Source organism: Ensifer sp. ENS09, from assembly GCF_014852425.1.
Classification (GTDB): domain Bacteria; phylum Pseudomonadota; class Alphaproteobacteria; order Rhizobiales; family Rhizobiaceae; genus Ensifer.
Genome location: NZ_JACVBP010000003.1, coordinates 796823 through 852652, shown reverse-complemented (window position 1 = coordinate 852652; position 55830 = coordinate 796823). Strand labels below are relative to the sequence as shown.

Genomic DNA, 55830 nt, shown 5'->3' with positions numbered 1-55830 from the left:
GCGGTCGTCTGCCTCAAACACCGTCACCTCATGACGCTGAGACAGCAGCCAGGCAGCGGAAAGACCAGCGATACCCGTGCCCACCACGGCGACTTTGAGGGGCCGGTCGGACCGCGAAATATGGCGCATTGGAAACCTTCCTGCCGCTGTCGATTTGTCTCGTAGTTTCTGTAATTCTACGCGTGCGGAGCCCGTCCGGATCACCGTCGTTCAATAATTCCGAGCCGGTGATCCGCAGAAGCAACCGCCGCGTAAAAAGGCGCATGTATGGTAGCCCGACCGACATCGACGAAAAGGCTGGAAATGGCACGCCGCCAAAGCGGTACGCCATGGTGAGCCTCATTGAAAACCGGCAGGCGCCGACCCCCGAAGAGCTGATCGACCTTATCAAGGCCGTCTCGCGCGACCGGGACCGCCAGGCCTTTGCGCTGGTCTTTCAGCACTTTGGGCCGCGATTGAAGACATACTTCCTACGGTTGACCGTTTCATCAGGTCTGGCAGAGGATCTCGTACAGGAGACGATGCTGAACGTCTGGCGCAAGTCCTCCTACTTCGACCCCGCGCGCGCAGGCGTTGCGACATGGATCTTTACGATCGCCCGCAACATTCGCATCGATCATCTGCGCCGCCAGCGCGATCCGTCAAAGCTGCCACCCGATCCGGAGGAGATGCCTGCTTCCGTCGAAGAACACGTCCTTGGCGCCGAGCGCGATGAGCGGGTCCGTCGCGCGCTCGCAGAACTCTCGGCCGAGCAGCAGACGATAATCCGCCTTTCCTATTTCAGCGAGAAATCACAGAGCGACATAGCCGCGGAACTGGGCATTCCGCTCGGCACCGTGAAATCGCGAACACGCCTGGCGATCAACCGCCTCCGCACGCTTTTGGAAGACCAGACATGACCGCCAATCACCACGCAACGGATGAGACCCTGATGCGCTTTGCAGCCGGCACACTCGCTGCGGGACCGGCAATCGTTGTTGAAGCCCATCTGGCGCAATGTACCGCCTGTCGTGCGCGCGTCGGTGAATATCAGGCATTGGGTGGGGCACTCCTCGAAGATACGTCTCCGACCTCTCTTTCGGCGACCGCACTGAGCGACGTCCTTGCGCTCATCGAAGCGGAGGAAGCGATCGACGCGCCCGCAACGCGTCCCCTCGCTCCGCTTGAGATCGACGGCGTTGTGCTTCCGGAGGCACTGCGCGGTTGCGATATCGGACGCTGGCGCTGGATCGGCCCGGGCATGAAGATGAGCCGGGTCGAAGTGCCGCACGATCCCGACGCCAATCTCATTCTCCTGAAGGTTGGGCCCGGCCGGGCCCTGCCCGATCACGGGCATGTCGGTACCGAGTTCACCTTCATCGTCTCGGGCTCCTACACAGACCGGTTCGGAACCTTTCAACCCGGCGATCTTGCCGAAATGGACGAGGACGTGGAGCACCAACCGATCGTCGACCAGGACGATGAATGCGTTTGTCTAGCTGCCATGGAAGGAAAGATGCGCTTCAAGGGGATGATCGGACGGATGCTGCAGCCAATCTTCGGGATCTGAGCCATGGTACCGGCAGCCTTCTTCCTCCTGCTCGCTACCGCCCCTTCCCTTGCGATGATGCTTGCATGGCTGTCCGTGCTGGCCGGCTAGTGCTGCGATGCTGACGGGGTTTGTCGCGCTTGTTTTTTCGAACCGCCTCGCCGAGGCCGAACGATCAGCCGAAACGGTTGGCGACCAGAAATCCGGTTGACGCGCCGACCGCTGTCACGAAGGCGCCCCAGGGAATGTCAGCGAGCGTTACCGCCAGCGGCCAATCGCGCAGGGTGGCCTGGTTCGTCAGATCGTATGTGGAATAGGCGACAATCCCGAGCACTGCACCGTTGAGGGCTGCCTTTCCCACTCCGCCGCCCTGAAGCGCCGGCAGGACCGCGAAGAAGACGATACCCGCCACATAGATGAGGTAGAAAGAAATGGCAGGCGCGAGCTTGAACGCCGGTTCGAGCCTGTCTCCCAGCAAAGGTCGGTAAAGCGTGTCGGCCATGGTCGTCAGCCAAATGGCATCAGCGACAAGGAACGCGATGCCGACGGCAAAATAGGCGATCAATGCGGTCTTCATGCCGAAACTCCGGTGGGATCTTTCGGCTTTTACGCCTTCTCCGCCTCTTCGGATCACCTCAGAGTGAACCATTCACCTTTCTGTCGCGTATGAAAGAGATGGAGGATACGCGATGAAAATCCCTCTTCTGACAGCCCTTGCCTTCTCGACACTCGCCGCTTCCGCGGCCGCCCAGCAACCGACCGACCCAAGCGGTGTCTGGATGCGCGACGACGGCAATGCCCGCGTACGCATCGCGCCATGCGGCACCAACATCTGCGCCACCAACCTTTGGATAGGCGATACGAGCAAGGGCGAGGAGGCCGGTGATCGTCTCGTGATGTCGCTCACGCAGAAAACGGCCGATACGCTCGCCGGAACGGCCTACGATCCCAAACGCAACAGGACCTATTCGATAACCGTGGTCGTCTTGGACAAATCACTGGTGACGCGCGGATGCATTCTCGGCGGCATCCTTTGCCGGGACGTGCATTGGGCGCCCGCACAGTGACGGCCGCAGGCAGGCTCAAATGACCCACCAGAGGATTTCTTGTATGACGGAAAACGGGCCGCCCTCCGAAGCGGCGGGAACCCTCTACTGCGGAAAGGTCATGCATCAGCGGCTGAGCCCCTTCGGCCACCGCTTCACCTATTCCGTCTTCTCCCTGCTCGTCGACATCGATCGACTGGAAGAGCTCGGCCGCATGACGAATCTGCTCTCCGTCGACCGGCCCGGCGTCCTGTCCTTTCACACGCGGGATCACGTCGAGCAGGAGAAAGAAACCGTGCGGGCGTTCGCCGATCGCCTGTTGGCCAAGGCGGGGATTGCAACGCCGGCAGAGCGCATCTTGCTGCTCGCGTTCCCGCGGATGTTTGGCTACGCGTTCAATCCGCTTTCCACCTATTTCGCCTATGACGCGCAAGGAAAGCTGATTGCCATCGTCTATGCTGTGCGCAACACCTTCGGCGAACGGCACAGCTATGTCGCCCCGGTGTTGCCCGGCGAAGAGAGCGCGGCCGGCATTCGCCAGAGCCGCACGAAGATCTTCCATGTTTCACCGTTCATGGACATGGGCCTGCGCTACCATTTCCGGGTATTGCCTCCGGGAAAAGCCGTGCGGCTGCGCATCCACGAGACCGCGGGAAACACGCCTATTTTGGCCGCAACGTTCAATGGCAAGGCGGCTTGCGTCTCCGACGCCAATCTCGTTCGCGCCCTCGTGCGTTTTCCCTTCATGACGCTGAAGGTCATTGCCGGTATCCATTGGGAAGCGCTCAAGCTGTGGCTGAAGGGTGCCCGTTTCCGTCGCAGTCCACCGCCGCCAGCATCCGCGAGCTTTGGTGATGAGACCGGGAGCCCTTGAAGTGGCGCAGACCGGAGGCTGGCGACATCGTTTTTTATCCCCAGCGGCTGGCAACGGATCGAAGAAACCTACGCTCCCTACCAGCACAATGGCGCCGCCGGGCCAGCCCCTCCGACGCGTTTGGGTGAGCCGTCATGGCGCCAGCGCCTATGCTTGGTGTCGCATACGAATTCGTTCCGCTCGGTCACCCATCAAGACGCCGCGGATCGTCGCCGCGCCCCTAAGTTGGCTGAACTCCGCCACGCGCTCCAAAAAGGGGCCTCTTCTGATAACGAAGAGGCTCCAGTTGGACTACATGCTGCCGCAACAGGGGTCGTCGCCTGCCGCAACCGCACGATTTCAGGTTACAATGGCGCCAAATGAGCGCAATTCGCCCGATAGAAGTGTATCTAGCTGATTGGAATTACACTTCCCCGCGGGCGGCCTCGTTTCGATGATCGGTTAGATTGGCGAGCATGCGTGGATGACCGCCCCTCAGATGCGAAGCAGACCACCATTTCTTTACGCTTGGACGGGGGCTTGAGCCTCCGCGCCGGCGTTAAAGGCTGATTGAGGCCGTCCAGCAATCCTCCACCGAGGCGAATGGACCTGTGCTACTCTCCTCGTTCAGAAAGCAATGCGTCGAGCTGCTCCATCTGCTCCGGCAATGCGGTCGCCGAGCCCTCTAAAGCTTCCTCGAGCGCCTCCTTCGAAGGATAGATCTCGTGGAATGTCAGCAGCGTTTTCTCGCCCTGACCCTTAAAGGTTACGGTTGTGACCGCACCTTCTTCGCCCTCATCGTTGGTCCAGACGATGCGCTCGTTCGGCACCACCTCGAGATACTTGCCGTAGAAGGCCATTGTGTCCGAACCGCCGGCGCCGAATTCCAGTCGATATTTGCCGCCGGTACGCACATCCATTTCGCACGAGACGAGCAAGATGCCGGGTGCCGACTTCGGCACCCACCAGCGCTGGAACAATTCAGGCTGGCTCCATGCCCTGAAAACCGTGCTCGGTGACGCATCAAATGTCCGCGTTACGACGAGCTCACGGTCCCCCTTGCGCTCGACCGACGTGCGGTTCTGCGCGCCAGCTGCGTCGTTAACTTGCTCATTCATCGCCTACCTCCCGTTTCAGTTCGTCGATGATTTCGTCCAGTGCCTCGAAGCGAGCCTCAAAGAGCTTGCGGTGCGCCTCGATCCACTCGGCCTCCGCCTGAAGACCGTCTTTCCCAAGCTTGCAGGTTCTCACCCGCCCGACCTTTTGCGTGACGACGAGGCCGGCCCGCTCGAGAACCTGGACGTGCTTCTTCATGCCGGTCAGCGTCATGTGGAACTGGTCCGCGAGACTCGTGATCGACGCCTCCCCTCGCCCAAGCTGATCGATTATCCCGCGGCGGGTCGCGTCGGATAGCGCCGCGAACGAAAGATCGAGAGGGGAACCTATATACTGAACCATTCAGTTCAGTTTTACCCCACCGGCGCGCGAAGCGCAAGCGTCTCGGAGCGCGTCCGCGTGCTTGACGCTTCCGCCCGATCGGGGGCGCCTCAGCAGGCGCGAAATCTTGCGCTGGCTTGCCTCGTAGGGCCGAGACTGGGCCGAATGCCCGACGACGTGCACTAAACGACGCTTCCAACGATCATCGCGCCCAATGCGGCAACCGCTTCATCTGCCAGTGTCTGCACCGTTCGGGCTTCGCCTGCCATCGCTTCGGCTGCACCCAAGATACCGACGCAGCGCAGGCTAAGCTGCTCATCCGTGAGGCTGGAGTGAACGCGCAGCGCTCCGCACATGATTTGCACGTATTCATCGATCATGGCTCTTTGTTGCGCCGCCATCTCGTCGGTGCCTTTGAGTGCCGCCGAGATGGCTGGTGCCTCGGCACCGACATCGGCGAGACAGTTGAAATATGCGCGGCTCATCACGTCGGCCAACGCCTGCAAATCCCCGGGAGCCGCGGCAAGAGCCTGTCGCAGTTTTTCAGCGTAGTTGTCTTCTAGGCGCTGGAACAGAGCCAGCAACAAGCCCGGCCGCGTGGCAAAGTGCTCATAGGTGACGGGGCGGCTGACGCCGGCGCGTGCAGCCAGTGTCGCAAGGGTCAGTTCGTCCGCCCCCTTGTCCCGGACGATCTCCATCGCCAAATCGATCAACTGCTCACGCCGCTGATCCTTGGGCATCTTCGCCATTCTCGCTCCACTTGCTTTCTACATTTTGTAAGTTACATTTTGTAGGAAATAAAATCAAGGAAGGAATGCGTGATGAGCGATGTCAGCGTAGTGGGGCTCGGAGAAATGGGCAGCGCGTTGGCGCGGGCCCTGGTCGGTGCCGGCAACGGCGTGACGGTCTGGAACCGCAACATGTCGAAGGCTCCTCCGCTGATTGCACTCGGCGCGACAGCTGCCGACACAGTCGCCGGGGCATTAAAAGCCAGTCCGGTGACCGTGATCTGCCTCTCGGATTATGCGGCAACACTGTCGCTCCTCGACGAACCTGTAGCCCGGGAAGCGCTCGAGGGAAAATTGGTGATCCAGCTCAGCTCCGGCACACCTGACCATGCCCGCTCGTTCGATGGCTGGATCAGAGATCACGGCGCGCGTTATGTTGAGGGCGCCATCGCTGCCTGGCCACGCCAGATCGGCGGTCCGGAGGCCGCAATCACAGTCGCCGGTTCCGAGAAAGCGTTTGCCGCCGCTGAGCCTTTGCTCAGGACACTGGCCGGCAACATCAACTATGCAGGTACGAACATTGGCCACCCGGCGACGCTGGCCAATGCCGGCCTCGCGTACTTTGCCGGACACTGGCTCGGCTTTGTCCACGGTGCCGCTGTATGCGAAGCAGAAGGCATCGATCCGGCCGTGTTTGGCGACATGATGGCTGAGATCGCGCCGATGTTTGCTGACGACATGCTGAGGATGGGCAAGGCCATGGCCGAAAACCGCTTCGACAGCGCCGAGGCTACCATCAAGACGATTTCCGCCGACCTCCGCTGGCTCGCCGAATATGCAGAGCGTACCGGGATCAGCAACGCATTTCCACGGCTGGCGGCCGATATCTTTCAGCAGGCCCAGGATGCCGGCGCGGGCGCCCAACAGCATGGCGCCGTGATCAAGGTCATCCGGCCCACAAGCAGTAGCCACCGCGACGCGTAGCGGATGCGAGCTAGCCGGTGGCCAATCGAGACATGAGGGCGAGTGATCAGGGCCTCGCCCTCACCTGCCCGGCTGCGTCCGAGACTGGCAATGTCTATGATGCCATCCTGTGTTGCGCCCCGTCACAGTTGACGGCTCGCGATCAGGGCGCATCGACCGAAAGCTCCTAAAGGCGGCGACCTGCCACTTGTTCTCCAGCCTTTGCCGAAATAATCTTCGTTGGTGGGAGTGGCTTTCGCGTGAACACCAATGTTGTGATCGTCGGCGCCGGGCCCGCGGGCCTCGCGGTCGGCGCCTGCCTGACACGGGCGGGTCTCGATTTCATTATCCTTGAAAAGGCGCGCGAGATCGCGCCGGCCTGGCGACGTCATTATCGGCGCCTCCACCTGCATACGGTCAAGGCGTTCTCCTCGTTGCCGCACATGTCATTCCCGGAGAACTATCCGCGCTACGTGCCGCGCGAAAAGATGGTCGAGTATCTCGACGCCTACGCCGCGCGTTTCGCGCTCCGGCCGCACTTCTGCGAGACGGTCAACTCCATCCGCCGCGAGAACGGCAACTACCTCGTCGAGACCGGCACGAAAACCGTGTCCGCTCGCCACGTCGTCATCGCCAGCGGCAACAATGCCGAGCCCGTCGTTCCCAATCTGCCCGAAATGGGGACCTTCGCCGGCAGCCTGTTGCATAGCGCTGACTATGCCGATGCCACCCCCTTCGTTGGCCAATCGGTACTGGTGATCGGCATGGGCAACACCGGGGCCGAGATTGCGCTCGACCTTGCCGAGTTCGGCGCCCGGCCGACCCTGTCGGTACGCAACGGCGTCCACATTGTGCCGAGACAGCTCTTCGGCGTACCGATCCAGATGGTTGCAATGGCCACCCGGTTGCTGCCGCGAGCGGTGAACGACGCGTTTTTCCCGATCATTCTCGACTTTGCGCTGGGCAAGCCTGAAGAATTCGGCATCGTCAGACCAAAGCATGGCATCCTTGAGCAGGTCGCTGCCGGGCACATCCCGGTCATCGATGTCGGCACTGTTGCAGCGATCAAGTCCGGCAACATCAAGGTGGCACCTGCCATCACGCGTTTCACCGAGCGCGGCGTCATCTTTGTTTCTGGCAGACAGGCAGAGTTCGACAACGTCATCCTTGCCACCGGCTACCGACCAAGTTTCGAGAAATTTCTGCCTGCGAACCTTCGCCCCGGAACAAGCGGCGTCACGCGGCAGTCCGCCGAACTCGGCCTTTATCTGGTCGGCTTCCACAATCCAGTCACCGGCCTGCTCCGGGAAATCGGCCGAGAGGCGGCCGCGGTGACCGCCAACATCGAGCGACAAAGCCGCGTAAAGTAATTGCTGCGAATGTGTGCGATGGTGGAAAGTGTGCGCAAATGAGGCGGGCTACCCGGTTCGCCTAGCCGCGTCCAAAACCAGCGCTCGCGTGGCATCATCCATCGACTCCGAAGTCGAAAGGACAAGCGCGCCGATCGATTTTGGAAACGCCGACGAAACTGTCGATGCCGGCCAAGCGACTTTCAGCGTGTTTGATGGCGGCCATCTCGCCGGTATGTCGGATCCAGTTGCTTTGGCTCGCTCACCGGTCCCTCTGTTTCCTCAAATCCAAACACGCTGCGGCCGCCCCATTCGGGCGAACGGTGAAACTCTCCGGCAACGATTTCCTTAAGGTCCGGGCCAGTGGCGTATCTCTCGAGCTGCCGTGCCTGGTCGTCCAGACGCCTCAGCGCCTCAAGCTCCTCGCCAAGTCCCAGCCGCGCCTTCGTCACTGCCGATCGCATGACCGCAATCGTGTGGTCATAGACCTTGAGCGGCACCGGAAACGGATGGCGATCCTTGCCTCCATGGGCAAGCGAAAACCGCGCCGGGTCGGCGAAACGGCAAGGGGCGCCGTGGACGACCTCCGCCACCATCGCGAGCGCGTTGACCGTGCGGGCACCGACGCCCGGAACCATCAACAGCTGCTCGAAATCTTCGGGGCCGCGATCGGCGGCCGCAGAAAGTGTCGCATGCAGCCGTCGCATGTTGACGTTTTCCTCCCGCACATCGTGGTGCGCCGGCATCACGAGATGCGGGAGCAAAGGCTGATCAACCTTTTTCGACCTTCCCTTTGGATCCAGAGCAACGACTTCCCGGACAATTCGGTCCGGCCCAAGCGACGCCAAAAGATCAAGCTGCCCATTGCGCGAGGCGGCGGCCCGCTTGTCTGCGAGATTGACGATTTCCCCCTGCCCTCTTCCTTCGATCGCTGCATGGGGAGAGTCGACGAAACTCGAAACACCTTCGGAGAACCAATGATAGCGCCGGGCCTGGCGTTTATCGCCGTTCATGCCCTGCTGCACCACCACCCATTTGCCGTCATCGGCAACGATGAAGCCGTGAAGGTAGAGATCGAAGCCATCCTGGACAGCCGCGCTGTCGACTTTTGCAACAAGCCGGCTGGTGTCAGCAAGCCCGGCACCATCGAAGCCGACGCGGTTGCCGATGGCGATCAGTTCGTCGGGCGTCTGCCGCGAATGCCGCCCGCGGCCACCGCAGACGCTTATCCCGAGATCCCGGGAACGAGAAGCCAGACCACGCTTGAGAGCGCCGATGACACTGGTCGTGATGCCGGAAGAGTGCCAATCCATGCCCATGACGCAGCCGAAGGACTGGAACCAGAAAGGATGGGCCAGCCGACGCAGAAACTCGTCACGGCCATATTCGATGACGATGGCTTCGGCGATGATCGTCCCGAGCTTCGTCATGCGGTCTCCGAGCCAAGGAGGAACCCTGCCGCCATGAAGAGGGAGATCTGCACTTCCAGCTCGCTGAACCATTCGTGTCTTATAGGCCGCTTACAGGCGTTGCGACAGAGTAAAGTTCTGTGAATGTTCCAGCCCGCGGAATTCAGAACACGAACGACCTTGAACGCAGCACTTCGAACTGGCGGTAGCGAGAACAAACGCTGAGACCGTATCGGGCATGACGCTCCAGGAGATTCCCCTGGAGCGTCACCGGTTTGCCTCAAGCTACCTGGATTTGCCAGCAGATCACGCGACCATCATCGGCATCAATGCGCTCCCCCGTACGCAGGAAGCCATTGCTTTCAAGTACGCGCTGAGAGGCCACGTTTTCCGTGCCCGTTTCTGCCGAGACGTGCGTGACCCGCGGATCATGCAACGCCCATTCAAGCATCTGGCGCACACCCTTGGTCGCAAACCCGCGGCCTTGGCGACTTGGCGCGACCCCGTAACCGATATGGAGATCGCCTTCGGGCGAAACCCGTATCACAGAGCAAAGACCAACGATCTCGCCATCATGTACGATCCACCAAGCCGACGGGGCAAAACTTCGCCTTGTTTCGAAAGCGAGGTTGCGCAGCATTTCCATCACCTCTGGCGGAGCGATCACAGTATCTGCGGCAAGGTACAGGCCTTCGCGCACGACGCCTCCAGGCATCGCGATGAAATCATCATCAATTGCTTCGATGAGCATTTTTCGGCTTTCTGATCTGTCAGGTGTCCAAAGCCGAACAGTGAGCGCGCTTATCTATGCCGAACCTGACGACATCAACGCACGCACCGCTGCGGCCAACGATTTTGGGAACAACTCAACGGCAATCATAGGCCTTCTCCTGCGGTTGAGCGCGACGCTACTCGATCCCAGTCGAAACGACAACGCGTTGCTGCCCCTCACCGGTCGCGACTTTAAGGCGTAAGCAGCCCGGCAACGAGGCGATGCAGATCTCAGTTGTTGAGGCTTGCCAGCGGTATGCGAAGCGCCAGACAAAGTCCGTCGGTCCGCCAATTTCGCACCAGCGATCCGTTCAGCCCCAGAACGGCCGCTTTCTCCAGCGTCGTGCCAAATCCCGTCCTTTCGGAACTCTCGGATAACGGATGTGAGCCGTGTTCACTCCACTTGACGTGAAGTTCCTCGTCGATGGTCGAAACGTCGATGGTCAGTTGCCCCGCGGGGACGGAAAGGGCGCCATATTTGACAGCGTTGGTGGTCAGCTCGTGCAGAAGGAGCGCAAGGGACGTCAGTGCCTTGTCGCCGAGCGGAGCATCCGATCCGGATATCATGACACGAGAACCGTGAGCGTGGTCGTGTGGTGCAACGATTGCCTTCAACAGGGCTACAACCGTCGTCGCAATCTCTGCACGATTGTCCTCCCGAACAAGCTCGGGCAGTGTAAGCTCGTGAGCGCGAGACAGCGCGTGCAGCCGCGACCGCAGATCAGCCTCGAGATCGGAGACGGTTTCGGCTTGCCTGGCACTGACCGAGATCAACCCGGCGGTGAGGCTGAACAGGTTCTTGATCCGGTGATTGATTTCCCGCAGCAGAATATCCTTGTGCTCCGCTGCCTGTTTGAGCGCCTGCGCCTGGGCAGCGAGTTCATCTCGTTGGGCGGCAAGTTGCTGCCGCTGCCGGTAAAGTTCGAAGAACACGTTGATCTTGCTGGCCAGGACGTCCGGTTCAATCGGCTTTTGAATGAAGTCCACCGCGCCAGCTTCGTAGCCGCGAAATCGGCGTTGGCCGTCTGCGATACCGGCCGTCACGAAAATGATGGGAATGTGCCGCGTGCGCTCGTTGCCGCGCATCAGCTCGGCAAGTTCGAAACCGTCGAGACCTGGCATCTGAACATCGACGAGCGCGAGCGCTACGTCTTGTCGAAGCAGGATCTCAAGCGCCTGATCACCGGACCGCGCTTTCATGAGGAGGCGATCGTCGCGGCGAAGCAGTGCCTCCAGCGACAGGAGGTTTTCCTCGAGGTCATCGACCAGTAGAAACGGGACGGGCTCCATAATTATTCTCAGACCTCTTTCAAGTATTCGGCAATGGCATCGAGCGTCAGGATAAGAGCGCTCGGGCAAGACTGGATTGCGGCTTCCGGCATGGCGCGAGCGTGGGCGCCTTCAGGGATTTGCACGATCGCCGTCCCGCCTGCTTCATGGACTGCCGCCAGGCCATCCGCCCCATCACGATTGGCACCGGTCAGGACAATCGCGACAAGAGCCGGCCCGAAGGCATCGGCAGCACTTTCGAAAAGTATGTCGATCGACGGGCGGGAAAAGAGGACAGGCTCATCCGAAGAGAGGGACAGGTTGCCGTCCGTTTCCACGAGCAGATGATAGTCCGGCGGCGCAAAATAGATCGTGCCGGCCTCGAGCGACTGCTTGTCCTCGGCCTCTTCGACAGGCAACAGGCACTTTGCACGGAACAGGTCGACCATAAGGCTCGGTCTGTCCGATGGAATGTGAACGACCACGATCACGGGCAGCGCGAAGCTGCGCGGCAGCGCCGGCAGGATGGCCGAAAGCGCTTCGACGGCCCCGGCCGACGCGCCAATGATCACTGCTTGGGCTTTTGCGGGCGTCATTCGGCACGCCTTTGGTAGATTTTCTCCTCACGCACGAAATCCGTGAACGCATCGGCATGAAGGGAAAATCGCAGGTTCTCCTTGGCGCCGAGCCCAAGGAACCCCTTGCGGGCGAGCGAGTCCTTGAAAAGACCCACGGCTCGGTCCTGGAGCGCGCGGTCGAAGTAGATCATGACGTTGCGGCACGATATGAGGTGCATTTCTGCAAAAACAGCGTCGGTAACCAGGCTGTGGTCCGAAAACACGACGTTGCGGCGCAAGGTCTTATCGAACAGCGCCTTGCCGTACGCCGCCTGATAATAGTCCGACAACGATGACTTTCCGCCGGATTTTCGATGGTTCTCGGTGAAAAGCTGTATTCTGTCGAGGGCATAGACGCCCGCCTCGGCCGCCTCCAGCGCTTCGTGACTGATGTCAGTGGCATAGAAGATCGTTCGATCTTCGAGGCCTTCTTCTCGAAACAGGATAACAAGCGAGTAAAGCTCCTCGCCGCTGCTGCAGCCAGCAATCCACACCTTCAAGGAAGGGTAGGTCTTCAAGTGGGGAACGACCTTTTCCCGGATCGCCTGGAAATAACTGGGGTCACGAAACATCTCGCTTACCTGAACCGTCAGAAAGCGCAGCAATTGCGGCAGCATTGCCTGATCGTGCAGAAGTGCCTCCTGCATCGCCGAGAAAGTTTCGAACCCCAGTTGTTCGCGCGCCTTCTTCAGCCGTCGCTTGATCGACGCCAACGCATAGTTGCGAAAGTCGTAGTGGTATTTGAGAAACAGCGCTTCCAGCAGCAGCCGGATTTCGATGTCTTCCACCTTTTCAACCGCGGCGGCTTCGGTCATTTGGGCATCCATACGCGCACCAGCGACAGCAGTCTGTCGACGTCCAGCGGCTTGGCCATGTAATCATTCGCGCCAGCTTCGATGCAGCGCTCCTGATCGTCCGGCATCGCCTTGGCTGTCAGCGCAATGATCGGCAACTTCCTCCAAGCCGGGTTCCTTCGAATCTCGGCGGTTGCGACCAACCCATCCATAACGGGCATCATGACGTCCATCAGCACGAGTTCGATCGGGCGCCCTGGGCCAGATGACGCTTTTTCGAGGGCGTCCAGCGCCTCGCGCCCGTTGCGCGCGATCTCGACGATCGCGCCGCGCGGTTCAAGAATGTTGGTCAGCGCGTAGACGTTTCGGATATCGTCTTCCACCACGAGGATGCGACGGCCCTCCAACAGCGCATCGCGGTTTCGCGCCTTGCGGATCATCTTTTGCTGCTCGTCCGGCAGTTCCGATATCACCTGATGCAGGAACAGGCTCACTTCATCGAGCAGCCGCTCGGGGGATTTCGCCCCCTTGATGATGATTGACTTCGAGTATCGCCTCAACTTCTGCTCATCATCCGCCGAGAGTTCGCGTCCGGTGTAAACGATGACAGGCGGGAAGGCATAGGCGCTCTGCGAACTCAACGTCTCCAGCAACGAATAGCCGGACGCGTCAGGCAACGACAGGTCAAGCACCATGCAGTCGAAAGTCTGGTGCTTGAGGAGGTCAAGGCATTCGGCGGCGGTGCTCGCGGTCACCGTCTCGACGTCCTGGGTACCGATCAGTTTTGCGACCGCCTCGCGCTGAACCGGATCGTCCTCGACGACCAGGACGCGATGCATCTGTTTCGTAAAACGCGCCTCAAGTTTTTGCAGAACTTTCAACAGCTCTTCTCGATTGACGGGCTTGATGGCATAGCCCGCGGCCCCGAGAGAGTAAGCACTCTCGGCATGATCGCTGCCCGACACGACATGGATGGGAATATGACGGGTCAAGACATCATGCTTCAACCGGTCAAGCACGGCCAGGCCCGATTGGTCCGGCAGCCCGATATCGAGCACGATGGCGCTTGGCATGAACTCCTTGGCAAGTGAGAGTGCCTCTTCGGCCGTTGCCGCGACAATTGCCTGGAACCCCATTTCCCTCGACAGGTCGCGAACGATAGCTGCAAAAGTGTCGTCATCTTCGATGACCAGCAACACACGTCTGGTATCGCTCAGAACGTCGCGGTCGTCATCGATCCGGCGGATCGGCACTGGCGTTGCTGCAGGCACCTTTGAGGCGGTGCCCGCCATCGGGAGCGAACGCGCGCGTGGTTCAAGAGGCGTTTGCTTGGCTGGCTCGTATCGCTCAGCGATCGAGAAAGCGAAGGTGCTACCCTTGCCCACCTGGCTATCAAGCGTGATCGCTCCTCCCAACAGCCGCGTCAATTGCCGAGATATGGAAAGGCCGAGGCCGGTGCCGCCATACTTGCGACTGATCGTGCCGTCGGCCTGATGAAACGCGTCAAAGATCGCATTCTGGTGTTCCTGCGCAATCCCGATCCCGGTGTCGCTGACGCGGAAGCTGATCTTGCCGTCGCCCGCAGGCCCGATCGACAAGGTGACCTTACCTGCCTCGGTGAACTTGATCGCGTTTGAAATCAAGTTCTTGAGGATCTGTTCGAGCCGCAGCGGATCGGTTTCGATGCTGACGGGGCATTCCTCAGCAAGTTCAACGGAGAACCCGAGTTTCTTCTCGGTCGCCAACGGCAGAAACACCTGGCGCAGGTTGCCGGCCAATCGCTCGAGCGACACGGTTTCCGGTCGGATTTCCACATGCCCGGCCTCGATCTTGGAGAGATCGAGAATATCGTTGATCAGGTTCAAGAGATCATTGCCCGAGGATTGGATCGTCTTGGCGAACTTCACCTGCTCCTGGGTCAGGTTTTCGTCTGGATTGTCCGCAAGCAGCTTGGCCAGGATCAGCGAAGAGTTGAGTGGCGTGCGCAACTCGTGGGACATGTTCGCAAGGAAGTCGGATTTGTATCGGCTTGCCTGCTCCAGTTCTTTCGCCTTGGCCGACATCGATACGTTTGCGCGCTCCAGTTCATCGCGCTGAAGCTCGAGCCGCTGGGCTTGTGTTTCCAGCTGAGCATTGTTTTGCTCAAGTTCAATCTGCTGCTGCTCAAGGTGCGCCTGAGATTCCTTCAGCGCCCGCCCCTGTTCCTCGAGCTCCTCGTTGGAAACGCGCAACTCCTCGCTTTGCGTCTGCAATTCCTCGGACTGCCTTTGCGTTTCCTCCAGCAGGTTGTGGAGCTGGCCGCGATAGGTTGCTGACTTCACGGCAGTCGCGATTGCCTCCGACGCGCGATCAAGAAGGGTGACGATCGTCTCATCGATCGGCGTTAGAAAGCCGAGTTCGATCACCGAATTCACCGACCCGTCGACCCTGCCCGTCTGGATCGCGAGATGGCGCGGTTTGTCCATCCCAAGCCCGGAACCGAAGGTCAGGTAGCCGTCCGGGACATCGTCGACCACGATTGCCCCCCCTTCCGCAACCGCTTGGCCCAGGAGACCTTCGCGAGGCCGAATAGTCATTGGCAGGTTCGCCTCGGGCGGAACGCCACGGACAGAAGCCCGCTGGAACGAACCGTCACCGCGAATGAAGATCGCTCCGGCAACGGCGCCGGCATATGGCGCCAGAAAGTCGAGGATACTGTTGCCCAGCTGCTCGATCGACTGATCGCCCATCATCGCCGATGCCAACCCGACCTGCCCGGCCTGAAGCCACTCATCCCTGCGGCGGGCGATCGTGGCCTTGCGGATGAGGAGGACGATTGCTGCGGTCAAAGCAATGCCGAGAAGAGCAGAAAGCAGAGTGCTGAGGCGCGCCGTCTTCTGCGCGCTTTCCATTTCAGCCAGCCGATCAAGGCGAACTTCCAACTCTGCGCCCGATATTGCCGCGACTTGCGCGCGCACGGCATCCATTTCGATCTTACCGCGATCGGAATTCACCATCGCGATCGCTGCGTCCAGACCGTCGGCCCGTCTGACGTCAATGGTTTCGCCAAGTTCTGCAAGCTTGGCGTCCACATGTTGCCGGAGGGCGACGAGCCGCTGGCTCTGACCCGGATTGGCGGCCGTCAACTGGCCGATCTGATCGAGCTTCGGCCGGATGGCGCGAACTGCGGCATTGTAGGGAGCAAGATAGCCGCCGCTATTCGTCAACAAAAAGCCACGCTGTCCGGTCTCGGCATCCTGAACAAGCGACAACAGTTCGTCGAGAGAGACAATGGCCACGTGCGTTTGCACGATCCTCTCGTTGCCTCGCTGCAGCGCCTCCAGGTTGAGATAGGCAACGACGCTACTTGCGACAAAAAAGGTGAGGGTGCCTGCCAAGCCGAGGGCCACGCCCGGTTCCAGGCCCAAAAGCGCTCGGAACGAGCGCGAACTCAAGCTCGGTCTTCTGGTTGCGGTCGCGGACATTCAGACTCCGGGGAAAAAGCAATTGCTGAGGAGAACAGCGGCCGTTTACGGACGTTGCATTGCTGATTGAAAGACCATCCATGCAGTGGCGGTTCCTGCCGAAGCCCGAATCCAACCAGTCCATACGGGTTCGCACCGCTTCTATATTGCAATATCAGGACTGCCCACCGATGCGTACAAACTTTTGAAACAAACGGCCGTTTGTTCACTCATCTTCCCAGAAACCTCCCCCTTGAAACCGCGCAATTCGGGACTTGCGAGCTCTAACTATGGCTCCCTCATTCTTTTTCCATCTCCGGGCCACGACGTTATTGTAGGCAGGCACCACATGTCACATTTTGGTGACACCTCACGGCTGTCACCGCAGCGGCTTCACAAAGAAACGCGCGGCACCTCCAGGAAGCGTTCCGCAGGCCCGACCAATCGCCACCGGGCAAATCCATCTCCGTGGGCGGATTCTACCTTTGCGTTTAGGGCTTGCGGTACGGTCCTCTTCAGCACGACCGCGCCAAACCCTGAGTGCGGCAACTGGTAGTTGCAATCCTTCGAGCCAAGGTGCTCATCCCATATCATTGAGAAGGCAAGGCCCGCCGGAGACGTTGCCAGCGCCCAGGTAATCGAAATCGTGCCGTCGCCCATCCGCAACACGCCACCCTTTGATGAGTGCAGGGCCAACTCGTGGATCGCCATCCCAAGATTTTCGATTGCAGCCGGCGCAAGTGCTATCCCTGGGCCAGAGATCCGACAGAACGCTTCGGCATGAAACGCCGCGATCTGCTTTTCGACCAGACCTCTCAGATCCGTTGCTTGCCAATCCGCCGATGCGATCAGGTCGTGGGATGCCGAAAGGGCCCAGATGCGGTTCTCAAGGTCCTTCTGGAAGACCGCAGGTTCCGTGTCTTCGCTCCTGCTTTGCCTGATCATCGAAAGAATGATGGCATAGTGGTTCTTGACCCGGTGGTTGACCTCCCGCAGGAGCAGGCGAATTCGCCTTTCGCGGTCCTTTGCCGCCGTGATGTCACGGGCAACCTTGGAGGCTCCGATGATGCGGCCTTTGGCGTTGCGGATCGGGGAGATCGTCAGCGAAACGCTTATGTAGCTGCCGTCCTTGCGTTGCCTGACGGTCTCGAACGGTTCAATCCGTTCACCTTTGCGCAGGCGCTGCAGCAACTCTCTCTCTTCACCGTGAAGATGAGAGGGGATGATCGTCAGGATTGATTGCCCGACCATTTGCTCGGCCGGATAACCGAACATGCGCTCAGCAGCGCCGTTCCAGGTTCGCACAGTACCATCAAGATCCTTGCTGACGATGGCGTCGAAGGACGACTCCACAATCGCTGCAAGCCTCGCCCGCAAGATATCTTCACTCCCCTCCTTGTCGAAAGAACCCAAGGGCATCGCTTACTGCTCCAACTTCACGAACATTCCCTTTTCAAAGGGCTACCAACCCGGTGGAAAGACGTGGACGTAGTTATTGTTCCAATGCCCAGTGCGGACGGCTCGGCGCGATCGCGGTGCGGTTGATCGATGCACGCAGGGAACCGCCAGTATCCAGGGGTGCATGAGCAAGCCGGCGCATCAGGAACTTGGCGCTGGCTCTCGACGTTACCTCTGCCAACAGGACATGCTGCAGCGTTCTTGTGAGGCCGACACCAGCCTTGAGAGGGAAAGATGACCAAGGGCAGGACGCGGGCCGATTTTGACCATGGCCGCTTCGCGAAGGGCCTGGCACGGGGCTTTGCCGGCGCGCTGCTTTTTGCGCTGCCCATGTTCCTGACGATGGAAATGTGGGAACTCGGGCTCTACATCGACCGCGGCCGGCTGCTGGTCCTGCTTCTGGCCAACATTCCGCTGCTCGTCCTCCTTGCGCGTCGGATCGGCTTTGAAAACGTATCGACGTGGGGCGAAGCGCTGCGAGACGCGAGCATTGCATACTGCCTTGGTGTCGGGGCGAGTGGCTTTGTTCTTTTCATCATTGGCGTTCTAAAGATCGGCCAGGCACTGCCCGAAGTGCTTGGAATGATCACTATCCAGGCGGTCCCGGCCAGCATCGGCGCCTTGCTTGGCCGCAGCGAACTGGGGACACGAACCGAAGGCAGCGAGGACGAGAAGGATCCGATCGGCGAAACCCGGGGGGATGGCTACGGCGGCGAACTTTTCATGATGGTCGTCGGGGCTCTGTTTCTCGGTCTCAACGTCGCCCCAACCGAAGAAATGATCCTGATATCCTTCAAGATGTCACTGTGGCACGCCATTGCCGCCATATTGGCGTCGATCCTGCTGATGCATGGCTTCGTCTACGCCTTGTCCTTCACAGGCGGCCATGAACTCGATGAGACCACGCCGGGCTGGCATGCGCTTATCCGCTTCACAATGCCGGGCTACGTCATCGCGTTTGCGATCAGCCTCTATTGCCTGTGGACGTTTCATCGGCTCGACGGCCTTGAGCCAACCCAGGCGATTGTCGCCACGACGGTTCTCGCCTTCCCGAGCGCGATCGGCGCGGCGGCCGCGCGGCTCATCCTCTAGGTGATATGATGGCGAAGTCCCCCAAACCAGGCTCAGTTGAAAATCGCAAGGCGCATTGGATCGAATGGGCGACCGGTGCGGTGTCCTCGCTCCTGGTCATGACGCTTGTTGGCTGGATCGCATATGAGGCAGCAACACAGGATGACGGCCCGCCGGATCTCTCGGTGACCATCGTCAACAGCGTGGGGCGTGCTGGCGGATATCTGGTCATGTTCGATGTGAACAATGCAGCCGACCGAACGGCGGCGGCCGTCGTCGTGCGTGGCGAAATCACGGATCAAAACACCCTCATAGAGACCGTCGAAACCACACTCGACTATGTGCCGGCGCGATCGACGGCGCGAGGCGGGCTGATCTTTCGCAACGACCCCGCGGGCAGGTCCCGTCTTTTCGCGACCGGCTTCAGCGAACCATAGCGATCAAAGCGCGTCGGCTTGGCATCAAGGAACATGTTTGTGCCGTGGCAGTTAGAACCTGGAATCAGCCAATGGGAGCAAGGCAATGACTCTGACGCTAAACGACATCTCAGATCACCTGAAAAACATCGACTTCGGGATGTTGTCGACAAAAAAGGCGGACGGAACGATCGCCAGCCGTCCTATGAGCAACAACGGCGACGTGGAGTATGCCGGCGACACATGGTTCTTCTGCGACGCACAATCGCGCAAGATCACGGAAATCATGTCGGACCCGAACGTCGGACTGACGTACACCGCTCGCCCAAGCCTGCTCGGCAAGCCCGGCATTTTCATTGCCATCGAAGGTCGCGCATCGCTCGTGGACGACAAGACGACATTCACCGAGCATTGGATATCCGAACTTGAGAGGTGGTTTCCACAGGGCGTCGACACGCCAGGCCTTTTGATGATCAAGGTTCACGCCTCAAAAATCAGCTATTGGGACGGCGAGGAGGCGGGGCAACATCGCTGTCCGGCCAGATGGCCCTTAGGCAAATCGATCGCCGGGTGCGAAATCGATAACCGCGCCACAACGACCACGACCCGGCAATGCCGGCCCCGCGCGCCTGAGCAATCCGCCGATCGATAAAGTCCAACTTCACGACGACCGGCGGCAACAGGACGAACGGAGCGCGCTTGCCCATGGTCCCTAGGAGGGCGTTGGAAGCGAGATCCACCGGAACCCAAGGACCAATTGCTGCGCCGAGCCCCCTTTAAGGGTTAGTCGCCCTCTGCTTCGAGTTCATCGTGGCGATCAACGGTCCAAAGGATCTTGTCGTTTCGCGCGTCGACGATGTGAAACAAGTTCGCCGGGCTTTTTGCAATGTCTTCAGATGGATCACAGCTTGCGTAGGCGGAAATAAAGTTGCCTTGCCAGTTGACAGGTGGACCGGCGTGGTCGTTCCTTTCCCGCAAATTGGTAGAGGCGCATATCTCACGTCCACTCGCGCCGCCCAAGGCGCCGATAAAGGCCATCGTGGCGGCGCGCATCGTCCAGAGGCGCCCGTCTGGCAGAGGTTCTTGCATCGATCGGGCAAAACAGCTGCGCGCGCATCAAACGCCGAAGACGCGCGGAAGTTCCTTGAAAAAACTTCGTTTTTCGGCGCCCCGAAGAGGGAACAGATCGGCTCGTTCTGCCGTTCAATCGCCGTGAAGGCCGGTGTCGTATCGGCCCATGGAGAAGATCACAATGCTGAAACCGATTGTTACTCTCGCCCTCGTCGCGGCGTTCGCCAGCCCGGTCCTCGCACAGCAGAAGGTCGTCTGCGACGAAGCCTCGATCGCCAAGGCTGAACAACAGGTCGCACAGATTTCCGACGGGGCTAAGAAGATCGAGTCCACGAAGGAATTGACCATGGCGAGGGATGCCATGATGGCGAACGACATGGAGAAGTGCACGTCGCATCTCGACAATGCCATCAAGGGCATGGACGCCATGTAGCATTCCGTTCGGACGGGTTCTCACTGCGCCAAGGCGCAGTGCTCCCGCCGAACGCCAGTCGAAATGAATTCGGGCGCAATCGGTTTTGCCCCTCGGACCTTAAGTCCCCGCAAATCGAGACGCCTTGGCCGGGAAGGCCACGAACAAGGAACCAGATCATGAAAAAATTGCTGCTCGCCGCGGTCTTCCTCGGCGCATCGACGATTGGCGCGCTCGCGCAGACTGCAACGCCTCCCGCCACCGCGAACGGCGATACGCCTGCGGTTGCCACGCCCGACACGACCAACCCGACGGCTCCCGTTGCCGGCGCCAACAGCTTTACCGAAGCGCAGGCAAAAGATCGGCTCACAAAGGCCGGCTACAGCGATGTGACGGGGCTCAAGCTCGACGACAAGGGCGTCTGGCGCGCAACCGCATCGAAGGACGGCAAGTCCGTGCAACTCGCCCTCGACTATCAGGGCAACATTGTAGCCAACTAATTCCAAAAGCGAGGAAATCCCAATGAAAACCGTTAGTGGACTTTTTGACGACTATGCCGACGCCCGCGCCGCAGTATCGGCGCTTGAAGATCGCGGCATTCCCTCCGACGACATCAGCATTGTTTCCAACAATGTCGGCGATCGCTATGGCAGCGAAAAAGACAGCAATGCTGCCGAAGGCGCCGGCACGGGCGCCGGTGTCGGCGCTGCAGTCGGGGGCATTGGTGGCCTGTTGACCGGTCTCGGGGTCATGGCCATTCCGGGTGTCGGGCCGGTGGTCGCAGCTGGTTGGCTTGCCGCGACGGCAGCTGGTGCGGCGGCCGGCGCGGTTGCCGGTGGCGCCGCCGGCGGCATCATCGGTGCGATGACGGATTCGGGCGTTTCGGAAGAACACGCCCATGTCTATGCCGAGGGCGTACGCCGCGGTGGCGCCGTCGTCACGGCACGGGTCGACGACGCGCTCCAGGCGGATGCGGAAGCGATCCTGCGGCGCGGTAGCTGGGTCGACCCGGTGCAGCGCCGAGCGTCCTATGCCGAACAAGGCTGGCGCCGCTTTGACCCGACCCTCGCCCCCTACACGGCCGACGAGGTCGAAGAAGAACGCCGGCGCTACAGGCTCTGACGCCTTTTTCTGGATATCTTCTCGGTGTGTTAAGCTCGCCCGTTGCCAGCATGGTCCGCTGGCAACGGATAACTTTGTCGGCCGAAGGCACCTTGTTCTTCCTCAGGCCCCCTCGCCCGATTTACTCCCCGTGATAAAGATCGAGCCCCTCCCAGGTACGAATCCCCTCCCCAGATGTCGAGTTTGCGCGCAGCATCTGCTGCCTGGCCGCAGCATTTTATCGACCATCTTGCCGACCAGGCCTCGTCGACCGACCCCACCGCTCTGCCCACGACAACTTCGACGAAAAACGGAACAACTGCGAGGTTCAGTCGTTTCAGAAATGTACCTGAAACAACAATGGAGTGTCCTCGATGGATTGGAACCGTGTCGAAGGAAACTGGAAGCAGATCAAGGGCAAGGTCAAGGAGCAGTGGGGAAAACTGACAGACGACGACCTCGACCAGATCAACGGCAAGCGTGAGCAGCTCGAAGGCAAGATCCAGGAGCGCTACGGATATGCCAAGGATCAGGCAAGGAAAGACATCGACGACTGGTATTCAAACCAGCGTTTCCATTGAGCCAAGATGCGCTCGTGCTTTAACTTTCAAAGGTCGCCGTTCCGGCGGCCTTTTTGATTTGGGGTCCGGCGTCGAACTCAGCGAAAAGCGAACAGTTCGCTGTCCGGATCGCGGTGGCCCAGAATAGCTGACGACACGATCTCGGCAGCGATCTGGCTGTAGGTGATGCCATTTCCGCCGTAGCCCATCACAGCATAGACATTGTTGAAACCTGGAACGGCTCCGATGATCGGCAAGCCGTCAGCGGTCGTGCCAAAGGGCGCAGCCCAAAGGTAGTCCGGTTCGCCAATTTCTACGTCCAGGAGCGCCGACAGCTTTGCGCGCAGGGTCTTGGATTTCGACTTGAGCTTTGAAGGGTCGGCAAAGGCCGTGTCACTTTCTTCGTCCTCCCCGCCAACAATCAGACGACCATCCATCGTCGAGCGAAAATAGAGGTAGGGATCGGATGCTTCCCAAACGACATGGTTCTTGAGCCAGTCAGGCCGCGGGTGATGCGGCTTGGTCGCAAGAGCCCAGGTGGATACCATGCGATGGCCTTGGTCGGCCACGGCGTCGAGAAACTCGTAGCCGGTGCAAAACACAACGTGCCCGGCCTGGATGATTTCACCGTGCGAGGTCGCGACAGCGTTCCATTCGCCAACGCTGCGAATATCCGTGATTTCGGTATCGGCAACGAGCGAGACGCCGTCATCCTGTACTTTATGCCACAACCCGGCTGTCAATTGCGCCGGATTGGCGGCTGCAGAAACATCGGACTCGATTGCCGCGGTGCGATTGAGACCGAACTCGTCGCGCAAGCAAGCGGACTTGAGAAACCTTGCTGAAATGCCGGCGGTCTGCCGCGCGTCGGCTTCCAGGCGAAGCGCTCGGGCACCATAGTCATTGCCGGACAAATAGAGAGACTTCTTCCTTTCAAGGCGACAGTCGATCCCGAGAGTGTCGACAACTGTGATCAGTGTTTCCACCGCTTTTGCCGAGCGTTGCCAAGCCCGCCGCGCCTTGTCCTGTCCAATCATCGTGGTGAGCCGGTGGAGCGGCACATCGATCTCGTGCTGGATCATTGCGGTGCTCGCCAAGGTACTGCCCTTCGCCGGCCCGCGGCGGTCGACGACGAGAATTTTCATGTTTCGCTTGGCAAGGGCCAATGCCATGAGCGCTCCACCGATGCCCGCGCCGACGATCAGCACGTCGACGTTGTCGGCGCAGATCCGACTTTGCGCGGTAACCTTGATATGAGGCGTGTTGGACCACAGCGGCCGGTTGGCCCGCAGTTTGCGCTTTCGTGTAATCTCCTCCAACTGGGGCGTCTCCATGTTCCGGTAGATGGCGCATAGCCGGACGAATGCGCCTCATTCCGCTTTGGGCTTTGTACATTTCCGGATCCCTTGCATGCCGCGGGCGTCGCAACTCCCGGAAGAGAGGAGCCCCGCCGACAAGTGTTCGTGCCGCAGATAACAGCGCGGGCCGCTCATCGCCCTGACACGGGCCACACGCCGTTGCTCGCTTCGAGACGCGCGTCTTGGGATGGATGCAGGCAAGGCCTGCGAGTACCGCTGTATGGCTGGTAGGAGTTGTCAGCGGCGCGATACGACTGATAGCGGACGCACGATGCTATGCGCAGATCGGCCGTCGCGTAGCCCACAAACCGCCGATTGATTTGCGCCGTCCGGCTCTCGTTCGTCGGATGGCTGGCCGCGTAGGGCGACCGGCACGCTCGCATTTGCCCGCCATACGCACGGTACGCGTTGGTTTCTGGGTCATAGGACTTGTAGCGACTCGAGCACCAATCGAGGTGGGCTGTCGAGAGGCCGGCACGAGAGGACGCCCATTTTGGAGCGGTGGTTGCCATACGCCGCGACGTTAGCTTCACTGAAACCGGGTTCGTAACGTAGCTGGAATAGACGGGCGGCAAACGCTCGTAGTTCTGCTGGCTCCGATCGATCCGCACCGGCGTTGCGGTCCAAAGGTCTGGAGCTGAAGCCGCCTTGAGCAGAGGACGTTCGGTGGGCTCCGCCAGCACGAGTGAGGCCACCGATGCAGCCGCGGCGCTGGCGCAAACCGACAACGCGATGCCAAATGCCAGCGATCCTATCGCTTTCATGGTCTTGCCCCCTCCGTCCGCCACTGGGAATGCTTGTTGGTATCGGCGCAAAATCGGAAAACGGTTGAATTTCCAACGAAAATGCCTGCCGCGACGACCGTGGTCGCCGACAGCTAAATGCCGAGGCCGATTTTTTGTTCCCGCTTCCGTCGTTCGTCGGATGAAATTCAGACCAAGGGCGCAGCTTGACCAGAATGGGGCTGATCGAGCGCTTTGAAATCCCGAAAAGCGCGGACTTGGCGATGCGGCCTTGTCGACCGACTGCGCGCAGTCGGCGATCCACCAGTGAAATGCAAGGACGCCTGGCGCGCCAGGTCTGCTTTTATTGGCGGATCAAGCTTTCGACCCGCCGCGCCAGCACATCAGCGGTGAAGGGTTTCGTGACCACTTCCATACCATGGTCGAGGTGCCCGTGGTTGAGCACTGCGTTCTCCGCGTACCCTGTCACGAAGAGCACGTTAAGACCGGGACGCTGGACGCGCACCGCATCGGCAAGCTGGCGTCCGTTCATGCCATTCGGCAGCCCGACGTCGGTAACCAGAAGATCGATGGTGGGGCGTGCGTCCAGTATCTTAAGGGCAGAAGGACCGTCGCTCGCCTCCAGCACCTCGTAGCCCAGCTCTTCGAGGATTTCGACCGCGACCATCCTGACCAGAGGCTCGTCGTCCACGACCAGGATGGTGTGCACGCCGGACGCCGCAGGCGCAGGCCCCGCTTCGACTGGCATGTCGGGGCTATGGTCTTCGGCCGCGTGGCGGGGCAAATAGATGCAGATCATCGTGCCCTTGCCCACCTCGGAATAGATGCGCACGGCACCACCGGACTGGCCGGCAAATCCGTAGACCATGGAAAGGCCGAGCCCCGTACCCTGGCCGATCGGCTTCGTCGTGAAGAACGGATCAAAGGCGCGGGCGACCACATCGGGCGACATTCCGGTTCCGGTGTCGCTGACGCACAAGGAAACATATTGCCCCGGCAGCAATCCCCGTTCTGCCGCTGCGCGTTCGTCGAGCCATCGGTTACCCGTCTCGATCGTCAAGCGCCCACCATCCGGCATCGCGTCGCGGGCATTGATGCAAAGATTGAGCAGAGCGTTCTCGAGCTGGCCGACATCGACGAAGGCCGTCCACAGTCCTCCGGCCCCGACCGTTTCGACCGCCACCCCAGGGCCGACGCTGCGACTGATCAAGTCCTGCATGCCCGCAACGATGCGATTGATGTCCGACGGCTTGGGATCGAGCGTCTGCCTGCGGGAAAAAGCAAGGAGGCGCTGGGTTAGGCCGGCGGCCCGTTTCACCGCTCCTTGTGCGCCCGTCATGTAACGATCGATTTCACTCACGCGGCCCTGGGCCAGCCGCGTTTTCATCAGGTCGAGGCTGCCGCTGATACCGGCGAGGATGTTGTTGAAGTCGTGCGCCAGCCCACCGGTCAGTTGTCCGACGGCCTCCATCTTTTGCGCCTGGCGCAGGGCGTCTTCAGCCTGAACCAGTGCCGCGGTGCGTTCCTCTACCCGTTGTTCCAGCGTCTCGTTGAGGGTGCGCAGGGCCGCAAGGGCATCGTCACGTTCGGCCTCGACGGCGCGCCGTTCCTCGATATCGATAAGGACGCCGGGAAATTTGAGCGCAACACCGTCGCTGCTGCATTCTACGCGACCGTTCGCCTCGAGCCAGCGATATGACCCGTCCTCGCGGCGGGTCCGGTATTGTTGGGCATAGGCTCCGCCTTTTGCCAGGGCGTTTTTGACGGAGGCGGTGACCCGTTCCTGGTCGTCGGGGTGAACGGCGCCGACGATATCGGCAAGGCTGAGACCCGAACGCCCCTGCCCCGGTTCGAACCCAAATGCAGCCGCGAATGCTTCGTCGACGGTGAAGCGGTCGGAAGGCACGTCCCAGAGCCACGTGCCGATGATCGCCCCTGCCGCCATCGCCATCTGCACGCGCTGGACGTTGTCGCGCGCGTAGCTTTCGCTCTCGCGCAACGCCACTTCGGCTTTCTTTCTTTGCGTCACGTCGCGAAACAGCACCGCAACCTGACGCAGGCCTTCCGGCTCAATGCGCGTGGCGGAAACCTCGATGTGCCTGGCGACCGACTGGAACTCCTGCTCGAAGCGCACCGGTTTGCCAGTGCGCAACACGCTGCCGTAGATATCCAGCCAGACATCGGCGTTATCGGGCTCGATTTCGCGAAGCCGCTTGCCGATGATGTTCGAGATGCCTGTGTGTCGCCCATAGCCGGAATTGGCTTCGAGGTGCACGTAGTCGCTGAGCGGGCCATGCGGTCCGTCGATGAAGCCGATAATACAGAAACCGTCGTCAATTGCCTCGAACAGCGCACGGTAGCGTGCCTCGCGCGCATCATCGCCGGCGTCAGCCTTCTTCTCGCTGACACCTTCCTGCAGCAAGGCTCTCAACCCCAGGATCTCTTCTTCGAGTTGCTCGCGAGACAACGATTGGATGTCGGACATCGATTTAGTCTTTCCTTCCCTCGCTCGCGTCACTGCGCTTTGCGCGCATCCCGATGGGTCTCGTCCCACAGCAATGAAAGTGCTCCGACCATGGCACTTCGACTGTATGGCTTGCGCACGATCGACACGCCAACGAGTTCCGGCGGCAGATCCGCACCCTCACCATAGCCCGTCGCAAACACGAATGGGATGCCCCTGCGCATGAGCTCGGCGGCGATCCCGAACGAATTGGTCTGACCGAGATTGATATCGAGGATCGCCAGCTCCGGAGCAGCTCTTTCGATATGTGCCATGCCCTGCTGGACAGAGCTCGCGGTCGAGACCTCCGAGAACCCTTCGTCCGACAACATTGCCTCGAGATCAAGCGCGATGAGCATCTGATCCTCGACGATCATGATCCTGGGGTTTGCACGGATAAGGCCGCTCTGTTCTGGGGCGGCGGTGCCGACCATGTATGTTGCCATTGTCGGACCTGACCCGGTGAGTTTGACGTGTGGGGACGGGATGCTGAACTCTGCCTCAAGCCCTGATGGTTCGAAGCGGACGGAGCTTCGTCCATGAAGATCGTAGGGAACGCTGCGCTCGATGAGCGCGCTGCCGAAGCCCCTGCGCGACGGGAGAGTGACGAGAGGACCGTTTCGCTCGCGCCAGGAGACGTCGCAATCCTGGCCGGTCATCGTCCAGCGCACCTCCACTTCGCCAGCCGTCACCGAAAGCGCGCCGTATTTGGCGGCATTGGTCGCCAACTCGTGAAACACCAGCGCCATTACCGAAAAGGCACGGCTGTCGAGCCAGACGGCAGGACCTTCGAGCGTGATTGTCGACAGCTTTGTCCGGTAAGGCTGAAGCTCTGCCTCAAGCAGGTCAGCGAGTATGCCGCCACCATCGCCGCGCACCACCTGGTCATGCGCGACGGCGAGCGCCTCGATGCGACCTTGCAGGGTCGAGACATACTCTTCGAGCGAATTCTTGTGCTGCTGCGGGCTCGTCACCAGCGACTTGATGACAGCGAGGATGTTCTTGACGCGATGGCTCAGCTCCTGGTTCAGCATCCGCTGCCGAACCTCGGACTTGCGCCGCTCACCCGCCATCAGCTCGTTGTGCCGCAGCACCACCTCGACAATTGCGACCCGGACGATCTCGGCGATTTCGCGTTCGGCCTCCGACCATGGCTGCGCCTGCGCCTTGACCGTTTCCTTCCAGATCGCAAAGCTCTTGCGCGGCGTGAGGCGGTCGCCGAGAGGACCTGCCTCATAGGTTTTTTCAGGGTTTCCAGCCCAGTTGAGGGTCTGGACTAACTCCTTGCGAAAGAACAGCAGGCAATCCGAGCCGGTCTGCGAAAGGGGAATGGCCAGAACGCCTGAAAGCCGCTCGCTGTAGGCCGAAGCCTCCGGGAATCTCTGAGACAAGGCGTGCGTCGCCCAGACGCGGCCTTCGCTGACGGTGCGGATGAAGTCCAGAAGGGCGGCTCTTTCTTCGTCCGGCGGAGCGGTGCCGATCCCCGCCCATTTGCCGTCGACCATGACGCCGATACCGTCGTTTGCCAGCAACTGCGAGAATTCACGCAGACTCTGGCGCAGCAGTTCCCCGACATCCTCGTGATGGGACGACAGAATGAGAAAGCGGTCGAGCGCTTGGCGTGTGCCGGCGACGGCCGCCACCCGACGCCGTTCCTTCAGAGATTTCAGGTGCAGCGAGAAAAATTCGCCGAACACTTCGAGAGCGACGCGCTGGGCCATCGGCAGTGCGCGCGGCGAATAGTGATGGCAGGCGATCAACCCCCAGAGCTGGCCGTCCAGAACAACCGAAATCGACATCGACGCAGCGACGCCCATGTTGCGCAAGTATTCGCAATGGATGGGCGAGACGCTGCGAAGATGCGCGAAACTGAGGTCCAACGGCTCGCCCGATCCGTCCAGGACCGGCTCGACGGGGACGCGGGCGCCGCTTGCGTCTGAGATGACGCGAATGGTGTTCTTCAGATAGAGCGCACGCGCCTGCTGCGGGATGTCGCTTGCTGGAAAATACTGGCCGAGAAAACTTTCAAGGTCGGCCCGTTTCGCCTCGCTGACCACCTTGCCGGATCCGTCCTGCTCGAAGCGGTAGATCATCACGCGGTCATAGCCAATCGTACCGGCAACGATCCGGCAAGCGCGCTGCACAAGACGGTCAACGTCGGTAAGGTCCTTGATGCGGCCGATCATCTCGCGCGCAATATGCAAGGGTTGACCGATAGACGGGGCCGGCTCGAATTCGATGATGACGGCCGACTTGTGCAGATGGACGGCAATGTCGAACACGCGGTCGCCAAAAGCGACGTCGAGCATGAGGGCCGGGCGTGAAGCCGCCCCCGCGGCCGCAAGCGCATTGCGCAGATCATGCAACAGTTTTGGACCCAGCACGTCGGCAAGCTGGCGCCCGAGCAGATCGTCGTCCCAGGCGAGCATTTCGGCAGCGTTGGCCGACATCCGCTCAATCCTCGTGAAACCGATGTCGCAGGCCACAAGACAGCCGTGCGGCTGGATGCTGCCGGGAATATGAATGGGCTCCCTGTCGCAAGTCTCAAGGTTTACGGGTTCAGCTGGCGGCAAGGGACGTACTTTCAAAGCAACTAAGGGCGAGCGCGAACACGGCATTTGCCGCGACCACGGACCGCCCGACATCATAATTAGGTGTTCCCTCCAGGAGGGAAAGGAACGATGGCCACCGGGTCGTGTCACTTGCCATCGAAACAAGGTGCCTCGCACCAAAGGTTTCATCGAGCCCAAGCTTCAACGCCCTTTGACGCAACACCCGCGCACCGAGAGACGACCCTTCCACTACATAGAGAGCACCGAGCAGTGCGCTTGGATCGGAAAGATCGAAATCAGGCTCCGCATGGCGGACCGGCGGCACGCCGAGATCGCGCGCATCCTGAGCGAGCAACTCTGCAACCGCGGACGGCTGCCAATTCCAGCCTTCAGGCCAGGAGACGTTCTGCAGCGCTTCGTCCATTGTCACACGAAACGGCAAAACGTGCGCCACGTAGCGACGATAATCCTCAAGGGTGCTAAGCGTGCCGACCGCAGCATCTACCCGCTGATGCGCTTCCCGCGTCCTGCTCCTCAATTCAACGCGTTCATTGCCGCGCATGCACCCTCCGCCCAATCATAAGATACTGCCTGTTTCGCAGCACGTGCGAAAAACCAAAAATCGCATCAGGAACTAGGGCATCACCATGACTGCGACAAGGGAATTGCCTTCAATTTTCGAGGGATAGCTGCAAGCGGCGAGACTCTGGAACGTCAAAGCTAGACGGCTTTCAAGGGGCAGTCACACGCGAACGCCGGGCTCTTCGACCCGTGACGCCTCGGGCTGCGACGCAGATATTGGACTGGTATTGACCTGGTGGGTGTCCCCCGGTGCCAGGACCTCATTTTTTGGCGACTTGAAATTCGTCATAAACCGGAGTGTCGCGAACGTGACGATCGAAAGCACGATGGCGGTATCGTAGGACCCAAGCCCGACAGCAACGCCGATTGCGCCGGTTGCCCAAATGCTCGCAGCCGTGGCGGTCCCGCGAGTGCCGAGCTTCCCAACGAGGATCGCTCCGCCTCCGATGAAACCGACACCGTTAATCAGGCCTTCCACCACGCGGGCCGTGGCCTCTGCATTGCCGAGTGTGATCGTTTCTGCTGACTGGATAAAACCGCATGAGGCGATGGCGACCAGCGGGAAGGTGCGAAGGCCAGCGCTCCGCTCGTTTTGTTCACGATCCCAACCGATCGGTAGCGCGAGGACGTAAGCCACCATCAAGGCAATGAGATGCGGAAGGATGTCCAGTTCCACGCCCATCGATATCAGCCAGTCGTTCACTCGCGCCTCCTTGAACGATGTAAGTGCCCGGCTAGATATGAGCGCAGATGAAAATGGCCAGCCCAAAAGTCGAAATAGTGTCTTCTCGACCGGCCGATGGTCCGACGCTTCACACGCACCTCGAGCATCAGGCACGACAAGAGAGGTCGACGTCCTTGCCATTTACGCGGCAGTCGGAACGCGCTCCTACAGCGTTCCGGCTTGATCTCGATTTCGTACGATCCGGCTGGTTGAGCCCTGCCCCGTCCGACAAAACCGGGCGCCGCCTTCAGCCCATTTGCCGCTACCCCCACCCGCTGTTGGTTTTACGATCGTCGGACCGTCAGTTTTTTGGCAATCCATCGGGTCTCAGGTACTTTCGTAGCGCTGCAATGCGAAAGATCGCATTAGCGGCTCCGTAGCCGCGATAGCCGCGCCTTTCGACGATCTCGAAGAAAAACCCTTCACCAAAGGTCGGGCTGTAGAGCTGGAAGTACTCGCCGTCCTCGTCACGGTCGTAGAGAATGTTTTCGGACTTCAGCCTCTCAATGAGTTGAACGTCGAGGCCGAAACGCGCTTCGACGTCATCGTAGTAATTTGGCGAAATCGGTAGCGCCTTGAACCCATTGGCGCGCAAGGCCTGCGCGGTCGAAAAAATGTCGTCGGTGGCAAAGGCCAGATGCTGGACGCCGGAACCGAAGGTTTCGGCGATGAACCGGCCGGCCAGCGTGTTGCGGTTTTCCGCGCCATTCAGTGTCAGACGCAACGTTCCAGCGTCATTTTCCACGACCTGGCTGCGAACGATGCCTGCCGGATCGACGATGTCGATCATCGGCGTCTTATGAGCATCGAGTAGCGATGTGTAGAAGAGCAGCCAGGTCAGCATTTCCTCATATTTGACGGTCTGAGCGATGTGATCGACGGAGCATAGTCCGGCAGCGATGACCGAGCCGCCGTCTCGCACTGGCTCGAACTCGATCTCCCAGATCTTGGAGAGCTCGGATTTGTCGTCCAGGAAATAGACGAGCCCTCCGCCCACGCCGTGGATCGCCGGAACCACGAGCTCGCCTGGGCCAACCGGCTGCTCGAACGGTTCTGCTCCAAGCACCCGCGCCCTTTCTACCGTGGCGGCAGCATCGTCCACCATGAGGCCGAAGGCATAGGCGGACGTGCCGTGGACAAGATAGGAAGCGCTGGCAAAGCCTTCGCGCTCGGTGTTGACCACCAAATTGATGGCGCCCTGGCGATAAACCACCACCTGTTTCGTCCGATGCTGTGCTGTTTTCGCGAAGCCGATTGAAACGAGCAACGCTTCGAGTTCGCCTGCCTCCTCTGCCGAGGCACTGAACTCCACGAACGCTACATCTCTCACGTCTACGCGAGGAGGCATTGTGGGGACCGGCAAACGAGTATCCGGCTCGGCGCGCTTGACCTGATCCCCGAGATAGATCAGCGAACGATATCCGTCGACAGCGATCGCACTGGGGTTGCCGCCACGAAATTGGTCGTTGAAGATTTCGAGCGACAAGTAGCCGTCATAACCGGTCGCCGCCACTGCGCGGGTAAAGTCGGTGACCGGCAAGTCTCCCTCGCCCGGCATGTTGCGGAAATGCCTGCTCCAATACAGCAGATCCATGTCGATCAGTGGGGCATCGGCCAACTGGACGATGAAGATCTTCTCCTTTGGGATCGAGCGGATCGAGTTGATCTCGATCTTGCGCGACAGCGTATGAAAGCTGTCGAGGATCAACCCGATACTCGGGTGATCAGCGCGCCGGACGATCTCCCAGGCGTCGCGATGATCGCTGATATGGCGCCCCCAGGCGAGCGCCTCGTAACCCACGCGCAGGCCCCGTTTTGCGGCCCTTTCACCGAGTTCGCTAAAGTCCGCTGCTGCCCTGTCAATGCCACCAACGGCGGCAGGCGAGACATTGGAACAGACAAGGACGAGGTCGGTGCCAAGCTCCTCCATCAAGTCGAACTTGCGCTCGGCACGGTCGAACGTTCGGGCTCTTAACGGCTCCGGCATGCCCTCAAAATCCCGGAACGGCTGGAACAGACTGATCTCCAAGCCGAAATCTCGCACCATGCGGCCGACCTGACGCGGGCTTTCATCAAAAGCTAGGAAATCGTTCTCGAAGATTTCCACACCGGCAAAGCCCGCCTTGGCGATCGCACGCAGCTTGTCCTTGAGGTCGCCGCTGAGCGAAACCGTTGCTATCGAGGTCTTCATCACTCGCTCCTCGCTGAATTCTTCGGGGTTCAGCCGGTCAGTGCCTTGAAATGGGCAAGCATCCGCATTGTGTCGGGCTCAAGACCTGTAAACAGGCGAAATGCGCCAACTGCCTGGAATACCGCCATTCCTCCACCGTCGAGCGTGCGGCATCCGCGTCGCCTTGCTTCTGAAAGCAGCGACGTCTCGAGCGGGAAATAGACGATCTCGGCGACCCAGTGGCGCGAATCGAGAAGCTCGACCTCAAGCGGCACTCCGGGATAGTTGGCCATGCCGGTCGGCGTGGCGTGGATCAACCCGGATGCCGATCGCATGGCAACAGAAAGGTCCGTTCCGGCGGTAACATCCGCGTCTGGAAACAGGGCGGTCAGCATCGCGGCCAGCAATCGCGCCCGTTCCGGCTCGCGATCGAAAACTATGAGACGCTTTAGACCGAACGAAAGCGCGGCATAGGCTGTTGCGACGCCCGCACCGCCTGCTCCCAGCTGCACGGCCGTAGACAGGTCTGCATCGGGCAAACCTCGCCTGAAGCCTTCGGCAAAGCCCCACCAATCGGTGTTGTGGCCATATCTTCGCCCCCCCTTGAGCACGACCGTGTTGACGGCACCGAGCCGCTGGGCGTCCGGCGACAGTTCATCGAGATGGGCAATGACCGCCTGCTTGCACGGATGTGTGATATTGAGACCGGAAAACCCCTGCGTCTCAGCGTCGGCGAGCAGCCGCTGCAGATCATTTTCCGTCGCGCCGATCTCGAAAAGATCGATCAGCTCGTAGGCATAGCGGAGCCCCTGAGCTGCACCTTCAGCCACGTGCATGGCAGGCGTCAACGAGGCCTGGATGCCAGCACCGATCAGGCCCGCCTTCAAGGGTCTTACAAGCGTTTCGGACATTGTTTGTGTTTCCATCTTCCGAGCCCGTTGCAAAGGGCAACCAGCCTTCGGCCCGCCGCGGCGTCGCGGGCGGGCCGAAGTATTCGCGCGGTTACTGTCCCCGCGCGGCACCTATCTCCTTGAACAGCAACTGCACCGTATCGGCGCCGATCTCGGCGCTAAACTTCTCGATCACCGGCTTGACGGCGTCACGCAGCTTCTGCGTTTCTTCGGGGCTGAATTCGCTGACCTCCATGCCTGTCTTGCGGATTTCCTCAAGGGCTGTGGCATCCGCCTCGCGCGAGACCTTGCGTTGATAATCGCGGGCCTCCGTCGCGGCCGCTTGCAGCACGTCCTTTTCCTCGTCATTCAGCCCATCCCAGAACTTCTTGCTGACGAGCACGATCTGCGGATTGTACTGGTGACGGGTCAGCGTCATGTATTTCTGCACTTCGTAGAATTTGGCATTCAGGATGTTTGCCGCCGGGTTCTCCTGCCCATCGACCGTCCCAGTCTCAAGCGCGGTGTAGAGTTCCGTATAAGGCAGCGGAACAGCGTTGGCGCCGAGCGTGTTGAAGAGCTCGATCGGGATCGGAGACTGGATCGTGCGGATCTTCAGACCCTTGATATCTTCAAGCTTGGTCACTGCATGGCGATTGTTCGTCAGATTGCGGAAGCCGAGCTCCCAGTACCCAAGTCCGACTAGGCCGGTATCGGGCAAGAGCTTGCTGAGGCTTTCCCCGAAGGGGCCATCCATCACCTTGTCCGCCTCTTCGCCACTGTCGAAGAGGAACGGAAGGTCGACGGCGCCGAATTGCTTGAGGTTGTTGGCAAGAATACCGGCGTTCAACACGGTCATTTCGATAACACCGCCCTGGAGAGCGGAGACAGTCTGGACGTCACCACCAAGTGTGCCGCCGGGAAACAGCTTCACCTCGATCTTGCCGCCACTCTTCTCATTCACCAGCTCGGCAAACTTCTCCATGCCCGTCACTTGGGGGTGCCCCTTGTTGTTGGCTGACGCGAACTTGATGGTCTGGTCGCGTATCTCTGCAAGCGTTGGCCCTGCTGCAAACAAAACGATCGGCAGGGCGACGCCCAGGGCCATTTTTGTCAATCGGTTCAACAACATCTTATCCTCCCAGATTGGACCGGTAATCCTGCCGGCCTGTTGAAGCGCAATAGAAAGTTGCCGTCAGTGCCCGAACCAGGAGACCGGTACGGTCACCAGTTCGGGGAACAAAACGAGCAGAAAGAGGACGACCAGTTCAGCAATGAGGAAGGGCCACACGCCCTTCGTCAGGTCCTCCATCGACAGTTTCGAGACGCCGCAGATAACGTTGAGGACCGTGCCCACTGGCGGGGTGATCAGGCCGATCGAATTGTTGATGATGAACAGCACGCCGAAATAGACCGGGTCGATCCCCGCCTGTTTGATGATCGGCATCAGAACCGGCGTCATGACGAGGATCGTCGGCGTCATGTCCATTGCTGTCCCGACGACAACGATCAGGACCATGATTGCGATGAGCAGAAGGGTCTGATTGTCCATCAGAGGTTCGACCAGTGCGGCAAGCGCACCGGGCACGTCGGCAACCGTAATCAGCCAGGCGGAAACGGCAGCGCAGGCAACCAGGAACATCACGACGGATGTAATTTTCGCGGCCGCTACGAAGACATGGAAGAGCTGGCCCGGCGTGAGCTCGCGGTAGATGACCATCGAAACGAACAGGGCGTAGACCGCCGCAACAACGCCGGCTTCGGTTGGCGTGAAAACGCCAAACTTCAGACCAACGATGATGATCACCGGCAAAAGGAGCGCCCACACACTGTCGAGCAGCGCTCCAAGCCGCATGCGGGCGCTTTGTCTGGGCGGGAGTTCGAACTGCTCCTTGCGCGCGACGATGAGCCAAGTGATGCAAAGGGCCGCGGCGATCATCAAACCCGGGAAAATGCCCGCAAGGAAGAGCTTGGTGATCGAGACGCCGCCAACCACACCGTAGAGGATGAAACCGATTGACGGTGGAATGATAGGCCCGATGATCGATGCAGAGGCAAGCAGCCCCCCGGCGCGCGCAGGATCATGACCGCTCTTCAGCATCATCGGCAGAAGCAGCGCGCCGAGGGCAGCGGCGTCGGCGACAGCTGAACCAGAGAGGCTGGAAAGAATGCAGGCGGCAAAGATCGCCACGAAGCCGAGGCCGCCGCGAATATGACCGACCATCGCCATCGCCAAGGCGACGATGCGGCGGGAAAGCCCGCCGGTGTTCATAACCTCCCCTGCAAGCAGGAAGAAGGGCACGGCCATCAACGGAAAGCTGTCGGCGCCGTTCAAGACGTTTTGGGCGACGATCTGTGCATCGAAGAGCCCGAGAAAGAGCATCAAGGCGACACCGCTGATGATCAACGCAAATGCAATCGGCACGCCGAGCGCCATGGGACCGAGAAGCGCGCCAAGGAAGATGGTGACCGTCACCGGCTCGTCCTCAGTGTTTGACGGGCAGCGGCCCGAGCGTGGCGGTGGGGGGTGGGTCGAGCGCTACTTCGTCTTCGCTGTCGCGAACCAGTTCCGCCGTCGTCACGTCGATGCGTCCGGTCGCGATGGCGAAAGCATCGGCAAGCAGGATGAGGAATGCGGGTACCCCAAAGGCAAGACCGGCCCCGTAGAAGAAGCCCATGGAAAGCCCAGTCGCAGGCGCACTGACATGCAGGTTGATGAGCGTCTGCGTCCAGCTGCCGCTCATCATCAGCCAGGTCACATAGAGCATCATCGCATGACCAAGCAGCACCGCGACCTTTGCGGCGACCGGCGGCAGGCGTTTGATAAGCGTATCAACGCCGAGATGCCCGTGTTCGCGCAAGGCAACCACGGCGCCAAGAAACGTTAGCCAGACGAAGAAGATGCGTGATATTTCCTCAGAGGCCGTGATGCCTTGATTGAACGCATACCGCAAAACGACGTTGCCGAAGACGAGGACGACCATGCCGGCAAGCAGCAAGGCAATCGCCACCTTCAGCGCAAAGAAATAGAGATCGATAATACGGATCATGCGCTCCTCCCAAAGCGGAGTGCCGTCTTGGCGCCCGCGCATCACATTAGCGCCACGGGGCGGCGTCAGGCACCGGTGCGAACACATCCTCCTCAAGCGGTCTTCGCCATCACAAAATGTACGAACTAGTACGTATGTCAAGTAGACTCTCTTGAAAGACCTCCGTAACCTCAATATGAATTTCGAGGAGGCGATGTAGAGAGCCTTTGGGCTTGCCCGTTTCGATCTGGTTTCATTGGAAAATTCGGCGCGTGCCGGGGAGTAACGAAAAAAGAATGGCGCGGCGGGTTGAGGCAAGTCGGAAGAACGATCCGGAACGCACCAAGGAAGACATCCTTGTCGTTGCCACCGAGGAGTTCTCGACGCACGGCCTTGCGGGTGGACGCGTTGACGCGATCGCAGAACGGACGCGAACCTCCAAGCGAATGATCTACTACTATTTCGGGGGCAAGGAGGGGCTATACCTCTCCGTGCTCGAGCGAGCCTATCGCAAGATCCGCACGCTCGAGGAGGACCTCAAGCTCGCAAGCCTTGCCCCGGAAGAGGCGTTGCGTACGCTAATATCCAGCACATTCGACCACGATGAGGCCAATCCCGATTTCGTGCGATTGGTCAGCATCGAAAATATCCACCACGCAGCCCATATGCTGCGGTCGGAAGCGATACGCGATCTGAATGTCTCGGTCATCGAAACGATCGCGGGCATTCTGGAACGCGGTACCGCCGAGGGTGCTTTCAAGCGAAAGGCCGACCCGATCGATGTGCATATGCTGATCAGTGCCTTCTGCTTCTTCAGGGTTTCGAACCGATATACATTCGGAACCATCTTTCGCAGGGATCTCTCCGAATCGGCCACTATCGGCCGCCATCGCCGAATGATCGCCGACGCCGTGATCAGCTACCTCCAGACGGAGGAAGGGGCAGAGAACCCCATATCCTAGGGATATAGCGCATGGGATGGGAAGCACTCAGGCAATGGGGAGGAAATGCGAACCGCATCGCACCGCTCACGGGCGGAGTTGCAAACGATGTCTGGAGCGTTCGCATCGACGGGCAGATCGCAGTCGGCCGCCTTGGCTCGAGGCCTGATGCCGATCTCGCATGGGAAGCCAGTCTGCTCCAACACCTTGACCGTGAAGGCATGACTGTTCCCGTGCCGATTCCGACGCCTGATGGGCGCCTGTTCGTGGGCGGCTTGATGGTTATGACATATATGGAAGGCGGGCCCCCACAGACGCCATCTGCCTGGCGCCGGGTGGCCGACACGCTGCGCGAGTTGCATCGGTTGACCAAGGACTGGCCGCAACGCCCGGGTTGGAAGTCGTCGAGCGATCTCTTGCATGCTGAGACCGGAACAAGGATCGACCTTACCGCGATGCCACCTGAGGGCGTCGCCCGATGCCGAGCAGCATGGGCGCGGCTCCTTGGGCATCAAACCTGCGCTGTTCATGGCAACCCGGCCAACCCGGGAAACATTCGCATGACGGCCGATCGCGTCGCATTGATCGATTGGGACGAGGCACACGTGGATGTTCCCGACCTTGACCTCGTGCTTCCCAACAACGCTGCGGATCTCGATCACGGCGCTTATGACATTGCCGCGCAAGCGTCCGCCGCATGGGACGCCGCCGTTTGCTGGAATGACGACTACTCGATCAAACGGCTTGCCAAGGTTCGAGCGCTCTAAGCCTTGGTGGACAGGGACAACTGCTCGCGCCGTCGACCGGGCAATCTCGATGATGTGTCCCGTAACGCCTTCGGTCTTGTCTTGCTTCGTTGAAAAGTACGGTTCTGGCGCGAGAACGTAGATTTTGCCCGCATGCGCGATTGCCGCCAGGGTAAGTGCTGTATAAGGTCCTGCGGCAAAACGCAGAACACTCAGTTGACGAGGATGACATGGCAACCGGTACCGTTAAGTTTTTCAACCAGGACAAGGGTTTTGGTTTCATCACGCCCGACAGCGGCGGACCTGACGTCTTCGTCCACGTGTCCGCGCTGGAAGGCGCAACCTCACTGCGCGACGGCCAAAAGGTCAGCTACGAACTCGGCCAGGACCGCAAGACTGGAAAATCGAAGGCTGAAAACGTCAGGTCAGCCTGAACATCGCATCCCACACCGCGGGAATTCGCTTCATTGCATTCCCTCGCCTGCCCGGCCGCGCGAGCGACCGGGCAATCTCGGTGATGCCCCCCCCCAAGCCCGATCTTCAGATCGACGCAACGCACGGCTTGAGCTCGCCGCTGCGGTTCGGCACGTAAATGTCGACGGCCAAGACATGCAGGCTTCGGCTGTACATTTAGATTTTGCGATGGCTAATCCACCCAGTCGCTTCAGCGGTTTTGTTTGTGCTGATGCGACGAGAGTGGGCGGCGCATGACTGACCGTGGCTCAATGAGCGTGCGGCGCCACAAGTTCCAAACAGCGTCGGCTTGAAACGCTCGCCTTCCCTGCTTCAGATCACTTGCGCTGCGACAGGGTGGTTTGAGTTGTTGCCGCAAGCGAGACGGCTCCACTCGGCGCGCACGGGTTGCGTCCGGCCCGTCCGGTGGCGCGAGCCCTGCTTCGCCTTCCCCGGCCGGGTTTTCTTTTGGACGATTTTGTGGGCGAACCAGCCTGAAACGTCTGCCGTTCCTCTCGCCCAATCAAACGCCATGACCTTAGAAAAGCAAAAGCGCCCGCAGGAGATGCAGGCGCTTGGCAATTCTTCAGTCTATGTGGGTCGCCTTAGCGGGCGAAGGCCGTGCGTGCGACGCGGTCGATGTCGGCGCGTTCGATGCCGAGGTCGCGAAGTTCGCGGTTCGACATGCGGCCCAGTTCGGTGACCGTCTGACGGTACTTGCGCCAGTTGTTGATGGAGCGTGCAATGTTCATTTGATCCCCCTTTCAATGGGCTTTCGAAGCCTGGCTGCCAGTCCGTGGCGCCTCGTTTCACTTCGATGAACACCTTATAGCTCAGGCTTTCCGTAAGTTGCAGCGCTCAAAACTCAGCGCTCCCATGTGAGAAATGCATAGGCGCTCGACGAGCCAACGGCGACGGCCACACACCATCGTGAGCTGGGCGCTACATGTCCGGTGACAAGGTAAAACTTGGCGCGAACGCGTAAGAGTGGCAACCACCGAGCGGATCCGTTTCACTTTGAGGACGGTCGAGCCAATCAAGGCGACCTTTATCGCGGACTGGCGGAAGCCGGCATAGATTTGCAAGCACAAACGCGGCGCCGAGACATCCCTATCCTTTTTGACTGCGGTCGCTACCAACGAAGGGCTATCGAAACCACCCACCGTCCGCGCGATGTAGGTCTGATCCTTCGCATACCTTCACCTTCACCTCAGCGGACAGCCTTGCAAAGATGACCCTAAACGAAGCAGATCCTCGCCGAAAATTCGCTGTCCGTTATCCAGACGGACTGACATCAAAAGAAGCAATCACCCTGCTCGAGCAAGCATGCGCCGACGTCGCTCCGAACCTGACACTGAGCGAAATGAGTGACGGAGCCACGGTCGAGGGCGAGCCCTGGCACATCCTGTCGGTCTGCTTGGCTCTGCCGCTGTTCGAGTTGACCGAGCTACTCTAGCCCCCTCGCCAGGTTTGCGCCTTCCGCTCCAGCCGGAACAATTCCACGGGGAGCGTTTGTCAGTACCGGAACAATACTCCCCACTAGTGCAGTTTGAATCTTCCCCAGTTTGCGCGCTCTGGCCGGTCTTTCGGGGCGCGCCCCGGAAGACCGGCGGCGCGTCGTCATCGATACTCTTTCCGATGGTCGGGAGGGGGATTTCGGTGATCAAACTGAGGGAGACGATCATGATCCTGGATTTGCATCGACAAGGTTTGTCGGTGTCGGCGATCCCCAGGCAGACTGGCATCGACCGCAAGACGGTACGCAAATATATCGAGCGCGGTCTGGAGGCTCCGTCCTACGGCCCGCGAAAGCCACAAGCGGCGGTGATCGACCCGTTCGCCGGCTATCTTCGTGACCGGGTAAAGACCTATCCCGGTCTCACGGGCAGTCGACTGTTTCGCGAGATCAAGGAACGCGGCTATGTCGGTGGCTATACGGCTGTGACGGATTTCCTGCGCGATGTGCGGCCGGCTCATCTGGGCTTGCTTCGTCATGCACCAGAACCTGCCGACCGTCCTTCGATGCCATGCGGCGGCATTCGAGGCGATCGGCGGCGCCCCGCGGGAGATCCTCTACGATCGGATGAAGACGGCTGTCATCGGTGACCTCGCCTTCTTCGGCGCCGATGAATCTGGAAGCGTTGGTACGGAGCATCGCGAGTTCGTCCGTAACCAGTGCGGCAGCTTCCATCGGACCTCGCGTGGATTCCAGCATCAGGTAACCGACAATGGCTTCGGTGACGCGCCTTGGCGGTAGCGAAGCTCCGGCGTGATTGAAATGCCTGCGCTCGGCGCAGCCGGGTGTGTCGCTACGCAGGCTGTCGATTTTTGCGTCGCTCAGCACCTGGTCGCCTCCAGTTCCACGACCGCGTCGATCTCGACGGCTGCCCCAGCGGGAAGCGAACTGACCCCTCACCTCATCTGCCCGGCCACGCCAGCGACCGGGCGATGTCGATGATGTCGTCCGTGCACTGAGGGACCCTGTCATTGGCCGCTCGGGTGAGGTGAGCGCGACCCCGAGCCTTGTTCTTGTCTCACCCTAGACGGCTCGCTTGGTTCATCCTCCATCCGGGCTAATGGCGGCACGACCAAACGCATGATAGTTTTATATTACTAATTGCGAATATATGGGTGATTGTTTTGGGCGCGACATAATTCGCATTCCTTGCACAGCTGCCGGTGGAAGATACTTCCGGCCGACATTCGTCTCGTCTCCAACATTCGCGGGAAGCCGAGGCAGAACGCAACGGGATCGCTCGGATCGCCGCTCGGCAGGCTTATGGGGGCTGGGCGGGTGCGACCGGCAACTGCGCCGGGTTGACCTCGCATCGAGTACGAGTGGGAGGGGACATGCTGAAAAATATGATGCTGTTGTTGATCTCGCTCACCGTGGCGCTCGGTGTCGGGGAAACAATGCTACGCATGTTTACGCCGTTTCCGATCGGCACACGGACGCACAAGAGCATCGACGAGAAATATGGCTATCGCCTCGATCTGGCACTGGGCGACGTAGACAAGGACGGCTTTCGGGATCCCCCTGGACTAGGCCATGACTTCCAGGTTGCGGCGATCGGCGATTCAATGACCTATGGCAACAACGTTGATAGCGCGCATTCCTGGCCGGCGGCTTTTGCGGCAATGACGGGCGAGCGCACGTACAACTTCGGTGTTGGAAGCTACGGTATCTACACTTATCACGCCATCGTGCACGATGCTTTGGCCGCGGGCGCGAAAGGCAACATTGTCGCCGTTTTCCCTGCCAACGACTTCGCGGTCGTCTTTTCCGCCTGTGATATCATGAAGGCTCGTTCCGACTTCTGGCTCTCAGAGCAGAAGCGGCTTCATCTGCAGGCCCTGTTTGGTGACGCGCGAGGCTATTCGATGTGCGGCGAGGAGCAATCCGAGAGCCTCAAGACGAAGCTTGTCGAGAATGTCGCGATCCTGAGTGCCTATCACCATGAGATAGCGGAACGACTGAAGAGTCTTTACGCCAGACTGTTCAAGCCAGGCGATGGGGAAACATCCGAATACTATACATTTCCGGACGGGTGCCCTTCGGTCCTGAAGCGCTATGTCGACGACCACGGCCGGATGGCGGATCTGGCGTCGCCCGAAACCGCAGCAATGTTTGGCGACTTCCAGCGGTTTGCGGCCGATTGGGCACAGCAGCGGCCGGGGCGGGTCGGCATTCTGCTCATTCCGTCAAAAGAGCGCGTGATTTTCGAATGGCTGCGTCGCCATGACCGGCTGGCGTCAGCCGCGCCGGAGTTTGTACTCAGCGTTGAACGCCAAGTTGCCCTTGAGGACAAGATTCGCCAGACCGCAGAGGAGTTCGGTTTGCCGTATCACAGCGCGCTGGCCGCAACCACCGATGCCCTGCAGGATGCGATCCTTGCCGGGCAGCGCCTTTATCCTGAACGAGACGGCCATCCGTTTGAAGCTGGTTACAGCGCGTTCGCACGGACAGCATCATTACTTTGGGATGAGATGACGGTGAAGGCCGCTCAGGCTGGCGGCTAGTCGCCGATCGGAAGCCCTTTGATAGGGGCAAGTGAGGAATGAACGCTGTGCCGATGCGCGAGATTTCCCCTTCTTGGGCCAGGCAACCCTTTGATCGACGCCGCGCACGAGCTTGGCGTCGTTCAGACTGAATGACGTTGACCATTACGCCCGATGGTCAACGTCACCCCTTGAAACCGCAGAGCGGGCGCGGTCAAAGCACCAGCAAATCTGGACCAACTCGCTTGGCCAATTTGCTAATCGCCCCTGGCGGTTCAGAATTCCTGCCAATCGCTGCTGACATCGAGTGCTGCGCTCCCGTGGTAAGCTGCCGTCCTACGTGTCGACCGGAGCGGCTGAGTGCTGTCGGTCCTTGTGGGGGTGCGAGCGTTCGCGAAAGACGTCTCCGCTATGCCCTGAAGCTTGAATTGGCTGACAAGCTCCCTGAGGCGCACGGCCTCATTGGCAAGCGTGTTGGATGCCGCATTGGACTGCTCCACCATTGCCGCATTCTGCTGCGTCGTCTGATCCATCGCGTTGACGGCGGTGTTGACTTCGGCAAGCCCGACGGACTGCTCTTTCGCCGACGTGGCGATCGATTCCATATGGACGTTGATTTCGACAATAAAGCCACTGATCGTCTTCAACGCGGAGCCTGCGTCCCGGACGAGCTTCACACCGTTCTCCACCTCTGCGGAGGAGTTGTGAATGAGACCTTTGATTTCCTTGGCTGCCTGCGCCGAACGCTGCGCCAGCTCTCGAACTTCCTGGGCAACAACCGCAAAGCCCTTGCCGGCTTCGCCCGCCCGGGCCGCCTCCACCCCGGCGTTGAGGGCAAGAAGGTTCGTCTGAAACGCAATCTCGTCGATAACGCCGATAATGTTGGAAATCTGTTGCGAACTTTCCTCGATCTTTCGCATGGCCTCTTCGGCGTGGGATACGACTTGGGCGGATTCAGCGGCCGAATGGTTGGCGCGGCTTGCCACCGCCTTGGCCTCCTCGGTTCGTTTGGAGGAATTGGCGACGTTGACGGTAATCTCGTCGAGCGCCGCCGCGGTCTCCTCGAGTGAGGCTGCCTGCTGCTCCGTTCGCTTTGAAAGATCGTCGGTTCCGACGGCGATCTCGCGCGTGCCGGTATCAAGGGTCGAAATCGATCCTGAAATCTGCACAAGGGTCGTGCCAAGTTGGGCGACTGACTGATTGAAATCGTGGCGAAGCGCTTCAAAATCCTGCGCGAAGGCATTGTTGAGCTGGAAGGCCAGGTCGCCGGATGCCAGCCTCTTCAGGCCAGCTGCCAGGCCCGACGTTGCGACGCGCAACCGTTCGGTGGCATCGGCTTCAGCCTTTTCCTGCATGGCAATGCGCTCGAACTCGGCGCGTTTGCGGCTTTCTGCGGCGTCCTGTTCGAGCCGCCGGTTCGTAATCGCGCCCTGGCGGAAGACTTCAAGCGCCTTGCCCATGTCACCGATTTCGTCGGAATTGCGCGCAAGTTCGATCTGCGCGTCCAGCTGCCCCTCGGCAACGAGACCCATGGAAGTCCCAAGCTTGTACATGCCTCCGATAATGCGTTTGAAGGTGACAAATCCGACAATGACAAGCATGAGCGCCAAAGCGGACATGGCGATGGTGATAAGGGTCCAGTAGAACGATGCCTCGACATTGGCTTCGTCCACCGCGGCTTGCGTGCGATGCTCCAATTTCACGTAGAAATCATCCACCGGCTTCATGATCTCAGCCTTGAACCGGTGGTAGTCCGGCGAGTTGAGCATTTTCGTCGCTTTGCCCTTGGCTTCGGGCCCAAGTGTGGCGGCGTTGTCGACGAGCTCCATCGCCTCGGTTTCAAGCTTGATCAGCGCATCAGAGCGCTTTCCCGCCTCGTCGAGAAGAGCGAATTCCTCCTTGGTGAAACCGGCCTGCTTCATCAGATCCTGCATGGAGACAGCCGCCCCGTCAGGACGCGGCTTTGCGTCCCCGCCGGCGACGAAATCCCAATAGATGCGGTGATAGTCTTCAGGCCGAGGCCGCGTTCCATTGCGGATTTCAACGACCGCATTGTATTGGTCCTTGAAGGAAGGGTCCCCGGTCTCCGCGTAGGTACGCACAAGCCGGGTCAGATCATCCGACGATTGCCGGAAGTTGTCAGCCAACATGTAGGAACGATATTTCTGGTCGTATGCACGCGTAACATCGGCTGCGGCACCCGCGTAGCCCCAAAGGCTGGCGACGAGGCCAGCCATGGTCATACCGGTGACCGATGCCAGAACGATGAATTGGCTCTTAATTCTCATGACGACGATTCCTGATGCGGATATCGCTGCTGGCGCGCCGAATTCATTTCTTCGCCAGAGGCCATACCTCACATGAAAGCAGGTAGACCGGGCTGCATTGCCCGAAACAAGTATCCACTAGAATAAATTGGTTATTGAACCGATAATCAATGTTGAGGATACAAAGCATTTTCAAGAAATTCTGAATATTCCCCTTTAGGTTGCAGAATTTTTCATAATAATTTGTGGTTTACCTCGTTCTGGTTGGTCGCGCATATTGCTGCTATATCGCATGGAATCGAAGATTATACCTTCTAATGGTTGAGATGAGTCGCTACAATTTCTGAGTGAGGAGCTGGAGACTGCGCGGCCTTGCCGCGGAAAACCAAAGCCTCGGCCGTTCAACCAGTTCACGATGCTATTCCAATTAGGATCGCCAACGGTGAAACGACCGGAACCTGGGACGATTGCTGTTCAAGCACTACCTGTGGCGAAGACCAGCAACATATTGTTGGCAGGCATCTCGATCGTCTCGCGGAGATCTAGTCCAGCGGCCCCAGCCGCTTGCTCAAGCTCAACGATATCACGCACACCCCAGGATGGGTTTCGCTCCCTTAGAGCGGCGTCGAAAGTAGCGTTCGAAGGGGCGTTGTGTGCGCCATCGCGCATATATGGGCCGTAGAGAACAAGAAGCCCACCCGCACGAAGCAAACGGCCAGCCCCTGCAAGCAATCCCAAGCTTGCCGCCCATGGCGCAATATGGATCATATTGATCGACACGATGGCGTCAAAATGCCCCGCTTGATCGACGCCCCATTGTCCTGAGCACACATCAATATCCAGCGGTGGCAGCACATTCTCCTGCCCTGCGAATTTGATCCAACTGGACGTGCTCGCGCGTGCGTCGGCATCCGGATCGCTCGGCTGCCAGGTGAGGTTCGGCATTGCTCCCGCAAAACACACGGCGTGCTCGCCGGTCCCGCAACCGATCTCCAGTATGGCCCCATGTGCTGGAAGGACGCGTTTCAGGACCGCGAGGATGGGCGCCGAATTTCGCGCAACGGAAGGCGAGAACATGCGCTTGTCAGCAGTTGCGCTGCGCTTTTCCAACGCAACAGACGAACGATCCTCCTTCTTTGTGGGCATAGGTCTTACATCTCCTTTGAGCACTGTGGTTTTCGGACGGCGCCGGGGCCAGCTCTTCGGCATCCAGATGATTGCTATGGCCGCCCGGCCGCTGCCGCAAGCGGTGAACGACAGATTGCGGCGCAGACCATCACGGAGAGCAGGCGCAGACCGCGTTGATGTCCAGGGCCCCTTGTTTCGACATCCTGGCGCGTCGCACCTTCTTTGAGCAAGTGCTGACAAAGCGGCTTGACACCAGGCGAAAGCGTCCGTAGTTAGTTGTAGGCCTAACCCTACAAGTGGAATTCATGCCTCATTTGCCTCACTCTTCGCCCGCAACCCTGCAGCTGACCGATCTGCCCGGCCCGGATGTGACCGTACGTCGCCTGCGGCACCCCGGCCGCTGGATCAGCGGCGGCCTCGTTCTGCTGCTGCTCGCCGTCATCGGCCGGGCCTTCGCCGTCGGGCAGATCCAGTGGACCGTGGTCGGACAGTTTCTGACTGCCGGCGTCATCGTCACTGGCTTCGGCTGGACGCTGCTGATTTCGGCCTGTGCTTTGGTCCTCGGCGTCGCCCTTGGCTTTGCCTTCGGCATCATGCGGCTCTCGGAAAATCCGATCCTGCGTTTTGCCGCGTGGCTCTATGTCTGGGTGTTCCGCGGCACGCCGGTACTCCTGCAGCTGCTCATCTGGTTCAACATCGCGCTGGTCTTCCCACGCCTCTATATTCCGGGCCTCGTCGACGAGCGCATGGTCGACGTCGTCACGCCGTTCGTGGCAGCTGTCCTCGGGCTCGGCGTCAATGAAGGTTCCTATCTCACCGAAGTGGTGCGCGGAGGTATCGGCTCCGTCGACCGCGGCCAGAAGGAAGCGGCCCACACGCTCGGCATGACTCCGGGCCAGACCATGCGGCGCATCATCCTGCCCCAGACGGTGCGTCTGATCCTGCCGGTGCTCGGCAACAGCGCCATCGGCATGCTGAAATTCTCCTCGCTGGCCGCCACGATCGCCATGGGCGAAATGCTGAACGCCGCGCAACGCATCTACTTCATCAACGGCGCCGTGATCGAGCTCCTGTTCGTCTGCGCTGTCTGGTACCTGGCCGGGACCACCGTCCTTTCCATCGGCCAATATTATCTCGAACGTCACTTCGGCCGCGATGCCGCAACCGCCACCAGCGATCGCCGCGGGTTCTGGGCCTGGGCGCGCCGGCCGGCCGCAAGGGGGGAAGCATGAGCCTCGCAGTCAAGGCGGTCGGTATCCGCAAGAGTTTTGGCAGCCACGAGGTCCTCAAGGGCCTGGATCTCGACGTCGCCTATGGCGAGGTGCTTTGCATTCTCGGGCCATCCGGCAGCGGCAAGAGCACGTTCCTGCGCTGCATCAACCACCTGGAAACACCCAATGGCGGCTATGTCTGGGTCGATGGTTCGATCATGGGCTATGAGCTTAACCGCGGCGCGCTTCAGGAATTGCCGATCAAGCGGTTGCGCGCCCAGCAGAGCCAGCTCGGCATGGTGTTCCAGCATTTCAATTTGTTCGCGCATCGAACGGTGCTCGGCAACGTCATCGAGGGTCCGATGGTTGTGCGCGGTCTCGGCCGTAGCGAGGCCGAAGCCCGCGCCATGGCCCTGCTCGAGCAGGTCGGCATGGCCGCCAAGGCGTCCAGCTATCCCTCGCAACTTTCCGGCGGCCAGAAGCAGCGTGTCGCAATTGCAAGAGCATTGGCGATGGAACCGCGCGTCATGCTGTTCGACGAACCGACCAGCGCGCTGGATCCGGAACTCGTCGGCGAGGTGCTGGAAGTGATGCGCAATCTGGCGCGCGGTGGCACGACCATGATCGTCGTCACGCACGAGATCGGCTTTGCCCGCGAGGTCGCCGACCGCGTCGTGGTGATGATCGACGGCGAGATCCGTGAAATGGGCGCGCCACAGCAGGTCCTGAGCGCCCCCGGCGACCCGCGCGTGCGCAGTTTCCTCAGCCGCGTGCTGGCCTGATCAACAAAGTTCAAAAAAAGGGAGAACGGAAATGAAACAACTGCTGCCGATGGTCCTGGGGCTCGCCTCAGCCACATTCATCAGCCTCGCATCCGGCGTGGCCGTCCATGCCGCCGACGAAAAGCTAGCATCCGCCCTGCCGGAAGCGGTTCGCTCGGCCGGCAAGCTGAACTTCACCATCAGCCTCGCCTATCCACCGATGGAATATAGCGACGCCGGTTCGACCGAACTCAAGGGTTTCGACATCGACCTTGCCAAGGCGATCGCCGAACGCCTCGGCCTGACGGCGGAATTCCAGAATGTCGAGTTTCCGCAGCTCATTCCGCAGGTCGTCACCGGCCGTTCGGACATGATCATCACCGCCTTCTCCGACAAGGTGGAGCGCCAGGGCCAGCTCGACTTCATTGACTATTTCAAGACCGGCAACGTCTTCTACACGACGCTCGATCATCAGAGCGAGATCAAGACCGAGGCCGACCTTTGCGGAAAGACGGTGGCCGTGGCCACCGGCACGAGCTGGGTTACCTGGGCGGAAGAGCTTGGAAAATCGATCTGCCCGGCCGACAAGCTGATCACCGTCATCCAGATCCCGACCCAGGCCGAGCACATCATGCAGATCCGCCAGGGCCGTGCCCAGGCCTCGGTCATCGGGCTCGAAGGGCTTCTCGATCTCATCAAGCAGGAGCCGGGCAAGTTCTACCAGGTCGGCGATGTCGGAGAAATCAACCACTACGGCATCGCCTTCGCCAAGGCGAACGGCGATTTGCGCGATGCGGTGCATGCAACGCTCAATGCGCTGAAGGCAGACGGTACTTATGCACAGATCCTCGACCGCCACGGCTTGAAAGAGGCTGGCGTCGAGGAGTTCAAGATAAACGGAGCGACAAAGTAACCCCTTGCCGGAGCCTGCCTTGACCCATCCTTCCACGCCAGACGCCAACGCAACGACCGAAAGCCCGGATGACCGGCTGTCGCGCTTTCGCCTCGATTCCTTTTCGAGCGAGCAGCTCTACCGGCAGCTATACCGGGCCTTGCGTGCCGCCATTCTGAGCGGTGACTTCTCCGAAGGGGAAGCCATCCCCTCGGAGAACCAGTTGCGCGACCAGTTCGGCATTGCCAGGACCACCGTGCGCAACGCGATGGCGCTGCTGGTGTCGGAAGGATTGGTTCAGCAGGTGCGCGGTCGGGGCACCATCGTCTCGCACCGGCCGATCAGCCACAACATCTGGAACTTCGGCAGTTTTACCGAGCTGGCCCGACGCCAGGGCCAGCGCCCGGTGACCCGGGTGCTGGAGCACAAGGTGGAAAACGGCGGACTCCTCCTGGTGCGCGCCCGGGGCCTTGCGAACGGCGAGACGATCAGCTGGCTGAACGTCGACACGTCGCACCTCGACCTTTCCCTCTACCCCGGCATCGATGCCTACGATTTCGGCGCGCAATCCCTCTACGAGGTGCTGCGCCGCGATTACGATCGCCATCCCCTTCGCTCGGAACTGCTGCTCACCGTCGTGCCGCCGTCCGATCGTCTTCGGGAGGTCTTTACCCCGGCGCCTTCAGTGCCGGGCTATCTTTGCGCCAGCGGAGACGTGCTCGATGCCGACGACCAATTGGTTGAACGCACGTCGATCGTCTACTCGCCGGCCGTCCAGATGAAATTCGCAACGCGCTGGGGGCGCGATACCGCGCCCGCATGAAGGCGGTGCGACCCAGGAGAACTGACATGAGCCGTTTTGGCGAGACTTTCACAACCCCGAAACCCATCCTCGGCATGCTGCACCTGACCGGCGATGGACCCGCCGCAAAATGCGCCCAGGCCGAAGAAGAGGCCCGCATCATGGCCGGCGAAGGGGTCGACGGGCTGGTGGTCGAGAACTATTTTGGCGATGCCGACGATGTCGAGCGCGTCCTCGAAAGGTTGTGCACCCTCAACCTCGGCGCGCGGATCGGCGTGAACGTGCTGCGCGACGATGCGCGGGCGTTTGCGCTTGCCGCACGCTTCCCCGTCTCCTTCATTCAGGTGGATTCCGTTGCCGGCCACCTGCCGCCGGAAAGTGACGTCTCGTTTGCGGCTGACCTTGCCGCCCGGCGGGCCGGCGTACCGGCCTTGCTTCTCGGCGGCGTGCGGTTCAAGTACCAACCGGTTCTTTCGGGACGGTCCGAAGAAGATGACGTCCGCCTGGGGGCAGCACGCTGTGACGGCCTCGTGGTGACGTCGGATGCCACCGGCCAGCCGACGGACATGAAGAAGGTGGCGCGCTTCCGCGCGGCAACCGGCGGCACCGTGCCGCTCCTCATCGGCGCCGGCCTCACGGAAGCCAATGCGGTCGAGCAGCTCGCGCACGCCGACGGCGCCGTTGTCGGGAGCTGGTTCAAGCACGACCATAAGGATACCGGCCTGGTCGAGGCCGGCCATGTGGCACGGCTGATGCGCGTCGTGCGCACCGCACGGAGTGCAGCATGAGCACCGACACCGTTGCGGCGCGCCCGGTGACGCCTGAGAATTTCGCCCGCTTCGGCAAGGTCTATGACCTCGTCGACGATCTGGACGCGCAGGTGATCTGGACGACGGGCGAAGGATGGCGTGACGGGTTCACCCGTATCCCGCTGATAGAAGGCTCGCCCCGCCTCGGCATCACGCGTGCGCCGGGAGCGCCATGGTCGTGCACCGCGATGGAACGGCATCTGCTGACCGAGGAGGCGATTTTCTGCGCGGGCGAGCCGGTCATCCTTGCTGTGGCTCCCGCTTCGACGGCCGATGCTCCCGTTGCGGCCGATATCGAGGCCTTCATCATCACGCCGGGCCGGGCGGTGGTGATGCATCGAGGCGTATGGCATGACGCCTGCCGGGGTGCATCCGGCCCGACGCCCTATTACTGGATGGCGGTCTGCGGCCTCGGCGAAAGTCCGTGGGTGCCGGTCGAGGGAGGACCGCGCCAGATCGAGGTCATGCAAGGACAAACCGCATGACCGCCTTTTTCATCGGCGATGTCGCGCTCGACGAATACTACACTGCGGACCGCTGGCCCGGACGCGCAGACAAGGGCATGGTCCGCGAATTGCCGGCCGAAATCGGCGGTTCGATTGCCAACGCAGCCGTTGTGCACACGGCGCTCGGGGGCGATACCCAGTTCATTTCGCTGCTCAATGACAGTCCGCTGTCGCGCCGCCTGATCGACGACCTCGGGCAGAACGGCGTCGCTGCCGATCATATGCTGACCGATCCCGCGGTTGCGGAATCGCGCAATCTCATCTTCCTCGTCGACGGCGAGCATGTCGTTTTGACAGTCGAGATGGGCGAACAGCCAATGTGGCTCCCGCCGGCAACGCTTGCTGCGCTGCGCCAACCAGGCTTCCTCTACACGACGCTCTACCGGGTGCGTCGGCTCCATGCAGAGACCGACGGGGGCGTGCTGAAGCAGGCCGATCTCGTAGCCGATCTCAGGCGCTACGACCGCCGCGCGATCTTCGATCTCGATGTCGGCGGCTGCGCATCCGAAGACCTGCCCTATCTCAAGGGCGCTGCCGTCGTCATCTTCAACCAGGTCGGCTTCCGCGCCGCCTTCGGCCATGACGACATTTCCCGCATTGCTGACTGGATACGGGATCACGAGATTGGCTGGGTCGTGCGCACCCTGGCCGCCGACGGCGCGGAGGCGCACGACGGCGAGACGCGCCTTGAGGCAACCGGCTACCCGGTCGACGTCGTCGACGTGACGGGTGCCGGAGATACGTTCGGCGGAGCATTGACCTGGTGTTTGAGCGAGGGGCAATCCTTTGCAGAGGCGCTGGATTTTTCCATCGCCGCCGCGTCGCGCTCCGTTACGATCCATGGCCCGCGCGGCGGCAAGGCGAGCGCGCCGGATATCCTTGCATGGCGTGCGCAAAGGCGCGGGCCCTGATAGGCCGAGACTGCGACCGTACTCCAGCCCCGAAATCGCCGCCTGTGCGCTTTGCCTTGATACTGCGAAACGGGAGGCTTTGCCTCCTGCTTCCCAAGCTCGCGCTGACCGACGGGGATTGAAGGTGAAGCGCCTGCGCCAGGAACCGGCCGCACGGCGCGAAACGTCAGTGAAGTAAAGGAAGCCGGGCGGCAGGTGCGTGAAGAGGCGGAGGGAGCAGCCCCCCGGCCCCTCAAAGTTCACGAAGACCCGGTTGTGACGTCGAACTCCGCGGCCCAAAGGGCATGATACGCACGACGACCAAGGCTCCCCAGGGCCGCTCGCGGACCTACCCGATGGTTTGCCGGCCCCTCCAACGCCGCGCTCGTCGCGGCAGCGGCCACGCCCCTGCACGCGTTGGATACGACTTGAGCGATGCGCAGGCTTTGCGTGAGAGCCTGCGTCATTAGATCAGCGCATCTCAGTCGAACCGTTTCTCACCGAGAATGCCCGCACGCACGCCAGCCGCCACGGCAAGCGCTGGATAAGGTCCCGCGGCACCTGGCCGATCGCATCGAACGGTTCGAAAGCCAACGGCATGACCAAGCAAGAGGCGGAACTCTGCACCATCCGGACAACGCCCGTTGCAGTTGCGCCACAAATGGACATCCGTTGATATGGACGAATAGAGCTTCCTGACCGGCTCAACGACATCAGGCAACGCGGTTGGCTTTTGCAAGCGTTCGATCCGCGTCACTTGTCCCGGAAGACTTGCGGGTGTGTACCGCGCCGGCCGCTCTGAATGCCACGGCGGCCGTCATCAGCGCGAGTGCCGCGATTACCGCTGCGCCCACCGGCAATGCGGCGATGTCGTAGCGGACGAGGAAACCGCCAACGATCGTTCCCAGTCCGACGCCGACATGCATTGCCGAAAAATTCAGGCTGATGCCGGCTTCGGCTGTTTCCGGCCCGCTCGAAATCAGAAAGCGCTGCACGACGGGCGAAATCATCCAGCTGATGCAGGCCCAAATCATCATGACGGCGAACAACGGCCCGGGGCTGCCTTTGAGCAACGGGAGCCCTGCAAGCGCCGCGAGATAGGCCGACGGCGTCAACAGGAGGGCTGCGCGCGGTGACAACCTGTCTGCAAGCCACCCCCCGAAATATCCACCGCTTATGCCTGCTATTCCCAACGCGGCGAAGCCAAGAGCGACATTCCCGTCCGCGATGCCGGCAACCTCGACGAGATAGGGCGCGAGAAAGGCAAAGAGAACGAAGTGCCCGCCAATCGTCAAGATGGAGACCAGCTGCCCGGCGACGAGAGGGGTCGATCTCAAATGCTTGAGATATCCAGGCAGCGCCACCCCGCGAGGGCCGGAGGCGGGAATGCAGCGCCAGCTCACCAGCCACACGGTGAAAGCAAGCGCGGCGAGCGCAAGAAAGACGCCTCGCCAACCGGTTACGTCCGCTATCAAGATGCCTGCCGGAACGCCGAGCACCAACGAGCCGCTGATCCCCATGAACATAATCCCGATCGCCCGCCCCTGCATGCTCTCATCGACGAGTTCCGTCGCAAGCATCGTTGCCAGCAGGCACACGGTCGCGCTCGCCGCAGCCATCCCGATACGAGTAAGAAGCATGATCGCGAAATTCGGGCTCGCGGCCGCGGCAAAGGTGCTCAGCATGAAGAGGCCGAGCGCTGCAAGGAACAAGCGTCTGCGATCAATCCGTTTCGTCAGGACGAGCGCAAGAGGCGCCGTGATCGCAAAGACTATGGAAAAGACGGCTGTCAGTTGACCCGCAAGCGCCAACGACACGCCGAGGCCGCCCGCTACGTCGGGAAGGATCCCGACAATGATGTTCTCCGCCGTCCCCGTCACAAAGGTTGCGAAGGCCAGCAAGATGACGACGGGATTCATGCGTTTCACCCTCCAAACATGACGACCCATGTTGGGTGGCGAATAGCCGGCCCGACACGGAAAGACGTGTCGGGTTTCGAGGCAAAGCTTCGGTTATCCCTTAACGGCACGACTAACACGCCATTGGGAAAGCGGAAAGCCTCTTCGGCGCCATGACTGCAGGTCGACGCCCAGGCGGGCCACTGACCAGTCGTCAAGTTATAGGGCATCGACCTGCACGCGGGGATGCGCAATCGTCCGGATAGAAAATATTCGGCACCATGAATGCCGCAAGTTTCGCGCTCACCACATCTGCGATGTGTTTCGGGCGTGATTTGCGCGAACGGAACACCAATGGGCGGGAACATGGAGCGCGACGAAACCACCGAGCTGACGCAAACGCTCCTCTCAAGCCTTTCGGTGATTGCCGAAAGTGACGATCAAACACGGCTTCGGATCAGGAACACCTATCGATCCGGTCTTATGCTTTCAGCCCATCTCGCCCTGACGGGCGATGATGCCCGCCCGGGTATCCGAACCTGCCTTGCGTGGTATCGGGCTGCAAGCGAAGCAAACGAGGCCGCCTCCATCGGCTGGTTGCTCGCTGCGATCGACGAGCGGATCAACGCGCGCGATCTGCGGGACTGGCAAGCCCTGCAGAAGCTGCTTGATGACGCTCATGACTGTCTGCAGCCCACGCATCATTAGACGATAGCACGGCCACCGATTTGAACGCCCGCCGAGCGAGTCCGCTCGCGGCGACAAGCGGTCGATGTGGAAAACAGGCCGGCGCCGCGCGTGAAGCTCTCCGACACATTCTGGTTTGGCCCACGAAAGGGGTGATCATAGCCCACGGTCCGCCGATCATAGACGACGGGCAAGCCTTCCTGCGAGTGCGTTTCACTGGTTAGCTGACCAAGGGTGAACTTCGAACGCGATCCGGCGACGGGGATCTGTTCCGTCATGATGGGCAGTCCACCTCCTGCGGCGCCGTGGGAAGCGCGGCGCAAATTCCCACCTCGGTGTGACCGATTTCGGGCGGGAGTAAATTGCAGGACGGCCAGCGTGATCTCGCGGCAGCAACGTGACGTCAATCGGTCGCCCGACCCCGTTCTAAAGATAACGGCGATCGCGTCCTCAAGGGCTTGTGACAGGCCGGAGACATTTAGTCCAACAATAGTCAGAAAAATCGTACGGTGTTGCGAGCGCTCGCGTCGGCCATACGAAAAATGCGCCCGATGCAGCCCGAACAAATTACGGCCCTCGAACACCGAGACTGACTACGCTCCTCATCTGCGCTCTGCGACCGACCGCTCAATCTGCGGAAGCCCAAACAGGCCGTCGGCGATCGGCTCCTCTTCCAGGTGAACGGTTTCCGTATCGTTTGGCAGCAACACGGCGACATCTCGGATGCCGAGATCGGCGAGCTGGTACGGCGTGCCGTGCCCATATTCGAGGTGGCCGCGGCCGTACTCGGCGCGGAAACATCTCGAAGCCGACGACGACATCCGTGCGTTGCGCATGGAGGCCGGCAAGCACATGCAGTTGCCAGCGATGGATGTCGTAACGATCATGGTTTTCGCCTAGAAGGACTGCGCTCTTGCCCGCCATGTCGGCGATCAGCCGAGTGTAAAGAACGGCAATCTCTGGCCCGGGAGGTGCAGAGATTGCCGTAGTGGC

General features: G+C 60.4%; 55 protein-coding genes and 2 pseudogenes (1 of these 57 running past the window's edge). 27 read left to right on the top strand and 30 right to left on the bottom strand.

From position 1 onward, the window contains the following. A protein-coding gene (locus tag IB267_RS19120; protein WP_192449291.1) for an NAD(P)/FAD-dependent oxidoreductase crosses the window boundary here: on the bottom strand, positions 1 to 129 show its 5' portion. It extends 1275 nt beyond the left edge of the window; only the first 129 of its 1404 coding nucleotides appear in the window; the start codon lies at positions 127 to 129; its stop codon lies off the left edge, out of view. On the opposite strand from IB267_RS19120, the gene IB267_RS19115 reads away from it, so the two are divergent. Together IB267_RS19115 and IB267_RS19110 are read left to right on the top strand one after the other, a co-directional pair. Beyond that, a complete protein-coding gene (locus IB267_RS19115; protein WP_246810708.1) occupies positions 129 to 899 on the top strand; it encodes a sigma-70 family RNA polymerase sigma factor in 771 nt (256 codons plus the stop codon). The two genes, IB267_RS19120 and IB267_RS19115, sit on opposite strands and share 1 nt — an antisense overlap. Next, a complete protein-coding gene (locus IB267_RS19110; RefSeq protein ID WP_192449005.1) occupies positions 896 to 1549 on the top strand; it encodes a ChrR family anti-sigma-E factor in 654 nt (217 codons plus the stop codon). The genes IB267_RS19115 and IB267_RS19110 overlap by 4 nt, the downstream gene beginning before the upstream one ends. 154 nt (positions 1550 to 1703) lie before the next feature. Here IB267_RS19110 and IB267_RS19105 read toward each other — a convergent pair whose 3' ends face one another. After that, entirely contained in the window at positions 1704 to 2105 is a 402-nt protein-coding gene (locus IB267_RS19105; protein ID WP_192449004.1) for a DUF2177 family protein, read from the bottom strand. 112 nt (positions 2106 to 2217) lie between these two features. Between IB267_RS19105 and IB267_RS19100 the strand changes: the two genes are divergently transcribed. Both IB267_RS19100 and IB267_RS19095 read left to right on the top strand, forming a co-directional pair. Continuing rightward, entirely contained in the window at positions 2218 to 2595 is a 378-nt protein-coding gene (locus tag IB267_RS19100; protein ID WP_192449003.1) for a DUF2147 domain-containing protein, read from the top strand. Between the two features lie 43 nt (positions 2596 to 2638). After that, positions 2639 to 3448 carry a DUF1365 domain-containing protein gene (locus IB267_RS19095; RefSeq protein ID WP_246810707.1) on the top strand — a complete coding sequence of 270 codons (810 nt, stop codon included), beginning with the start codon at positions 2639 to 2641 and terminating at the stop codon, positions 3446 to 3448. Between the two features lie 593 nt (positions 3449 to 4041). Here the strand turns inward: IB267_RS19095 and IB267_RS19090 are convergent. The 3 genes from IB267_RS19090 to IB267_RS19080 form a co-directional block, all read right to left on the bottom strand. Continuing rightward, on the bottom strand, positions 4042 to 4545 hold the full coding sequence (locus tag IB267_RS19090; protein WP_192449001.1) for an SRPBCC family protein: 504 nt from the start codon (positions 4543 to 4545) through the stop codon (positions 4042 to 4044). Beyond that, on the bottom strand, positions 4538 to 4885 hold the full coding sequence (locus IB267_RS19085) for a helix-turn-helix transcriptional regulator (RefSeq protein WP_192449000.1): 348 nt from the start codon (positions 4883 to 4885) through the stop codon (positions 4538 to 4540). Before IB267_RS19085 ends, IB267_RS19090 begins: the two co-directional genes overlap by 8 nt. Positions 4886 to 5046: 161 nt before the next feature. Beyond that, positions 5047 to 5613 carry a TetR/AcrR family transcriptional regulator gene (locus tag IB267_RS19080; RefSeq protein ID WP_246810706.1) on the bottom strand — a complete coding sequence of 189 codons (567 nt, stop codon included), beginning with the start codon at positions 5611 to 5613 and terminating at the stop codon, positions 5047 to 5049. Between the two features lie 72 nt (positions 5614 to 5685). On the opposite strand from IB267_RS19080, the gene IB267_RS19075 reads away from it, so the two are divergent. Further along, entirely contained in the window at positions 5686 to 6576 is an 891-nt protein-coding gene (locus IB267_RS19075) for an NAD(P)-dependent oxidoreductase (RefSeq protein WP_192448999.1), read from the top strand. Positions 6577 to 6815: 239 nt separating this feature from the next. After that, positions 6816 to 7925, top strand: coding sequence for an NAD(P)/FAD-dependent oxidoreductase (locus IB267_RS19070; protein ID WP_192448998.1), 1110 nt, complete (start codon positions 6816 to 6818; stop codon positions 7923 to 7925). Between the two features lie 182 nt (positions 7926 to 8107). On the opposite strand, the gene IB267_RS19065 is transcribed toward IB267_RS19070, so the two are convergent. From IB267_RS19065 to IB267_RS19035, 7 genes are all read right to left on the bottom strand, one after another. After that, positions 8108 to 9406: a DUF763 domain-containing protein gene (locus IB267_RS19065; protein ID WP_192448997.1), complete on the bottom strand. Its 1299-nt coding sequence runs from the start codon at positions 9404 to 9406 to the stop codon at positions 8108 to 8110. Between the two features lie 187 nt (positions 9407 to 9593). Continuing rightward, entirely contained in the window at positions 9594 to 10064 is a 471-nt protein-coding gene (locus IB267_RS19060; RefSeq protein WP_192448996.1) for a GNAT family N-acetyltransferase, read from the bottom strand. 251 nt (positions 10065 to 10315) lie between these two features. After that, a complete protein-coding gene (locus IB267_RS19055; RefSeq protein WP_192448995.1) occupies positions 10316 to 11374 on the bottom strand; it encodes a response regulator in 1059 nt (352 codons plus the stop codon). 8 nt (positions 11375 to 11382) lie between these two features. After that, positions 11383 to 11949 (bottom strand): chemotaxis protein CheB, encoded by a 567-nt coding sequence (locus IB267_RS19050; RefSeq protein WP_192448994.1) that lies wholly within the window; start codon positions 11947 to 11949, stop codon positions 11383 to 11385. Continuing rightward, positions 11946 to 12785, bottom strand: a complete 840-nt coding sequence (locus IB267_RS19045) for a protein-glutamate O-methyltransferase CheR (protein ID WP_043621593.1) — start codon at positions 12783 to 12785, stop codon at positions 11946 to 11948. Before IB267_RS19045 ends, IB267_RS19050 begins: the two co-directional genes overlap by 4 nt. Further along, the gene (locus IB267_RS19040; RefSeq protein WP_192448993.1) at positions 12782 to 16228 is read right to left on the bottom strand and encodes a response regulator; all 3447 of its coding nucleotides are present in this window, start codon (positions 16226 to 16228) and stop codon (positions 12782 to 12784) included. Before IB267_RS19040 ends, IB267_RS19045 begins: the two co-directional genes overlap by 4 nt. Positions 16229 to 16600: 372 nt before the next feature. Then, complete coding sequence (locus IB267_RS19035) at positions 16601 to 17626, bottom strand: PAS domain S-box protein (RefSeq protein WP_192448992.1); 1026 nt, start codon at positions 17624 to 17626, stop codon at positions 16601 to 16603. A gap of 273 nt (positions 17627 to 17899) precedes the next feature. Here IB267_RS19035 and IB267_RS19030 point away from each other — a divergent pair, with 273 nt between their 5' ends. The 3 genes and pseudogenes from IB267_RS19030 to IB267_RS19020 all read left to right on the top strand — a co-directional run. Next, on the top strand, positions 17900 to 18757 hold the full coding sequence (locus IB267_RS19030; RefSeq protein WP_192448991.1) for a TIGR02587 family membrane protein: 858 nt from the start codon (positions 17900 to 17902) through the stop codon (positions 18755 to 18757). Between the two features lie 5 nt (positions 18758 to 18762). Next, positions 18763 to 19173 (top strand): TIGR02588 family protein, encoded by a 411-nt coding sequence (locus IB267_RS19025; RefSeq protein ID WP_192448990.1) that lies wholly within the window; start codon positions 18763 to 18765, stop codon positions 19171 to 19173. An 85-nt stretch (positions 19174 to 19258) separates the two neighbouring features. Beyond that, positions 19259 to 19690 (top strand): annotated as a pseudogene (locus IB267_RS19020) (pyridoxamine 5'-phosphate oxidase family protein); the annotation flags it as partial. A 245-nt stretch (positions 19691 to 19935) separates the two neighbouring features. On the opposite strand, the gene IB267_RS19015 reads toward IB267_RS19020, so the two are convergent. Continuing rightward, positions 19936 to 20205: a putative zinc-binding metallopeptidase gene (locus IB267_RS19015; RefSeq protein WP_210335904.1), complete on the bottom strand. Its 270-nt coding sequence runs from the start codon at positions 20203 to 20205 to the stop codon at positions 19936 to 19938. A gap of 199 nt (positions 20206 to 20404) precedes the next feature. On the opposite strand from IB267_RS19015, the gene IB267_RS19010 reads away from it, so the two are divergent. The 4 genes from IB267_RS19010 to IB267_RS18995 all read left to right on the top strand — a co-directional run bounded on the left by IB267_RS19010 (position 20405) and on the right by IB267_RS18995 (position 22317). Continuing rightward, positions 20405 to 20656: a hypothetical protein gene (locus tag IB267_RS19010; protein WP_043621874.1), complete on the top strand. Its 252-nt coding sequence runs from the start codon at positions 20405 to 20407 to the stop codon at positions 20654 to 20656. Between the two features lie 158 nt (positions 20657 to 20814). Further along, positions 20815 to 21135: a PepSY domain-containing protein gene (locus IB267_RS19005; protein WP_192448987.1), complete on the top strand. Its 321-nt coding sequence runs from the start codon at positions 20815 to 20817 to the stop codon at positions 21133 to 21135. Positions 21136 to 21157: 22 nt separating this feature from the next. Continuing rightward, positions 21158 to 21757: a general stress protein gene (locus IB267_RS19000; protein WP_043621578.1), complete on the top strand. Its 600-nt coding sequence runs from the start codon at positions 21158 to 21160 to the stop codon at positions 21755 to 21757. Positions 21758 to 22110: 353 nt separating this feature from the next. Next, a complete protein-coding gene (locus IB267_RS18995; RefSeq protein WP_034803410.1) occupies positions 22111 to 22317 on the top strand; it encodes a CsbD family protein in 207 nt (68 codons plus the stop codon). A 77-nt stretch (positions 22318 to 22394) separates the two neighbouring features. Here the strand turns inward: IB267_RS18995 and IB267_RS18990 are convergent, their stop codons facing one another. From IB267_RS18990 to IB267_RS18940, 11 genes are all read right to left on the bottom strand, one after another. Beyond that, positions 22395 to 23615, bottom strand: coding sequence for an NAD(P)/FAD-dependent oxidoreductase (locus IB267_RS18990; RefSeq protein ID WP_371742568.1), 1221 nt, complete (start codon positions 23613 to 23615; stop codon positions 22395 to 22397). A 170-nt stretch (positions 23616 to 23785) separates the two neighbouring features. After that, positions 23786 to 24166 (bottom strand): BA14K family protein, encoded by a 381-nt coding sequence (locus IB267_RS33995; RefSeq protein WP_371742594.1) that lies wholly within the window; start codon positions 24164 to 24166, stop codon positions 23786 to 23788. A gap of 574 nt (positions 24167 to 24740) precedes the next feature. Further along, entirely contained in the window at positions 24741 to 26882 is a 2142-nt protein-coding gene (locus IB267_RS18980) for a hybrid sensor histidine kinase/response regulator (protein ID WP_192448984.1), read from the bottom strand. Positions 26883 to 26911: 29 nt separating this feature from the next. Next, the gene (locus IB267_RS18975) at positions 26912 to 29518 is read right to left on the bottom strand and encodes an HWE histidine kinase domain-containing protein (RefSeq protein ID WP_192448983.1); all 2607 of its coding nucleotides are present in this window, start codon (positions 29516 to 29518) and stop codon (positions 26912 to 26914) included. Continuing rightward, positions 29460 to 30014, bottom strand: coding sequence for a biliverdin-producing heme oxygenase (locus IB267_RS18970; RefSeq protein ID WP_192448982.1), 555 nt, complete (start codon positions 30012 to 30014; stop codon positions 29460 to 29462). Before IB267_RS18970 ends, IB267_RS18975 begins: the two co-directional genes overlap by 59 nt. A 180-nt stretch (positions 30015 to 30194) precedes the next feature. Continuing rightward, on the bottom strand, positions 30195 to 30716 hold the full coding sequence (locus tag IB267_RS18965; RefSeq protein WP_192449288.1) for an MgtC/SapB family protein: 522 nt from the start codon (positions 30714 to 30716) through the stop codon (positions 30195 to 30197). Between the two features lie 343 nt (positions 30717 to 31059). Beyond that, positions 31060 to 32949: a bifunctional sugar phosphate isomerase/epimerase/4-hydroxyphenylpyruvate dioxygenase family protein gene (locus IB267_RS18960; RefSeq protein WP_192448981.1), complete on the bottom strand. Its 1890-nt coding sequence runs from the start codon at positions 32947 to 32949 to the stop codon at positions 31060 to 31062. A 29-nt stretch (positions 32950 to 32978) separates the two neighbouring features. After that, positions 32979 to 33839 (bottom strand): shikimate dehydrogenase, encoded by an 861-nt coding sequence (locus IB267_RS18955; RefSeq protein ID WP_192449287.1) that lies wholly within the window; start codon positions 33837 to 33839, stop codon positions 32979 to 32981. Between the two features lie 91 nt (positions 33840 to 33930). After that, positions 33931 to 34947, bottom strand: coding sequence for a TRAP transporter substrate-binding protein (locus tag IB267_RS18950; RefSeq protein WP_192449286.1), 1017 nt, complete (start codon positions 34945 to 34947; stop codon positions 33931 to 33933). Between the two features lie 66 nt (positions 34948 to 35013). After that, positions 35014 to 36294, bottom strand: a complete 1281-nt coding sequence (locus IB267_RS18945) for a TRAP transporter large permease subunit (RefSeq protein WP_192448980.1) — start codon at positions 36292 to 36294, stop codon at positions 35014 to 35016. Between the two features lie 10 nt (positions 36295 to 36304). Further along, complete coding sequence (locus IB267_RS18940; RefSeq protein ID WP_192448979.1) at positions 36305 to 36868, bottom strand: TRAP transporter small permease; 564 nt, start codon at positions 36866 to 36868, stop codon at positions 36305 to 36307. A gap of 275 nt (positions 36869 to 37143) precedes the next feature. Between IB267_RS18940 and IB267_RS18935 the strand changes: the two genes are divergently transcribed. The 3 genes from IB267_RS18935 to IB267_RS18925 all read left to right on the top strand — a co-directional run bounded on the left by IB267_RS18935 (position 37144) and on the right by IB267_RS18925 (position 38968). Continuing rightward, positions 37144 to 37809 (top strand): TetR/AcrR family transcriptional regulator, encoded by a 666-nt coding sequence (locus tag IB267_RS18935; protein ID WP_043621554.1) that lies wholly within the window; start codon positions 37144 to 37146, stop codon positions 37807 to 37809. Positions 37810 to 37820: 11 nt separating this feature from the next. After that, positions 37821 to 38555, top strand: a complete 735-nt coding sequence (locus IB267_RS18930; protein WP_192448978.1) for a phosphotransferase enzyme family protein — start codon at positions 37821 to 37823, stop codon at positions 38553 to 38555. A gap of 209 nt (positions 38556 to 38764) precedes the next feature. Next, entirely contained in the window at positions 38765 to 38968 is a 204-nt protein-coding gene (locus tag IB267_RS18925) for a cold-shock protein (protein WP_043621551.1), read from the top strand. A 624-nt stretch (positions 38969 to 39592) separates the two neighbouring features. On the opposite strand, the gene IB267_RS18920 is transcribed toward IB267_RS18925, so the two are convergent. Beyond that, positions 39593 to 39739 (bottom strand): DUF1127 domain-containing protein, encoded by a 147-nt coding sequence (locus IB267_RS18920; protein ID WP_064817045.1) that lies wholly within the window; start codon positions 39737 to 39739, stop codon positions 39593 to 39595. A gap of 479 nt (positions 39740 to 40218) precedes the next feature. Here IB267_RS18920 and IB267_RS18915 point away from each other — a divergent pair, with 479 nt between their 5' ends. From IB267_RS18915 to IB267_RS18905, 3 genes and pseudogenes are all read left to right on the top strand, one after another. Continuing rightward, positions 40219 to 40443: a hypothetical protein gene (locus tag IB267_RS18915; protein WP_192448977.1), complete on the top strand. Its 225-nt coding sequence runs from the start codon at positions 40219 to 40221 to the stop codon at positions 40441 to 40443. Positions 40444 to 40625: 182 nt separating this feature from the next. Further along, positions 40626 to 41094: pseudogene (locus IB267_RS18910) on the top strand (IS21 family transposase); the annotation flags it as partial. Positions 41095 to 41837: 743 nt separating this feature from the next. Beyond that, positions 41838 to 43007, top strand: a complete 1170-nt coding sequence (locus tag IB267_RS18905; protein ID WP_246810705.1) for a hypothetical protein — start codon at positions 41838 to 41840, stop codon at positions 43005 to 43007. Positions 43008 to 43261: 254 nt separating this feature from the next. Here the strand turns inward: IB267_RS18905 and IB267_RS18900 are convergent, their stop codons facing one another. Continuing rightward, a complete protein-coding gene (locus IB267_RS18900; RefSeq protein WP_246810704.1) occupies positions 43262 to 45274 on the bottom strand; it encodes a methyl-accepting chemotaxis protein in 2013 nt (670 codons plus the stop codon). 453 nt (positions 45275 to 45727) lie between these two features. Then, positions 45728 to 46399 carry a DUF938 domain-containing protein gene (locus tag IB267_RS18895; RefSeq protein WP_192448976.1) on the bottom strand — a complete coding sequence of 224 codons (672 nt, stop codon included), beginning with the start codon at positions 46397 to 46399 and terminating at the stop codon, positions 45728 to 45730. A 287-nt stretch (positions 46400 to 46686) separates the two neighbouring features. Here IB267_RS18895 and IB267_RS18890 point away from each other — a divergent pair, with 287 nt between their 5' ends. From IB267_RS18890 to IB267_RS18860, 7 genes are read left to right on the top strand one after another with little or no spacing between them, the layout of a single operon-like run. Further along, positions 46687 to 47613 (top strand): amino acid ABC transporter permease, encoded by a 927-nt coding sequence (locus tag IB267_RS18890; protein ID WP_192448975.1) that lies wholly within the window; start codon positions 46687 to 46689, stop codon positions 47611 to 47613. Continuing rightward, positions 47610 to 48374 carry an amino acid ABC transporter ATP-binding protein gene (locus IB267_RS18885; protein ID WP_192448974.1) on the top strand — a complete coding sequence of 255 codons (765 nt, stop codon included), beginning with the start codon at positions 47610 to 47612 and terminating at the stop codon, positions 48372 to 48374. The genes IB267_RS18890 and IB267_RS18885 overlap by 4 nt, the downstream gene beginning before the upstream one ends. Before the next feature lie 31 nt (positions 48375 to 48405). Beyond that, positions 48406 to 49266 carry an ABC transporter substrate-binding protein gene (locus IB267_RS18880; RefSeq protein ID WP_192448973.1) on the top strand — a complete coding sequence of 287 codons (861 nt, stop codon included), beginning with the start codon at positions 48406 to 48408 and terminating at the stop codon, positions 49264 to 49266. A 19-nt stretch (positions 49267 to 49285) separates the two neighbouring features. Continuing rightward, positions 49286 to 50068: a GntR family transcriptional regulator gene (locus IB267_RS18875; protein ID WP_192448972.1), complete on the top strand. Its 783-nt coding sequence runs from the start codon at positions 49286 to 49288 to the stop codon at positions 50066 to 50068. A gap of 26 nt (positions 50069 to 50094) precedes the next feature. Next, positions 50095 to 50835, top strand: coding sequence for a BtpA/SgcQ family protein (locus IB267_RS18870; RefSeq protein ID WP_192448971.1), 741 nt, complete (start codon positions 50095 to 50097; stop codon positions 50833 to 50835). Then, positions 50832 to 51341, top strand: a complete 510-nt coding sequence (locus IB267_RS18865) for an ureidoglycolate lyase (protein ID WP_192448970.1) — start codon at positions 50832 to 50834, stop codon at positions 51339 to 51341. Before IB267_RS18870 ends, IB267_RS18865 begins: the two co-directional genes overlap by 4 nt. After that, a complete protein-coding gene (locus tag IB267_RS18860; RefSeq protein WP_192448969.1) occupies positions 51338 to 52273 on the top strand; it encodes a carbohydrate kinase family protein in 936 nt (311 codons plus the stop codon). The genes IB267_RS18865 and IB267_RS18860 overlap by 4 nt, the downstream gene beginning before the upstream one ends. A 692-nt stretch (positions 52274 to 52965) precedes the next feature. Here IB267_RS18860 and IB267_RS18855 read toward each other — a convergent pair. Continuing rightward, the gene (locus IB267_RS18855; RefSeq protein ID WP_192448968.1) at positions 52966 to 54171 is read right to left on the bottom strand and encodes an MFS transporter; all 1206 of its coding nucleotides are present in this window, start codon (positions 54169 to 54171) and stop codon (positions 52966 to 52968) included. 345 nt (positions 54172 to 54516) lie between these two features. Between IB267_RS18855 and IB267_RS18850 the strand changes: the two genes are divergently transcribed. Then, positions 54517 to 54858, top strand: coding sequence for a hypothetical protein (locus IB267_RS18850; RefSeq protein WP_192448967.1), 342 nt, complete (start codon positions 54517 to 54519; stop codon positions 54856 to 54858). On the opposite strand, the gene IB267_RS18845 is transcribed toward IB267_RS18850, so the two are convergent. Then, positions 54855 to 55115: a hypothetical protein gene (locus IB267_RS18845; protein ID WP_192448966.1), complete on the bottom strand. Its 261-nt coding sequence runs from the start codon at positions 55113 to 55115 to the stop codon at positions 54855 to 54857. The genes IB267_RS18850 and IB267_RS18845 overlap by 4 nt on opposite strands. A 349-nt stretch (positions 55116 to 55464) precedes the next feature. After that, a complete protein-coding gene (locus tag IB267_RS18840; protein ID WP_192448965.1) occupies positions 55465 to 55761 on the bottom strand; it encodes a ChaN family lipoprotein in 297 nt (98 codons plus the stop codon). Positions 55762 to 55830: the final 69 nt, after the last annotated feature.

Excerpts from the sequence above, each read along its gene's own strand:
- IB267_RS18905 (WP_246810705.1), top strand. The coding sequence starts at position 41,838 with ATGCTGAAAAATATGATGCTGTTGTTGATCTCGCTCACCGTGGCGCTC.
- IB267_RS19095 (WP_246810707.1), top strand. The coding sequence starts at position 2,639 with ATGACGGAAAACGGGCCGCCCTCCGAAGCGGCGGGAACCCTCTACTGC.
- IB267_RS18870 (WP_192448971.1), top strand. The coding sequence starts at position 50,095 with ATGAGCCGTTTTGGCGAGACTTTCACAACCCCGAAACCCATCCTCGGC.
- IB267_RS19045 (WP_043621593.1), bottom strand. The coding sequence starts at position 12,785 with ATGACCGAAGCCGCCGCGGTTGAAAAGGTGGAAGACATCGAAATCCGG.
- IB267_RS19050 (WP_192448994.1), bottom strand. The coding sequence starts at position 11,949 with ATGACGCCCGCAAAAGCCCAAGCAGTGATCATTGGCGCGTCGGCCGGG.
- IB267_RS18915 (WP_192448977.1), top strand. The coding sequence starts at position 40,219 with ATGACCCTAAACGAAGCAGATCCTCGCCGAAAATTCGCTGTCCGTTAT.
- IB267_RS18920 (WP_064817045.1), bottom strand. The coding sequence starts at position 39,739 with ATGAACATTGCACGCTCCATCAACAACTGGCGCAAGTACCGTCAGACG.
- IB267_RS19040 (WP_192448993.1), bottom strand. The coding sequence starts at position 16,228 with ATGTCCGCGACCGCAACCAGAAGACCGAGCTTGAGTTCGCGCTCGTTC.
- IB267_RS19000 (WP_043621578.1), top strand. The coding sequence starts at position 21,158 with ATGAAAACCGTTAGTGGACTTTTTGACGACTATGCCGACGCCCGCGCC.
- IB267_RS18885 (WP_192448974.1), top strand. The coding sequence starts at position 47,610 with ATGAGCCTCGCAGTCAAGGCGGTCGGTATCCGCAAGAGTTTTGGCAGC.
- IB267_RS18970 (WP_192448982.1), bottom strand. The coding sequence starts at position 30,014 with ATGCGCGGCAATGAACGCGTTGAATTGAGGAGCAGGACGCGGGAAGCG.
- IB267_RS18860 (WP_192448969.1), top strand. The coding sequence starts at position 51,338 with ATGACCGCCTTTTTCATCGGCGATGTCGCGCTCGACGAATACTACACT.
- IB267_RS19010 (WP_043621874.1), top strand. The coding sequence starts at position 20,405 with ATGCTGAAACCGATTGTTACTCTCGCCCTCGTCGCGGCGTTCGCCAGC.
- IB267_RS18925 (WP_043621551.1), top strand. The coding sequence starts at position 38,765 with ATGGCAACCGGTACCGTTAAGTTTTTCAACCAGGACAAGGGTTTTGGT.
- IB267_RS18935 (WP_043621554.1), top strand. The coding sequence starts at position 37,144 with ATGGCGCGGCGGGTTGAGGCAAGTCGGAAGAACGATCCGGAACGCACC.
- IB267_RS18965 (WP_192449288.1), bottom strand. The coding sequence starts at position 30,716 with ATGGGCGTGGAACTGGACATCCTTCCGCATCTCATTGCCTTGATGGTG.
- IB267_RS19035 (WP_192448992.1), bottom strand. The coding sequence starts at position 17,626 with ATGCCCTTGGGTTCTTTCGACAAGGAGGGGAGTGAAGATATCTTGCGG.
- IB267_RS18940 (WP_192448979.1), bottom strand. The coding sequence starts at position 36,868 with ATGATCCGTATTATCGATCTCTATTTCTTTGCGCTGAAGGTGGCGATT.
- IB267_RS18855 (WP_192448968.1), bottom strand. The coding sequence starts at position 54,171 with ATGAATCCCGTCGTCATCTTGCTGGCCTTCGCAACCTTTGTGACGGGG.
- IB267_RS19025 (WP_192448990.1), top strand. The coding sequence starts at position 18,763 with ATGATGGCGAAGTCCCCCAAACCAGGCTCAGTTGAAAATCGCAAGGCG.
- IB267_RS18995 (WP_034803410.1), top strand. The coding sequence starts at position 22,111 with ATGGATTGGAACCGTGTCGAAGGAAACTGGAAGCAGATCAAGGGCAAG.
- IB267_RS33995 (WP_371742594.1), bottom strand. The coding sequence starts at position 24,166 with ATGGCAACCACCGCTCCAAAATGGGCGTCCTCTCGTGCCGGCCTCTCG.
- IB267_RS18930 (WP_192448978.1), top strand. The coding sequence starts at position 37,821 with ATGGGATGGGAAGCACTCAGGCAATGGGGAGGAAATGCGAACCGCATC.
- IB267_RS19090 (WP_192449001.1), bottom strand. The coding sequence starts at position 4,545 with ATGAATGAGCAAGTTAACGACGCAGCTGGCGCGCAGAACCGCACGTCG.
- IB267_RS18895 (WP_192448976.1), bottom strand. The coding sequence starts at position 46,399 with ATGCCCACAAAGAAGGAGGATCGTTCGTCTGTTGCGTTGGAAAAGCGC.
- IB267_RS18975 (WP_192448983.1), bottom strand. The coding sequence starts at position 29,518 with ATGCCGTGTTCGCGCTCGCCCTTAGTTGCTTTGAAAGTACGTCCCTTG.
- IB267_RS18960 (WP_192448981.1), bottom strand. The coding sequence starts at position 32,949 with ATGAAGACCTCGATAGCAACGGTTTCGCTCAGCGGCGACCTCAAGGAC.
- IB267_RS19075 (WP_192448999.1), top strand. The coding sequence starts at position 5,686 with ATGAGCGATGTCAGCGTAGTGGGGCTCGGAGAAATGGGCAGCGCGTTG.
- IB267_RS18840 (WP_192448965.1), bottom strand. The coding sequence starts at position 55,761 with ATGGCGGGCAAGAGCGCAGTCCTTCTAGGCGAAAACCATGATCGTTAC.
- IB267_RS19105 (WP_192449004.1), bottom strand. The coding sequence starts at position 2,105 with ATGAAGACCGCATTGATCGCCTATTTTGCCGTCGGCATCGCGTTCCTT.
- IB267_RS18890 (WP_192448975.1), top strand. The coding sequence starts at position 46,687 with ATGCCTCATTTGCCTCACTCTTCGCCCGCAACCCTGCAGCTGACCGAT.
- IB267_RS18980 (WP_192448984.1), bottom strand. The coding sequence starts at position 26,882 with ATGTCCGACATCCAATCGTTGTCTCGCGAGCAACTCGAAGAAGAGATC.
- IB267_RS19055 (WP_192448995.1), bottom strand. The coding sequence starts at position 11,374 with ATGGAGCCCGTCCCGTTTCTACTGGTCGATGACCTCGAGGAAAACCTC.
- IB267_RS18865 (WP_192448970.1), top strand. The coding sequence starts at position 50,832 with ATGAGCACCGACACCGTTGCGGCGCGCCCGGTGACGCCTGAGAATTTC.
- IB267_RS18850 (WP_192448967.1), top strand. The coding sequence starts at position 54,517 with ATGGAGCGCGACGAAACCACCGAGCTGACGCAAACGCTCCTCTCAAGC.
- IB267_RS19015 (WP_210335904.1), bottom strand. The coding sequence starts at position 20,205 with ATGCGCGCCGCCACGATGGCCTTTATCGGCGCCTTGGGCGGCGCGAGT.
- IB267_RS18845 (WP_192448966.1), bottom strand. The coding sequence starts at position 55,115 with ATGACGGAACAGATCCCCGTCGCCGGATCGCGTTCGAAGTTCACCCTT.
- IB267_RS19100 (WP_192449003.1), top strand. The coding sequence starts at position 2,218 with ATGAAAATCCCTCTTCTGACAGCCCTTGCCTTCTCGACACTCGCCGCT.
- IB267_RS18955 (WP_192449287.1), bottom strand. The coding sequence starts at position 33,839 with ATGTCCGAAACGCTTGTAAGACCCTTGAAGGCGGGCCTGATCGGTGCT.
- IB267_RS19005 (WP_192448987.1), top strand. The coding sequence starts at position 20,815 with ATGAAAAAATTGCTGCTCGCCGCGGTCTTCCTCGGCGCATCGACGATT.
- IB267_RS18880 (WP_192448973.1), top strand. The coding sequence starts at position 48,406 with ATGAAACAACTGCTGCCGATGGTCCTGGGGCTCGCCTCAGCCACATTC.
- IB267_RS19065 (WP_192448997.1), bottom strand. The coding sequence starts at position 9,406 with ATGGTTCAGCGAGCTGGAAGTGCAGATCTCCCTCTTCATGGCGGCAGG.
- IB267_RS19110 (WP_192449005.1), top strand. The coding sequence starts at position 896 with ATGACCGCCAATCACCACGCAACGGATGAGACCCTGATGCGCTTTGCA.
- IB267_RS19030 (WP_192448991.1), top strand. The coding sequence starts at position 17,900 with ATGACCAAGGGCAGGACGCGGGCCGATTTTGACCATGGCCGCTTCGCG.
- IB267_RS19060 (WP_192448996.1), bottom strand. The coding sequence starts at position 10,064 with ATGCTCATCGAAGCAATTGATGATGATTTCATCGCGATGCCTGGAGGC.
- IB267_RS18900 (WP_246810704.1), bottom strand. The coding sequence starts at position 45,274 with ATGAGAATTAAGAGCCAATTCATCGTTCTGGCATCGGTCACCGGTATG.
- IB267_RS19080 (WP_246810706.1), bottom strand. The coding sequence starts at position 5,613 with ATGGCGAAGATGCCCAAGGATCAGCGGCGTGAGCAGTTGATCGATTTG.
- IB267_RS19085 (WP_192449000.1), bottom strand. The coding sequence starts at position 4,885 with ATGGTTCAGTATATAGGTTCCCCTCTCGATCTTTCGTTCGCGGCGCTA.